The sequence below is a fragment of the Mycolicibacterium palauense genome (assembly GCF_002592005.1).
GTDB classification, from domain to species: domain Bacteria; phylum Actinomycetota; class Actinomycetes; order Mycobacteriales; family Mycobacteriaceae; genus Mycobacterium; species Mycobacterium palauense.
In genome coordinates this window covers 1-49,131 of record NZ_NVQF01000040.1, presented here as the reverse complement: position 1 = coordinate 49,131, position 49,131 = coordinate 1, and the positions used below count along the sequence as shown (strand labels likewise).

At 70.4% G+C, this 49,131-nt stretch carries 47 protein-coding genes; 13 read left to right on the top strand and 34 right to left on the bottom strand.

From position 1 onward, the window contains the following. The 6 genes from CSR00_RS16760 to mqo all read right to left on the bottom strand — a co-directional run. A partial coding sequence (locus tag CSR00_RS16760; protein WP_141564381.1) for a precorrin-2 dehydrogenase/sirohydrochlorin ferrochelatase family protein occupies nt 1–517 on the bottom strand: 517 nt, incomplete at its 3' end. Continuing rightward, complete coding sequence (locus tag CSR00_RS16755; RefSeq protein WP_099023544.1) at nt 514–1,905, bottom strand: cobyrinic acid a,c-diamide synthase CobB; 1,392 nt, start codon at nt 1,903–1,905, stop codon at nt 514–516. The genes CSR00_RS16755 and CSR00_RS16760, both read right to left, overlap by 4 nt. 25 nt (nt 1,906–1,930) lie before the next feature. Further along, the gene (gene cobO / locus CSR00_RS16750; protein ID WP_099023543.1) at nt 1,931–2,545 is read right to left on the bottom strand and encodes a cob(I)yrinic acid a,c-diamide adenosyltransferase; all 615 of its coding nucleotides are present in this window, start codon (nt 2,543–2,545) and stop codon (nt 1,931–1,933) included. 63 nt (nt 2,546–2,608) lie between these two features. Continuing rightward, complete coding sequence (locus tag CSR00_RS16745; RefSeq protein ID WP_099023542.1) at nt 2,609–4,510, bottom strand: magnesium chelatase subunit D family protein; 1,902 nt, start codon at nt 4,508–4,510, stop codon at nt 2,609–2,611. Next, entirely contained in the window at nt 4,507–4,977 is a 471-nt protein-coding gene (locus CSR00_RS16740) for a GNAT family N-acetyltransferase (RefSeq protein ID WP_099023541.1), read from the bottom strand. The genes CSR00_RS16745 and CSR00_RS16740 overlap by 4 nt, the downstream gene beginning before the upstream one ends. Next, a complete protein-coding gene (mqo, locus tag CSR00_RS16735; RefSeq protein ID WP_245906151.1) occupies nt 4,974–6,500 on the bottom strand; it encodes a malate dehydrogenase (quinone) in 1,527 nt (508 codons plus the stop codon). The genes CSR00_RS16740 and mqo overlap by 4 nt, the downstream gene beginning before the upstream one ends. 301 nt (nt 6,501–6,801) lie before the next feature. Here mqo and CSR00_RS16730 point away from each other — a divergent pair, with 301 nt between their 5' ends. Both CSR00_RS16730 and mtr read left to right on the top strand, forming a co-directional pair. Continuing rightward, nucleotides 6,802–7,908, top strand: coding sequence for an alpha/beta hydrolase (locus CSR00_RS16730; protein WP_245906147.1), 1,107 nt, complete (start codon nt 6,802–6,804; stop codon nt 7,906–7,908). Continuing rightward, complete coding sequence (mtr, locus tag CSR00_RS16725; RefSeq protein ID WP_099023539.1) at nt 7,890–9,305, top strand: mycothione reductase; 1,416 nt, start codon at nt 7,890–7,892, stop codon at nt 9,303–9,305. The genes CSR00_RS16730 and mtr overlap by 19 nt, the downstream gene beginning before the upstream one ends. 34 nt (nt 9,306–9,339) lie before the next feature. Here mtr and CSR00_RS16720 read toward each other — a convergent pair whose 3' ends face one another. The 10 genes from CSR00_RS16720 to CSR00_RS16675 form a co-directional block, all read right to left on the bottom strand. Continuing rightward, nucleotides 9,340–10,083 carry an energy-coupling factor ABC transporter ATP-binding protein gene (locus CSR00_RS16720; protein ID WP_099023551.1) on the bottom strand — a complete coding sequence of 248 codons (744 nt, stop codon included), beginning with the start codon at nt 10,081–10,083 and terminating at the stop codon, nt 9,340–9,342. Then, nucleotides 10,080–10,865 carry a cobalt ECF transporter T component CbiQ gene (gene cbiQ, locus CSR00_RS16715; protein WP_099023538.1) on the bottom strand — a complete coding sequence of 262 codons (786 nt, stop codon included), beginning with the start codon at nt 10,863–10,865 and terminating at the stop codon, nt 10,080–10,082. The genes CSR00_RS16720 and cbiQ overlap by 4 nt, the downstream gene beginning before the upstream one ends. A gap of 7 nt (nt 10,866–10,872) precedes the next feature. Continuing rightward, the gene (locus CSR00_RS16710) at nt 10,873–11,214 is read right to left on the bottom strand and encodes a PDGLE domain-containing protein (protein ID WP_099023537.1); all 342 of its coding nucleotides are present in this window, start codon (nt 11,212–11,214) and stop codon (nt 10,873–10,875) included. Then, the gene (locus tag CSR00_RS16705; protein ID WP_245906145.1) at nt 11,211–11,900 is read right to left on the bottom strand and encodes an energy-coupling factor ABC transporter permease; all 690 of its coding nucleotides are present in this window, start codon (nt 11,898–11,900) and stop codon (nt 11,211–11,213) included. Before CSR00_RS16705 ends, CSR00_RS16710 begins: the two co-directional genes overlap by 4 nt. A gap of 142 nt (nt 11,901–12,042) precedes the next feature. After that, nucleotides 12,043–12,381 carry an ArsR/SmtB family transcription factor gene (locus CSR00_RS16700; RefSeq protein WP_099023535.1) on the bottom strand — a complete coding sequence of 113 codons (339 nt, stop codon included), beginning with the start codon at nt 12,379–12,381 and terminating at the stop codon, nt 12,043–12,045. Nucleotides 12,382–12,423: 42 nt separating this feature from the next. Then, the gene (locus CSR00_RS16695) at nt 12,424–13,179 is read right to left on the bottom strand and encodes a FadR/GntR family transcriptional regulator (RefSeq protein WP_099023534.1); all 756 of its coding nucleotides are present in this window, start codon (nt 13,177–13,179) and stop codon (nt 12,424–12,426) included. Between the two features lie 32 nt (nt 13,180–13,211). After that, nucleotides 13,212–13,985 (bottom strand): 3-oxoacyl-ACP reductase, encoded by a 774-nt coding sequence (locus tag CSR00_RS16690; RefSeq protein ID WP_099023550.1) that lies wholly within the window; start codon nt 13,983–13,985, stop codon nt 13,212–13,214. A 9-nt stretch (nt 13,986–13,994) separates the two neighbouring features. After that, nucleotides 13,995–15,392 carry an aldehyde dehydrogenase family protein gene (locus tag CSR00_RS16685; RefSeq protein WP_099023533.1) on the bottom strand — a complete coding sequence of 466 codons (1,398 nt, stop codon included), beginning with the start codon at nt 15,390–15,392 and terminating at the stop codon, nt 13,995–13,997. After that, nucleotides 15,389–16,174 (bottom strand): gamma-glutamyl-gamma-aminobutyrate hydrolase family protein, encoded by a 786-nt coding sequence (locus CSR00_RS16680; RefSeq protein ID WP_245906143.1) that lies wholly within the window; start codon nt 16,172–16,174, stop codon nt 15,389–15,391. Before CSR00_RS16680 ends, CSR00_RS16685 begins: the two co-directional genes overlap by 4 nt. Further along, complete coding sequence (locus CSR00_RS16675; protein ID WP_099023531.1) at nt 16,161–17,528, bottom strand: glutamine synthetase family protein; 1,368 nt, start codon at nt 17,526–17,528, stop codon at nt 16,161–16,163. Before CSR00_RS16675 ends, CSR00_RS16680 begins: the two co-directional genes overlap by 14 nt. Nucleotides 17,529–17,793: 265 nt before the next feature. Here CSR00_RS16675 and CSR00_RS16670 point away from each other — a divergent pair, with 265 nt between their 5' ends. The 3 genes from CSR00_RS16670 (at nt 17,794) to ngg (ending at nt 23,283) form a co-directional block, all read left to right on the top strand. After that, nucleotides 17,794–19,323, top strand: a complete 1,530-nt coding sequence (locus tag CSR00_RS16670; protein ID WP_099023530.1) for an amino acid permease — start codon at nt 17,794–17,796, stop codon at nt 19,321–19,323. Between the two features lie 340 nt (nt 19,324–19,663). Then, nucleotides 19,664–21,481 carry an N-acetylglutaminylglutamine amidotransferase gene (locus CSR00_RS16665; RefSeq protein WP_099023529.1) on the top strand — a complete coding sequence of 606 codons (1,818 nt, stop codon included), beginning with the start codon at nt 19,664–19,666 and terminating at the stop codon, nt 21,479–21,481. Continuing rightward, nucleotides 21,478–23,283 (top strand): N-acetylglutaminylglutamine synthetase, encoded by a 1,806-nt coding sequence (gene ngg, locus CSR00_RS16660; RefSeq protein WP_099023528.1) that lies wholly within the window; start codon nt 21,478–21,480, stop codon nt 23,281–23,283. The genes CSR00_RS16665 and ngg overlap by 4 nt, the downstream gene beginning before the upstream one ends. Nucleotides 23,284–23,311: 28 nt before the next feature. On the opposite strand, the gene CSR00_RS16655 is transcribed toward ngg, so the two are convergent. Genes CSR00_RS16655 through map form a run of 4 tightly spaced genes read right to left on the bottom strand, consistent with a single transcriptional unit; the run spans nt 23,312 to nt 26,979 of the window. Further along, nucleotides 23,312–23,866 (bottom strand): alpha/beta fold hydrolase, encoded by a 555-nt coding sequence (locus CSR00_RS16655; protein ID WP_099023527.1) that lies wholly within the window; start codon nt 23,864–23,866, stop codon nt 23,312–23,314. Between the two features lie 52 nt (nt 23,867–23,918). After that, the gene (locus CSR00_RS16650; RefSeq protein ID WP_099023526.1) at nt 23,919–24,602 is read right to left on the bottom strand and encodes a hypothetical protein; all 684 of its coding nucleotides are present in this window, start codon (nt 24,600–24,602) and stop codon (nt 23,919–23,921) included. Further along, nucleotides 24,599–26,122 carry a cobyric acid synthase gene (locus CSR00_RS16645; RefSeq protein WP_099023525.1) on the bottom strand — a complete coding sequence of 508 codons (1,524 nt, stop codon included), beginning with the start codon at nt 26,120–26,122 and terminating at the stop codon, nt 24,599–24,601. Before CSR00_RS16645 ends, CSR00_RS16650 begins: the two co-directional genes overlap by 4 nt. Then, on the bottom strand, nt 26,122–26,979 hold the full coding sequence (gene map, locus CSR00_RS16640) for a type I methionyl aminopeptidase (protein WP_099023549.1): 858 nt from the start codon (nt 26,977–26,979) through the stop codon (nt 26,122–26,124). Before map ends, CSR00_RS16645 begins: the two co-directional genes overlap by 1 nt. A gap of 63 nt (nt 26,980–27,042) precedes the next feature. On the opposite strand from map, the gene CSR00_RS16635 reads away from it, so the two are divergent. Continuing rightward, nucleotides 27,043–27,426 (top strand): PaaI family thioesterase, encoded by a 384-nt coding sequence (locus CSR00_RS16635; RefSeq protein WP_407662461.1) that lies wholly within the window; start codon nt 27,043–27,045, stop codon nt 27,424–27,426. A gap of 55 nt (nt 27,427–27,481) precedes the next feature. Here the strand turns inward: CSR00_RS16635 and CSR00_RS16630 are convergent, their stop codons facing one another. Then, nucleotides 27,482–28,096 (bottom strand): TetR family transcriptional regulator, encoded by a 615-nt coding sequence (locus CSR00_RS16630; RefSeq protein WP_099023524.1) that lies wholly within the window; start codon nt 28,094–28,096, stop codon nt 27,482–27,484. Between the two features lie 201 nt (nt 28,097–28,297). On the opposite strand from CSR00_RS16630, the gene CSR00_RS16625 reads away from it, so the two are divergent. Beyond that, a complete protein-coding gene (locus CSR00_RS16625) occupies nt 28,298–29,356 on the top strand; it encodes a DUF1214 domain-containing protein (RefSeq protein WP_099023547.1) in 1,059 nt (352 codons plus the stop codon). Further along, entirely contained in the window at nt 29,353–30,567 is a 1,215-nt protein-coding gene (locus CSR00_RS16620) for a sulfotransferase family protein (RefSeq protein WP_099023523.1), read from the top strand. The genes CSR00_RS16625 and CSR00_RS16620 overlap by 4 nt, the downstream gene beginning before the upstream one ends. Nucleotides 30,568–30,588: 21 nt before the next feature. On the opposite strand, the gene CSR00_RS16615 is transcribed toward CSR00_RS16620, so the two are convergent. The 6 genes from CSR00_RS16615 to dxr form a co-directional block, all read right to left on the bottom strand. Beyond that, the gene (locus CSR00_RS16615; protein ID WP_099023522.1) at nt 30,589–31,173 is read right to left on the bottom strand and encodes a DUF1707 SHOCT-like domain-containing protein; all 585 of its coding nucleotides are present in this window, start codon (nt 31,171–31,173) and stop codon (nt 30,589–30,591) included. Nucleotides 31,174–31,239: 66 nt separating this feature from the next. Continuing rightward, entirely contained in the window at nt 31,240–33,057 is a 1,818-nt protein-coding gene (locus tag CSR00_RS16610; protein ID WP_099023521.1) for a penicillin-binding transpeptidase domain-containing protein, read from the bottom strand. Nucleotides 33,058–33,262: 205 nt separating this feature from the next. Then, nucleotides 33,263–34,117, bottom strand: a complete 855-nt coding sequence (locus CSR00_RS16605; protein WP_099023520.1) for a GNAT family N-acetyltransferase — start codon at nt 34,115–34,117, stop codon at nt 33,263–33,265. A 47-nt stretch (nt 34,118–34,164) separates the two neighbouring features. Then, nucleotides 34,165–35,316: a flavodoxin-dependent (E)-4-hydroxy-3-methylbut-2-enyl-diphosphate synthase gene (gene ispG, locus CSR00_RS16600; protein ID WP_099023519.1), complete on the bottom strand. Its 1,152-nt coding sequence runs from the start codon at nt 35,314–35,316 to the stop codon at nt 34,165–34,167. A gap of 48 nt (nt 35,317–35,364) precedes the next feature. Further along, nucleotides 35,365–36,591 (bottom strand): M50 family metallopeptidase, encoded by a 1,227-nt coding sequence (locus CSR00_RS16595; protein ID WP_099023518.1) that lies wholly within the window; start codon nt 36,589–36,591, stop codon nt 35,365–35,367. Next, on the bottom strand, nt 36,588–37,814 hold the full coding sequence (gene dxr, locus CSR00_RS16590) for a 1-deoxy-D-xylulose-5-phosphate reductoisomerase (protein WP_099023517.1): 1,227 nt from the start codon (nt 37,812–37,814) through the stop codon (nt 36,588–36,590). Before dxr ends, CSR00_RS16595 begins: the two co-directional genes overlap by 4 nt. A gap of 282 nt (nt 37,815–38,096) precedes the next feature. Here dxr and CSR00_RS16585 point away from each other — a divergent pair, with 282 nt between their 5' ends. Then, nucleotides 38,097–38,789, top strand: a complete 693-nt coding sequence (locus tag CSR00_RS16585) for a fasciclin domain-containing protein (protein WP_099023516.1) — start codon at nt 38,097–38,099, stop codon at nt 38,787–38,789. A gap of 158 nt (nt 38,790–38,947) precedes the next feature. Here CSR00_RS16585 and puuE read toward each other — a convergent pair whose 3' ends face one another. Both puuE and CSR00_RS16575 read right to left on the bottom strand, forming a co-directional pair. After that, nucleotides 38,948–39,859, bottom strand: a complete 912-nt coding sequence (gene puuE, locus CSR00_RS16580) for an allantoinase PuuE (RefSeq protein WP_099023546.1) — start codon at nt 39,857–39,859, stop codon at nt 38,948–38,950. 27 nt (nt 39,860–39,886) lie between these two features. Next, nucleotides 39,887–41,221, bottom strand: a complete 1,335-nt coding sequence (locus tag CSR00_RS16575) for an APC family permease (RefSeq protein ID WP_099023515.1) — start codon at nt 41,219–41,221, stop codon at nt 39,887–39,889. Between the two features lie 77 nt (nt 41,222–41,298). On the opposite strand from CSR00_RS16575, the gene CSR00_RS16570 reads away from it, so the two are divergent. Then, nucleotides 41,299–42,621 carry a cryptochrome/photolyase family protein gene (locus tag CSR00_RS16570; RefSeq protein WP_099023514.1) on the top strand — a complete coding sequence of 441 codons (1,323 nt, stop codon included), beginning with the start codon at nt 41,299–41,301 and terminating at the stop codon, nt 42,619–42,621. A 63-nt stretch (nt 42,622–42,684) separates the two neighbouring features. Further along, a complete protein-coding gene (locus CSR00_RS16565; RefSeq protein WP_099023513.1) occupies nt 42,685–42,939 on the top strand; it encodes a DUF2631 domain-containing protein in 255 nt (84 codons plus the stop codon). Nucleotides 42,940–43,075: 136 nt separating this feature from the next. Here the strand turns inward: CSR00_RS16565 and rlmN are convergent, their stop codons facing one another. Both rlmN and CSR00_RS16555 read right to left on the bottom strand, forming a co-directional pair. Next, nucleotides 43,076–44,188 (bottom strand): dual-specificity RNA methyltransferase RlmN, encoded by a 1,113-nt coding sequence (gene rlmN / locus CSR00_RS16560; RefSeq protein ID WP_099023512.1) that lies wholly within the window; start codon nt 44,186–44,188, stop codon nt 43,076–43,078. Further along, nucleotides 44,185–45,057 (bottom strand): LysR family transcriptional regulator, encoded by an 873-nt coding sequence (locus CSR00_RS16555; protein WP_099023511.1) that lies wholly within the window; start codon nt 45,055–45,057, stop codon nt 44,185–44,187. Before CSR00_RS16555 ends, rlmN begins: the two co-directional genes overlap by 4 nt. Before the next feature lie 161 nt (nt 45,058–45,218). Between CSR00_RS16555 and CSR00_RS16550 the strand changes: the two genes are divergently transcribed. Continuing rightward, complete coding sequence (locus CSR00_RS16550; protein ID WP_099023510.1) at nt 45,219–46,151, top strand: DMT family transporter; 933 nt, start codon at nt 45,219–45,221, stop codon at nt 46,149–46,151. On the opposite strand, the gene CSR00_RS16545 is transcribed toward CSR00_RS16550, so the two are convergent. Genes CSR00_RS16545 through pyrH form a run of 3 tightly spaced genes read right to left on the bottom strand, consistent with a single transcriptional unit; the run spans nt 46,062 to nt 48,321 of the window. Next, nucleotides 46,062–46,952 carry a phosphatidate cytidylyltransferase gene (locus tag CSR00_RS16545; RefSeq protein ID WP_407662460.1) on the bottom strand — a complete coding sequence of 297 codons (891 nt, stop codon included), beginning with the start codon at nt 46,950–46,952 and terminating at the stop codon, nt 46,062–46,064. The two genes, CSR00_RS16550 and CSR00_RS16545, sit on opposite strands and share 90 nt — an antisense overlap. Nucleotides 46,953–46,975: 23 nt before the next feature. Further along, a complete protein-coding gene (gene frr, locus CSR00_RS16540; protein WP_099023509.1) occupies nt 46,976–47,533 on the bottom strand; it encodes a ribosome recycling factor in 558 nt (185 codons plus the stop codon). A 41-nt stretch (nt 47,534–47,574) separates the two neighbouring features. Further along, on the bottom strand, nt 47,575–48,321 hold the full coding sequence (pyrH, locus tag CSR00_RS16535) for a UMP kinase (protein WP_099023508.1): 747 nt from the start codon (nt 48,319–48,321) through the stop codon (nt 47,575–47,577). Nucleotides 48,322–48,924: 603 nt separating this feature from the next. On the opposite strand from pyrH, the gene CSR00_RS30195 reads away from it, so the two are divergent. Beyond that, the coding region (locus CSR00_RS30195) for a transposase (protein WP_245906149.1) at nt 48,925–49,131 on the top strand (207 nt) is incomplete at its 3' end.

Genomic DNA, 49,131 nt, shown 5'->3' with positions numbered 1-49,131 from the left:
GCTCGGCCCCGCCCTCGCGTCCCGTCTGCTCGGCCCCGCCCCGGCCGCCCGCCCGAAGGTCCACCGGCACCGAGCCCGTCTGCAGCGCCTCCCGGATGGAGGTGCGGATCGCCGCGGAGCGCCGATGCTCGCCGCCGGCGAGCACGCCCACCGACAGACCGTCGTACTCGAAGGACGCGGGCGTCACCGCGCTGCCCTCCCGGGCGATGTCGGCGCGCACGCAGAAGATCCGCCGGCTGTCAGCCTCGGCGACGACCGCCGCGTTGACCTCCGGGTCGTCGGTGGCCGCGATCGCATACCAGGCGTCGGCGAGGTCACCGGCGCGGTAGGCCCGGGTCACCAGCGTGACACCGGTCATCGCCTCCACGGCGGGGGTGAATTGCGGCGAGATGACGTGCACGTCGGCACCGTTGGCGATCAGCAGCGGCAGCCGGCGCTGGGCCACCGACCCGCCGCCGACCACGACGACCTTCTTGCCGGTCAGCCGCACACCAACGAGGTAGGCGTTGTCGGTCACCCGGCGAGCTTAGTTGCTGCGGCGTGGGCCACGAAGCGCCGCACCGCACCCGGATGCGCCGCCGGGTGGGTGTGCAGATAGGAGGCGTGGACGCCGCCACGCACCGCACCGTCGTGCACCGCGGCGCCGGTGGCGTCGCGGAAGATCCACGCCGGATCGCGCGGCTCCGCGAAATCCACCGTGGTGCGATGGAATTCGTGACCGACGACGCGCTGGCCCGCGGTGTGCACCACCGAATCCACCGCCGCCACGGCCTCGCGGTAGCCCAGCGTCAGCCGGGGGGTGAACCGCGCCGAACCGGACAGCACGCCGCACATGGGGGTGCCGTCCAGGTCGGCCATCAGGTAGGTCAGCCCGGCGCACTCGGCGTAGACCGGGCCGCGGCCGGCCAGATCGGCGACCTGCCGCCGCAGCTCGGCGTTGTCCGACAGCTCGCCCGGATACTGCTCGGGGAACCCACCGGGCAACACCAGGGCCGCCGCCCCGGCGGGCAGGGTGTCACGCATCGGATCGAACTCGACCACCTCGGCGCCGGCCGCGCGCAGCAGCTCGGCGTGCTCGGTGTAGCAGAAGGTGAACGCGCGCCCGGCGGCGACCGCGACCACCGGCCGGCCCGGAGCGGGCGGCTCGTCGCCGCCGGGCCGCCACGGCGGGCAGGTCACCGTGCCGGCGGCCAGCCGCGCGATCGCCGCGGTGTCGACGTGGCGGGAGATCAGCCCGGTCATCGCCTCGACGGCGGCGCGGGCCCCGCCCCCGTGTTCGGCGGCCGTGACCAGGCCCAGGTGCCGCGACGGCACCGCCAGTTCCTCGGCGCGCGGCAGCGCACCCAGCACCGGAACCCCGGCGGCCTCGCAGGCCGCGCGCAGCACCTGTTCGTGGCGCGCGGACCCGACGCGGTTGAGGATCACCCCGGCCAGCCGGGTGCCGGTGTCGAAGGTCGCGAACCCGTGCACCAGGGCGGCCACGCTCTGGCTCTGCCCGCGGGCGTCGACGACGAGCACCACCGGCGCCCCCAGCAGCGCGGCCACCTGCGCGGTCGACCCGGGTGCCGGGCCGGGGTGGGCAGTGTCAGCGGCGCCGGGTGCACCGGTGGGGATGCGCCCGTCGAACAGGCCCATCACCCCCTCCACCACCGCGACGTCGGCGCCGGCGCTGCCGTGCCGGTAGAGCGGACCGATCAGTTCCTCGCCCACCAGCACCGGGTCGAGGTTGCGGCCGGGGCGCTGCGCCGCCAGCGTGTGGTAGCCGGGGTCGATGTAGTCCGGCCCGACCTTGAACGGGGCCACCCGCTGTCCGGCGCGGCGCAGCGCGCCCATCAGCCCGGTGGCCACGGTGGTCTTGCCGCTGCCCGAGGACGGCGCGGCGATCACCACCGCGGGCACGGTCACCGGCGGCGGTGGGCGCGCGGGCGGGTCACCACTCGATGCCTTTCTGCCCCTTGCGCCCGGCATCCATGGGGTGCTTGACCTTGGCCATCTCGGTGACCAGGTCGGCCGCGTCGACCAGGGCCGCCGGCGCGTCCCGACCGGTGATCACCACATGCTGAGTGCCCGGCCGGGACAGCAGCGTCGCGACCACCTCGCCGGTGTCCACCCACCCCCACTTCAGGGGGTAGGTGAACTCGTCGAGAACGTAGAAGTCGTGGCGCTCGTCGGCAAGACGCCGCGCGATCTCGGTCCACCCGTCGGCGGCGGCCACCGCATGGTCGGCCTCGTCGCCCTGTTTGCGCGACCATGACCAGCCCGACCCCATCTTGTGCCATTCGACGGGGGCCCCCACGCCGTACTCGTCGTGCAGCTGGGCCAGCCGGCCGAAGACCGCCTCCTCACCGACCTTCCACTTGGCGCTCTTGACGAACTGGAACACCGCAACCGAGAGCCCGGAGTTCCAGGCGCGCAACGCCATTCCGAACGCGGCGGTCGACTTGCCCTTGCCGGCGCCGGTGTGCACCGCCAGCACCGGGGCGTTGCGCCGCGCCCGGGTGGTCAACCCGTCGTCGGGGATCGTCAGTGGACGGCCCTGTGGCATGTGTTGTCTCCTCTCCGGTCCCCGTCGCCCCCACGCCGGCCCGCGCTCCGGGCCACGCGAACCCTAGGCCGCGCGACGCACGGCGTCGCCGAGATGCTCGGCCCGCAACTGTTCCAGGCGCAGCACGGGCGCCCCGAGCCGGTCGGCCAGATCGGTGGCCAGGCCCAGCCGGATGTAGGACGTCTCGCAGTCGACCACCACGGCCGCGGCACCCTCGGCGACCAACCGGTCGGCGGCCTGCCGGGCCCGGCCCAGCGGGTCGGGACCGCCGGTGGCACGCCCGTCGGTGAGCACGACGACCAGCGGACGCCGCGATTTGTCGCGGGCCTTCTCCCGCACCACGAGGTCGCGTGCGGCCAGCAGCCCGTGGGCCAGCGGCGTCTTGCCGCCGGTGTCGAAGCGGTGCAGCCGCCGGCTGGCGAGGTGCGCCGAGGACGTCGGCGGAAGCAGCAGCCGCGCCTCGGCCCCCCGGAACGTGATCACCGCGACCTTGTCGCGGCGCTGGTAGGCGTCGCGCAGCAGCGACAGCGCCGCACCGCTGACCGCCGCGAGCCGGTCCCGGGCGGCCATCGATCCGGACGCGTCGACGACGAAGATCACCAGGTTCCCCTCGCGCCCCTCCCGCATGGCCCACCGGACGCTGTCGGTACCGGGTCGCAGTGCCCCCGGCCCGTCGGCGCGTCCGGCCGCGTCCAGCAGGGTCGCGAACAGGTGCAGGCCCTCTCCCGTGGCGCCGGGACTGACGCCGACGACGGCACCGGCACGGTTGCGTGCCCGCGAACGCCGGCCCGGGGCCCCCTCGCCGACGCCGGGCACCCGCAACGCGCGGGTCCGGAACACCGGCGCGGGCGGTCCGCTCGGCCGCGCCGAAGGCGGCTGGGCCCCACTCGAATCACCACTGGAATCCCCGTTGGACTCCTGTTGGGGCGGAGCATCTTTCGCCTCGCCCGGGCCGCCCTCGGGTTCCGGGGCGCCGCCGCCGGGCGGGTCCGGCTCCGGATCGGGTTCCGGCCCGGACCCCGATTCCTCGTCGGCCCGCGCGAGCGCCTCGTCCAGCACGCCCGGGTCGATCCCGGGGTCGTCGAACGGGTCGCGCCGCCGCCGGTGCGGCAGGGCCAGCTCGGCGGCCACCCGGATGTCCTCGTCCTCGACGCCGGTCGCGCCCCGCCACGCGGCGTGCGCGACCGCCGTGCGCGCCACCACCAGGTCGGCCCGCATCCCGTCCACGTCGAACGCGGCGCACAACGCGGCGATGCGCCGCACCTGGTTCTCGCCCAGCTCGACGCCGGGCACGCGGGCACGCGCCTCGGCGATGCGGCGGGCCAGTTCGGCCTCGGCGTCGGCGAACCGCGCGGCGAAGGCCCACGGGTCGGCCTCGAAGTCCATCCGGGCGCGCACCACCGCGGTGCGCACGTCGACGTCACGGGAGGCGCGCACGTCGACGGTCAGCCCGAAGCGGTCCAGCAGCTGGGGCCGCAGCTCCCCCTCCTCGGGGTTCATCGTGCCGATGAGCACGAAGCGGGACTCGTAGGTGTGCGAGACCCCGTCGCGCTCGACGTGCACACGGCCCATGGCGGCGGCGTCGAGCAGCACGTCGACGAGGTGGTCGTGCAGCAGGTTGACCTCGTCGACGTAGAGCACACCGCGGTGGGCGCGGGCCAGCAGACCCGGGGAGAAGGCGTGGTCGCCGTCGCGTAGCACCTTCTGCAGGTCCAGCGACCCGATCACCCGGTCCTCGGTGGCCCCGATCGGCAATTCGACCAGGGTGGCGCCCTCATCGATCCCGTCGACACCGTGCAGGATCCCGGCCAGTCCGCGCACCGCGGTGGATTTGGCGGTGCCCTTCTCACCGCGGATGAGCACCCCGCCGATCTCGGGTCGCACGGCGCACAGCAGCAGCGCCAGACGCAGCGAGTCGTGCCCGACGATCGCGCTGAACGGGTAGCCGGGCGCGACCGCGCTCACGGCTGGTCCCCGGCCCCGGTGCCCGGGCGCAGCATCGGGATGTGCGGGATGCCGTCGTCGACGAACTCCGCACCGTCACGGGCGAACCCGTGCTGGCGGTACATCTCCTCCAGGTAGGTCTGGGCGTTGATGCGGCACGGGTAGTCGCCGACCTCGGCCAGCGCCGCCTGCAGCAGCTGGGTGGTGTGCCCCTGCCCGCGGGCGCTCTGTTTGGTGCACAGCCGGCCGATCCGGAACGACTTGACCCCGCCGGTGTGCTCCTCCATCAGCCGCAGGGTGCAGATCACCTCACCCTCGGGGGATTCCAGCCAGAAATGCCGCGTCTCGGCCAGCAGATCGCGGCCGTCGAGTTCGGGATAGGCGCAGGCCTGCTCGACGACGAAGACCTCCACGCGCAGCTTGAGCAGCTCGTAGAGCGTGGCGGCATCGAGGTCCTGGGCCCGGACGCGTCGCAGCGCAGCCCTCATGCCACGCCCGCGGGTTCGGCGTCGCCGGTGGCGGCCGGCGAGGCCGAGTCGTCGGGGCCGGCCGCCAGGGCCGCGGCGCCGGCATCGGTGCCCGATTCCAGGCCCAGCACCCCGGTGCCCCAGGACCAGACCTCGTTGAACAGCTCCGGGTTGTGCGACAGCTCGACGCCCAGCGACGGGATCATCTCCTTCAGCCGGGGCTGCCAGGAGCCGTCGTAGCGGTCCCCGAAGCAGCGCCGCATCACCTCCAGCATCGCCGGGACGGCCGTCGAGGCACCCGGTGAGGCGCCGAGCAGCCCGGCGACGGTGCCGTCGGCGGCCGAGATCGCCGTGGTGCCGAACTCCAGCGTGCCGCCCTTGCCCTTGGCCGGCTTGATCACCTGGACGCGCTGACCGGCCACGCTGAGTTCCCAGTCGGCGTCCACCGCGCTGGGGGCGAACTCGCGCAGGGCGTCCACCCGGTCGCCCTCGGACAGCCGCAGCTGACCGATGAGGTAGTTGACGAGGCTGATCTGCGACAGCCCCACACCGAGCATCGAGGCCAGGTTGTGGGGCTTGACCGACAGCGGCAGGTCGGTGACGTGGCCGTGCTTGAGGAACTTCGGCGACCACCCGGCGAACGGCCCGAACAACAACCACGGCCGGCCGGTGATGATGCGGGTGTCCAGGTGCGGCGCCGACATCGGCGGGGCGCCCAGCGGCGGGAAGCCGTACACCTTGGCCCGGTGCCCGGCGGTGATCGCCGGGTTGTCGGTGCGCAGGAACTGCCCGCCGACGGGGAACCCGCCGTACCCCTTGGCCTCGGCGATCCCCGACTTCTGCAGCAGCGGCAGCGCGTCGCCGCCGGCGCCGACGAAGACGAACTTGGCGTTGATCTTGCGGGTCACCCCGGTGCGCCGGTTGCGCACCTTGACCGTCCAGCTGCCGTCGGACTGCTTGGTCAGATCGCGCACCTCGTGACCGAACATCGCGGTGGTGCCGCTGCGCACGCCGAACCCGATCAGCTGCTTGGACAGCGAACCGAAGTCGATGTCGGTGCCGTCGGTGGTCCAGTTCAGTGCCACCGGCTCCGAGAAGTCGCGCTTGGCCGCCATGAACGGCAGGCGGCGGGCGAACTCGTCGGGGTCGTTGATGAACTCGGTAGTGGCGAACAGGGGGTTGGCCGCCAGCGCGTCGCGCCGCTTACGCAGGTAGTCGACGCGCTCGGCGCCCTGCACGTAGCTGACGTGCGGTACCGGGTTGAGGAAGCTGCGCACGTCGGTGAGCACGCCGCGATCGACCGCATGCGCCCAGAACTGCCGCGAGACCTGGAACTGCTCGTTGACGTGCACGGCCTTGGTGATGTCGATCGAGCCGTCCGGATTCTCCGGGGTGTAGTTGAGCTCACACAGCGCCGAATGCCCGGTGCCGGCGTTGTTCCACGGGTCGCTGCTCTCGGCCGCGGCGGCGTCGAGCCGCTCGATCAAGGTGATCGACCAGTCGGGCTCCATCAGCCGCAGCAACGCCCCCAGGGTGGCGCTCATGATGCCCGCGCCGATGAGGACGACATCGGTCTTGGTCTCGTTGGCTTCGTTGGCGTCTGACACCGTTCGCTCACCCTTCACGTTCGCACGTCCGCCACCGGGACGGTCCGGGACATTCGGGGACGTTCTGGGCCATCACCGACGTCCAGCGCCCCCGGCGATGTTCAGCGGCAGTCGATCCGCCGCCCGGCCCCCGGCCCGCCCGTGGCGGTGGTACCGCTGCCCAGGTTATCTCCTGTTGCCGCGGCCCGGCCGCCCAGGCGGCCCGACGGTGGCCCGCTCCCCAGCTAAGGTGTGGTGCGTGACGGCATGGGAAGCCGACGTCCTGCGCGGATACGTGCGTACCACCTTCGACCTGGGTCCCGATCCCGACGGCGAGGGCGACCTGGTGGCGACCCTGGTGCGCAACGCCGAGCAGCCGGCGACACGGCACGCCGCCCTGGCCATCCACGGTTACACCGACTACTTCTTCAACACCGAGTTCAGCTCCTGGCTGTCCCGGCGAGGCTTCGCCGTCTACGGCCTGGACCTGCACAAATGCGGAAGGTCGCACCGCCCCGGCCAGACCCCGCACTTCACCACCGACCTGGCCCGCTACGACCGGGAGCTCGAAAACGCGCTGGCGGTGATCGCCGCCGAGACCGGCAACGCGCCGGTGTGTGTGTTCGGTCACTCGGCGGGCGGCCTGATCGCCACGCTGTGGCTGGACCGGATGCGCCGGCGCGGGGCGTCGGGGTCGTCGGGGTCGTCGGCTGTCAGTGGGCTGGTCCTCAACAGCCCGTTCTTCGATCTGCACGGGCCGGCCATTCTGCGCAATGCGGCCACCTCGGTGGCGCTGCGGGCGCTGGCCCGGGTGCGTAAACATCACGTGATCCGACGCCCCACCGAGGGCGGCTACGGCACCACCCTGCACCGCGACTTCGACGGCGAGTTCGACTACGACCTGGTGTGGAAGCCGCTGGGTGGCTTCCCGGTGACGTTCGGCTGGATCAACGCGATCCGGCGCGGGCACGCCCGGCTGCACCGGGGATGCGATGTCGGCGTGCCCAACCTGGTGCTGCGCTCGGACCACAGTGTCGCCGAGTCGGCGCTGGCGGTCGATCCGGCCTCGGTGCAGCGCGGCGACGCCGTCCTCGACGTGAGCCAGATCGCGCGATGGGCGGGCTGCGTCGGCGGCACCCACACCACCGTCGCCGCGATCGCCGACGCCAAACACGATGTGTTCCTGTCACTGGCGGGGCCGCGCGCCGCGGCCTACGCCGAGCTCGACCGGTGGCTGGACACCCACGTCCGGCCCCGCCTGGACAGCGAACAGTCCACCACTCAACCTGATTCAGAACCAGCACGCAGCACCCGGCATCCGGCACACCAGACAGGACAACAGCACACGTGGAGCATTTCGACCTGACCATCATCGGCACCGGCTCGGGCAACTCGATCCTCGACGAGCGCTACGCCGGCAAGAAGGTGGCCATCTGTGAGCAGGGCACCTTCGGCGGCACTTGCCTCAACGTCGGGTGCATCCCCACCAAGATGTTCGTCTACGCCGCCGACGTCGCCAACACCGTCCGCGAGGCGAGCCGCTTCGGCGTGGACGCGCGCCTGGACGGGGTGCGCTGGCCCGACATCGTCTCGCGGGTCTTCGGCCGGATCGACCCCATCGCGCTCGGCGGCGAACGCTACCGGCGCTCCTCCCCCGACGTCACCGTCATCGACGGGCACACCCGGTTCGGCCCCACCCGCCCGGACGGCCGCCATCTGCTGCGCACCGACACCGGAGCCGAGTTCACCTCCGACCAGGTGGTCATCGCCGCCGGCGCGCGCGCCATGGTGCCCCCGGCGATCGCCGACTGCGGCGTGGAGTACCACACCAGCGACACCATCATGCGCATCCCCGAACTGCCCGAACACCTGGTGATCGTCGGCGGCGGGTTCGTCGCCGCGGAGTTCGCCCACGTGTTCTCGGCCCTGGGCTCGCGCGTCACCCTGGTCGTGCGCGGGTCCACACTGCTGTCGCACTGCGACGACGACCTCGGTGAGCGGTTCACCGAGATCGCCTCGCGCAAATGGGAACTGCGCACCCACCGCGAGGTGACCGGGGCACGCCCGGACGGCGACGGGGTGCACCTGGTCCTCGACGACGGCTCCACCCTGAACGCCGACACCCTGCTGGTGGCCACGGGGCGGATCCCCAACGGTGATCTGCTCGACGCACAGTCGGCGGGCGTCCGGATCGGCGTGGACGGCCTGGTGGTGGTCGACGAGTACCAGCGCACGACCGCGCGCGGCATCTACGCTCTCGGCGACGTCTGCTCGCCGTACCAGCTCAAACACGTCGCCAACCACGAGGCCCGGGTGGTCCGGCACAACCTGCTGCAGGACTGGGACGATGAGGACATGCTGGTGGCCTCCGATCACCGCTTCGTGCCCTCGGCGGTGTTCACCGACCCGCAGATCGCCTGTGTGGGGATGACCGAGAACGAGGCCCGCGCCCAGGGATTCGACATCCGGGTCAAGATCCAGGACTACGGCGACGTGGCCTACGGCTGGGCGATGGAGGACACCACCGGGATCTGCAAGCTGATCGTCGAGGCGGACACCGGCAGGCTGCTGGGGGCCCACCTGATGGGCCATCAGGCCTCGACGCTGATCCAGCCGCTCATCCAGGCGATGACCTTCGGGTTGGGCGGCCAGGACATGGCCCGCGGCCAGTACTGGATCCATCCCGCGCTGCCCGAGGTGATCGAGAACGCGCTGCTGGCGCTGTGCGGCGAGCCCATCTGGCCGCCGCCGCGCCGCCACTAGCGATTTCGGTGCACTGGGTCCCGCCCGGCGGGACCTACTGCACCGAAATCGCGAAACCCCAGGGCAGCTCGAGACGGTGGGCGGCCAGCAGGTCGGCGTCGCCGAGCACCGCGGCGATGTCGTCGTCGGCCACCACCTCGCCGTTGTCGATGATGACCGCGCGGTCGCACAGCTGCGCCGCGTAGGGCAGATCGTGGGTCACGATGAGCATCGTCGACTCCAGCGTCTGCAGCGTCTGGGCCAGCTCGCGCCGGGCCACCGGATCGAGGTTGGCCGAGGGCTCGTCGAGCACCAGGATCTCGGGGCGGCAGGCCAGCACGGTGGCCAGCGCGCCGCGGCGCCGCTGGCCCCCGGACAGATGCGCCGGGCTGCGGTCGGCCTCCCCGGTCAGCGACACCGCCTCCAGCGCCGCACGCACCCGTTCCTCGAGTTCCGGCCCGCGCAGACCGAAGTTGGCCGGCCCGAAGGCCACGTCCTGGGCCAGGGTCGGCATGAACAGTTGGTCGTCGGGGTCCTGGAAGACCAGGCCGACCCGCTGGCGGATCTCGCGCAGGGTCTTGCGCGACACCGGCGTACCCAGAATGTCGACCACGCCCGAGGTGGCGGTCAGGACGCCGTTGAGGTGCAGCATCAACGTCGTCTTCCCCGCCCCGTTGGGGCCCAGCAGGGCCACCCGCTCACCGGGCTGCACGACCAGGTCGACACCGCGCAGCGCGACATGGCCGTCGGGGTAGCGGTGGTGCAGACCGGCGATCCGGACGGCGGGGTGTTCGCTCATCGGCCCACCCAGGTGGCCCACGCCGACACGGCGACCGCGCCGGCCGCCGCCGCGGGCACCAGGGTCAGGCCCCATTCGGCGGCGGTGGCGCGTGGTCGCGCGCCGACCCCGGCCAGATCCGGGACCGCGCCGTCGAAGCCGCGGGAGAGCATCGCCACGTACACGCGTTCCCCGCGCTCGTAGGACCGGACGAACAGCGCGCCGACCGCCCTGGCGATCGCGCCCGCCTGGTGCAGCGCCCGCGGTGAGTCCCCGCGGGAGATCCGGGCCATGCGCATGCGGGCCGCCTCGGCGCTGAGCAGGTCGATGTAGCGGATCATCAGCACCAGCATGGAGGTGACCAGCCCCGGCACCCCCAGCCGGCTCAGTGCCAGCGGCAACTCGCGGGCGGTGGTGGTCGCGGCCACCGTCAACGCGGCCGCCACCCCGAGCGTGCCCTTGATGACGATCCCCCAGGCGGCGTAGAGACCCGCCACCGACAGCTGAAGGCCGGCGAACTGCACCCGTTGCCCGCCCTCGGAGAACGGCAGCAGCACCGCCAGCACCACGAACGGCGCCTCGATCAGCATCCGCGGCAGCACCCAGCGCAGCGGGATCCGGGCCAGCTGCCACACCACCAGCACGATGGCCCCGTAGACCGCATAGGGCCAGAACATCTCCCGGGGGGTGGCCACCACGGCGAAGACGAACAGCACCAGGCAGACGATCTTGACCTCGGCCGGTGCGCGGTGCACCACCGAGTCGCCGTCACGGAACAGCGGATGCGAGTGCCCGGATGACATGGGCGGCTCAGTTTCTCGCTTTGCGGCTCCTGGCGATCAGCCAGAAACCCCCGCCCGCCACCGCGAGCACCACGACAGCACCCAGGATGCCGGCGATCCCGCCGGTGGCGCCGTGACCGAACAGCGTGTAGTCGGCCAGCGGGGAGGCGGCCATGCCGTGCTCGGTGGCGTGTTGGGCGATGCAGCTGCCGTTGAGTTGTTCTGCACCGGAGGGCGTCTCGACGACCTCGCAGCCGCGCAGGGTGGCCGAGTCCAGTCCGTCCGGGCTGGAGCTGGCCAGATAGGACACCCCACCGGCGATCACCACGACGGCCAGCGCGAACACGATCCAGAACCGTTTGGCGCTCATGCCGGCGCTCCCGCGACCACCGGTGCGGTGCGCCCGTGCCGGCGCAGCAGGTAGACCAGATCCGGGCGGGAGCGGGCCACCGCCATCACCGTGATCGCGGTGATCACACCCTCACCGATGCCGATGAGCACGTGGGTGCCCAGCATGTAGCCCGCCACGGTGGCCAGCGAGGTCGAAGCGGCGCCGCCGATCGCGTATTCGATGATGAAACCCGTTGCCGCGCAGACCGTGCCCACCACGGCGGCGATGAATGCGGTGACGCCCAGGATGCGCACGCCGTCCCGGTTGCGGCGGCTGAGCAGCTTGTAGAGCACGACCGCGGTGCCGTATCCGGCGGCCACCCCGATGATGCCCATGTTGGTGATGTTCATCCCGAGCGCGGTGATCCCGCCGTCGGCGAACAGCAGCGACTGCACCACCAGCACGATCGCGATGCACAGCACTCCGGTGAAGGGGCCGACGAGGATGGCGGCCAGCGCACCGCCCAACAGGTGTCCGCTGACCCCCGGCAGGATCGGGAAGTTGACCATCTGCACCGCGAAGACGAACGCCGCGACGAGGCCGGCCAACGGCACGGTCCGCTCATCGAGTTCGGTGCGGGCCCGCCACACGCAGTAGGCCAGCGCCGCGACCGCGAGCACCCCGAAGAATGCCGAGGTGGGCGCGTTGACGATGCCGTCGCTCATGTGCATCGCCTGAGTCGTTACGACCACAGCTGTCTTGCCTTCCGACGGGTCCTGCGGGGTGCCCTTTCGACCCTAGGCAAGTCGGGATCATCTGTCTAGATGTTCAGATGTTCATCCTATGTAAACTGCCCGGGCGGGCAGGTCAACCGTGGGCGGCACCTATCCAGTGCAGCAGATCGTGCACGGTCTGGTCCTCCAGCCGGTAGCTGACCTGGCGCCCCACCCGGGTGGAACTGACCCAGCCCTGCTGGCGCAGCACCCTCAGCGCCTGGGACACCGAGTTCTCCGAGCGTTCCAGGGCCATCGCGAGATCACCGACGCAGATGCCCGGCGCACGGTGCAGCCCCAGCAGGATCTCCAGCCGGTGCGGGTCGGACAGCAGGTCGAAACGCTGCGTCCATCCGGCGATGTCGACGTCGGAGCGCGCCGAGGACGCGCGCCGGACCGCGACCTCGCCCCCGGAATCCCCGACCTGTTCCATGACACACGAGGTTAATCGACGGGGCGGACTTATCAGCGCGTACTAATCGAGGAACCCGTGCAGCAGCACCGCGGATCCGGCGACGTGGGCCCGCATGGCCACCGCCGCCCCCTCGCAGTCGCCGGCCAGAATCGCCAGCACGATCGCCTCGTGCTGCTCGTCGGAATGGGCGATGTTGAGCTTGAGCAACGGGATACGGTCCAACAGCCCGTTGAGCCGCATCCGGTTCTCGGCGACCAACGGCACCAGCGACGGCGTTCCCGCCGCCTCGGCGATCGCCAGATGCAGCCGCGAATCCAGCCGGCGATAGTCCTCCAGTGCCGCGTCCCGCACGTCGGTCAGCCGCGACCACAACACCTCGCGCTCGGCGGCGGTCAGGGTGCGGGCCGCCGCCATCCGGGCCGCCCCGACCTCCAGGATCTCCCGCAGCCGCAGCGCGTCGTCGATCTCCTCGCGGGTCGCCCGCTGCGAGCCCGCGACGTCGGCGGGCAGCTGCTCGGCCAGGAACGTGCCCCCGTAGCGTCCGCGCCGCGACACCAGGTAGCCGGCCTCGGCCAGCGACTTGATCGCCTCGCGCACGGTGTCGCGGCTGACCCCGAGGCGCGCGGCCAGCTCCCGTTCGGAAGGCAACGACTCCCCCGGCTCGAGCACGCCGAGGCGGATCGTCTGCAGCAACCGGCCCACGGTGTCCTCGAACGCGTTACCCGGGCGCACCGGCCGCAGCAGGGCGTCGCTGGCCTCGCTGGCGCCGGCGGCCTGCCTGTCCGGCTGTTCGTCCCGGTCCGGATGCGCGGTCATGTCAGCTGCTTCATCGATCCACCGGGCCGTTTCTACAGGGGGGTCACGTAGGCCGAGCTGATACCGCCGTCGACCAGGAACGTCGAGGCGGTGATGAACGACGCGTCGTCGCTGGCCAGGAACGCCACCGCCGCCGCCAACTCCTCCGGCTCGGCGAACCGCCCCAGCGGAACGTGCACCAGCCGGCGCGCCGCACGCTCGGGATCCTTGGCGAACAGCTCCTTGAGCAGCGGGGTGTTCACCGGCCCGGGGCACAACGCGTTGACGCGGATGCCCTGCCGCGCGAACTGCACGCCCAGCTCGCGGCTCATCGCCAGCACACCCCCCTTGGAGGCGGTGTAGGAGATCTGCGAGGTGGCCGATCCCATCACCGCGACGAAGGACGCGGTGTTGATGATGACGCCCCGCTGGCGGGGCACCATGTGCCGCAGCGCGGCCCGACAGCACAGGTAGACCGACTTGAGGTTGATGTCCTGGACCCGCTGCCAGGCCGGCAGCTCGGTGTTCTCGATCAGGTCGTCGTCGGGCGGGCTGATGCCGGCGTTGTTGAACGCGATGTCGACCGCCCCGTGGGTGGCGGCCGCCGTGTCGAACAGGGCGTCGACCGCGGCCTGATCGGAGACGTCGACGGCCACGAAGGTCCCCGAGAGCTCCTCGGCGACCTCCCGGCCGGTGGCCGGGTCGATGTCCCCGATCACGACGGTGGCGCCCTCGGCCCGCATGCGCCGCGCCGTGGCCAGCCCGATGCCGCTGGCCCCGCCGGTGATGACGGCGACCTTGCCGGCCAGCCGCTGGGTCAGATCGATGTGCTCCACTTATGCCTCTCCTGCCTGTGTTGTCTCTGCGACCGGTGCCTCGGCGACTGCGATGAAGACGTTCTTGGTCTCGGTGAAGTGTTCGGGCGCGTCGGGGCCCAGTTCCCGGCCCAGCCCGGATTGTTTGAAGCCACCGAAGGGGGTGTTGTAGCGGACCGAGGAATGCGAGTTGACGCTCAGGTTGCCCGCCTCCACCGCGCGTGAGACCCGCAGCGCCCGGGACACGTTCTCCGTCCAGATCGACCCGGACAGTCCGTACTCGGTGTCGTTGGCCAGTGCGATCGCGTCGGCTTCGTCCTCGAAGGGCAGGACGGTGACGACGGGGCCGAAGATCTCCTCGGTCACGGTGCGGTCGGTGCGCGCGGGGGTCAGCACGGTGGGCGGGAACCAGTAGCCGGGCCCGCTCGGCGCCGACCCGCGGAAGGCCACCGGCGCACCCTCGGGCACGTAGGCGGCCACCGACTCCCAGTGCGGCCGGGAGACCAGCGGCCCCATCTCGGTGGCGCGGACGGTGGGGTCACCGACCACCACTGCCTTGACGGCGGGTTCCAGCAGTTCCATGAATCGGTCGTAGACGTTGCGCTGCACCAGGATCCGGCTGCGCGCACAGCAGTCCTGGCCGGCGTTGTCGAACACCCCGTAGGGCGCCGTGGCCGCGGCTCGTTCCAGATCGCAGTCGTCGAAGACGATATTGGCGCTCTTGCCGCCGAGCTCGAGGGTGACGCGTTTGACCCGGGCGGCCGCGCCGGCCATCACCTTCGTGCCCACCTCGGTGGAACCGGTGAAGACGACCTTGCGCACCCCGGGATGGGTGACGAAGCGCTCCCCCACCACCGAACCGCGGCCGGGCAGCACCTGGAAGAGGTCGGCCGGAAGCCCCGCCTGCACGGCCAGCTCACCGAGACGGATGGTGGTCAGCGGCGTCCATTCCGCCGGTTTGACCAGCACCGCGTTGCCGGCGGCCAGCGCCGGGGCGAACCCCCACGCCGCGATGGTCATGGGGAAGTTCCACGGGGTGATCACCCCGACGACGCCGAGCGGCTCGTGGAAGGTGACGTCCAGCCCACCGGCCACCGGGATCTGCTTGCCCGACAACCGTTCCGGGCTGGCCGCGTAGAAGTTCAGCACGTCGCGGACATGGCCGGCCTCCCATTCCGCCGAGCCGACGGGGTGCCCGGAGTTGGCCACCTCCAACGCCGCGAGCTCCTCGATGTGCGCGCCCACCACGGCCGCGAAGGAGCGCAGCGCCTCGGCGCGCTCGGCGGGCGCGCCGCGCGCCCAGCGCCGCTGGGCCGTCCGGGCCCGGGCCACCGCGTCGTCGACGGCGGCCACGTCGAACTGCTCGACGTGGCGCAGCACCTCCTCGGTGGCGGGATTGATCACGGCGGTCGAACTCATCGCGCCCTCCTGGTCGCATAGCCGGTCGCGTAGCTGCGGGCGGCCTCCACCACGCCGGCGAACAACCTCAGGTCGTCCAGCCGCTGCTCGGGATGCCATTGCACGGCCACCACCCAGTCCTCGGGATAGGCCTGCGGATCCAGTTCGACGGCCTCGACCACACTGTCGGCGACGTCGACGGCGCTGACCACCAGCCCGCGACCGAGCCGGTCGATCGCCTGATGGTGGTAGCACTCGGCCTCGGTGGTCGCGCCGACCAGCTCGGCCACCCGGGTTCCGGGCACCGTGCTCACCGTGGAGGTGGTGAACACCGCGTTGCCGGCCTGGTGGCGGGTGTGGCCGAGGACGTCGGGCAGGTGCTGGGTCAGGGTGCCGCCGAGTGCGACGTTGATGACCTGCGCGCCGCGACAGATCCCCAGCACCGGCATGCTGCGGGCCAGCGCCCCGCGCAGCAACGCGAACTCCCAGGTGTCGCGGTCGCGCGCCGGCTCGTCGGTGGCCCGGTGCTTGACGTGCCCGTAGGCGGCGGGGTCGATGTCTCGGCCCCCGGCGATCACCAGTCCGTCCAGACCGTCGAGCAGACGTTCGACGACGTCGTCCTCCACCGGCTGTGGGGGCAGCAGCGTCGCGATGCCGCCGGCCAGGGTGACACCGTCGATGTAGATCGCCGGCAGGAATCCCGCCTGCACGTCCCATACGCCGGTCTGGGCCTGCTGCAGGTAGGTGGTGACCCCGAGCACCGGGCGCGGGGGCACCTGATGGCCGAGGTCAGAGCCGTTCAAACCCACGAACCCTCTCCCAATCGGTGACCGCGGAGTTGAACGCCGACAGTTCGACCCGGGCGTTGTTGAGGTAGTGCTCGACGATCTCGTCCCCGAACGCCGCCCGCGCGACCGCCGAGTTTCCGAACAGCTCGGCGGCCTCGGCCAGGGTCGTCGGCAACCGGTCGGCTCCGCTGAGGTAGGCGTTGCCGGCGGCGGCCGGCTCCAGCTCCAGCCCCTCGTCGATCCCGTGCAACCCACCGGCGATCAGCGCCGAGACGGCGAGGTAGGGGTTGACGTCGCCACCGGGCGCCCGGCATTCCATCCGCATCCCGTGGCCGTGGCCGACCACCCGAAGCGCACAGGTCCGGTTGTCGATGCCCCAGGCGATGGCGGTGGGTGCGAAACTGCCGTCGACGAATCGCTTGTAGGAGTTGATGTTCGGCGCGTAGAACAATGTCAGCTCACGCAGGGTGGCCAGCTGGCCCGCCACGAAGCTGCGGAACATCGCCGACATTTCCAGCGGCTCGGCGCGATCGGCGAAGACCGCCGAGCCGTCCCGCCCACGCAACGAGATGTGGATATGGCAGCTGTTGCCCTCCCGCTCGTCGAACTTGGCCATGAAGGTCAGCGATTTGCCGTGCCGATCGGCGATCTCCTTGGCACCGTTCTTGTAGATCGTGTGGTTGTCGCAGGTGACCAGCGCGTCGTCGTAGCGGAAGGCGATCTCCTGCTGGCCCAGGTTGCACTCCCCCTTGACGCCTTCGCAGTACATCCCGGCACCCTCCATGCCGAGCCGGATGTCGCGGAGCAGCGGCTCCATGCGCGTCGAGGCCAGCATCGCGTAGTCGACGTTGTAGTCGGTGGCCGGCGTCAGGTTGCGGTAGCCCGCCCGCCAGGCGTCGCGGTAGGTGTCGTCGAAGACCATGAACTCCAGCTCGGTGCCCACGAAGGCACCCAGATTGCGCTCGGCGAGCCGATCGAGCTGGCCGCGCAGGATGTTCCGCGGGGCGGCCACCACCGCCGCACCGGAATCCCACGACAGATCGGCGAGCACCAGCGCCGTCCCGGGCAGCCACGGCAGCAACCGCAGCGTGGCGAAGTCCGGTGTCATCACCATGTCGCCGTACCCGGTGTCCCAGCTGCTCATCGCGTACCCGTCGACGGTGTTCATCTCCACGTCGACGGCCAGCAGATAGTTGCAGCATTCGGCCCCGTGGGCGGCGACGTCCTCGACGAACAGCCGAGCCGAGACCCGTTTGCCGGTGAGCCGGCCCTGCATGTCGGCGAACGCCACGATCACGGTGTCGATATCCCCGGTCGCGACGAGCTGTTCCAGCTCGCCACGTGAGAGCTTGCCCGTGCGTGGACTCATCGATCCTCCTACCCAATCCCCGGAGCCGATCCGGGGGCCGATCCCCGACCCGGCCCTGCAGCCGATTCTGAACACAAACAACGAGAGGTGTCGGCAAGTCAACCATTGAATGCCGTCTCACAGCAGGCTCACAGCCCGTATTTACAGCATCTTCATCGCCAAAGGTAGGACAGCAGACCATTGTCATCTTATTGTCTGACCCCAGGAGATGCAGCGCACTCCACCGGGCGCGCTGTCCGGGAACCTTGGATCAGGAGAACCGCCAATGGCCGAAGAGCGACGGACGACCTCGGGGGTCACCTACACCTCCGCGGGTGCGGACTACTTCGAGAAACGGACCCTGCTGCGCACCGCCGGGTTCTGGGGGCTGTGGGGCATCGGTGTCGCCGCGGTCATCTCCGGCGACTTCTCGGGCTGGAACTTCGGCATCGGCGAGGCCGGCTGGGGCGGCCTGGGCATCGCCGCGATCGTCATCATCGTCATGTACTTCGGGATGCTGTTCTCGATCGGCGAGATGTCGGCGGCCATGCCGCACACCGGCGGGGCCTACTCCTTCGCCCGCGCGGCGATGGGCCCCTGGGGCGGCTTCGTCACCGGCTTCGCCGAGTCCATCGAGTACGTGTTCACCACGGGCGTGGTGGTCTACTTCTCGGCGAGCTACGCCGACGCGGTCACCAGCGACCTGTTCGGCCTGTCGATGCCCGGCTGGGTGTGGTGGATCATCCTCTACGCCATCTTCGTAGGGCTGAACTCCTGGGGAGCCGAGATCTCCTTCAAGTTCGCCATCGTGGTGGCCGTCGTGTCGGTCGGCATCCTGGTGCTGTTCGGCATCCTGGCACTGGCCAACGGTGCCGTGGACTTCGGCCGGCTCTTCGACATCGCGCCGGATCCGGGAGCGGCCGGCTCCAGCACGTTCCTGCCGTTCGGCTGGCTCGGCATCCTCTACGCCCTGCCGTTCGCGATGTGGTTCTTCCTGGGCATCGAGGAGTTGCCGCTGGCCGCCGAGGAGGCCCACAACCCCAGCCGTGACATTCCCAAGGCCGGTATCTGGGGCATGATCTCGCTGGTCGCCTGCGCGGCGATCGTCTACTTCCTCAACCCGGCGGTGACCGGCGCCGAGGCCCTGGGCGCCTCCGACGAGCCGCTGCTGGACGGTTTCCGGGCGTTCCTGCCCAGCGGCTGGGCCGCCATCCTCTCGGCGTTCGCGCTGATCGGCCTGCTGGCCAGCCTGCAGGGCATCATGTACGCCTACGGCCGCAACCTGTACTCGCTGAGCCGGGCCGGCTACTACCCGAAGGTGCTGTCGCTGACGGGCAGCCGCCAGACCCCCTATGTGGCGCTGACCGCCGGCGCGGTGATCGGGTTCGTCGCCCTGCTGATCGTCAACTTCAACGAGGGCGCCGGCGACGTGGTGCTCAACATCGCGGTGTGGGGCGCCGTCCTGGCCTACATGCTGCAGATGGTGTCGTTCGTGTTGCTGCGCCGCAAGTTCCCCACCGCGCGCCGCCCCTGGATCAGCCCCACCGGCAACGCCGGGGCCATCGTGGCCTTCGTCATCGCGGCGGTCACCTTCGTCGCGGTTCTGGTCAATCCGGCCTACCGGCCGGCGGTGATCACGATCGTCATCTTCTACATCGTCGGGCTGCTGGTCTTCGGCCTCTACGGACGGCACCGGCTGGTGCTCTCGCCCGAGGAGGAGTACGCGGTGACCGGCGGCCTGCACGGCTACGACCCGGAGTCGGAGGGGCTGGGCGGCACGATCGAGGACGAAATCCTGAAAGGTCACACAGACTAGCCGGGTCATACAGACTGGACAGGGCTCCGCAGCACCGCGGGTCACGTCACGATCACGGCCACCTTCCCAGGCCCTCCGCGAGGATGGGTCCCGCGCCCCTCGTGCCACCGCGCCGAGGGGCGCGGTCGTGTCGCCAAGACCCGGACCGCGACCCGCAGACGGCCCGGACACGGCCCCGACACGGCGCATTGGTGCCGCCCTCGACACCCCCCGACCCGCGGCCGATGTGCCCCGTCGGTGCTGGTGGTGGCCGGTCTGGGCCGGGGCGCGCGCGGGCCCGACCCGAACGTTTCTCGGCGGCCCCGCGCCCGAGACGAGATACTTCGATAGGGTCGAACACGTGTGTGGAGCCACCGGCGAGGTCCGCCTCGACGGCCGAGTCCCTGAAATCGCCGCCGTGGCGGCGATGGCCTCCGTCATGGAGCCGCGCGGTCCCGACGCCGCCGGCGTCTGGTCGCAGGGACGGGTCGCGCTTGGTCACCGGCGCCTGAAAATCATCGATTTGTCCGAAGCCGGTTCACAGCCCATGGTCGACGCCGACCTGGGACTGTCCATCGCCTGGAACGGCTGCATCTACAACTATCCGCAACTGCGTGCCGAGTTGATCGAGGCGGGTTACCGGTTCTTCTCGCACAGCGACACCGAGGTGCTGATCAAGGCCTACCACCGCTGGGGCGACCGCTTCGTCGACCGCCTGCAGGGGATGTTCGCCTTCGCCATCGTCGAGCGGGACAGCGGTCGGGTGCTCCTGGGCCGCGACCGGCTCGGGATCAAGCCGCTGTACATCACCGAGGACAGCCGCCGCGTCCGGTTCGCCTCCTCGCTGCCGGCGCTGCTGGCCGGCGGCGGCGTCGACACCCGCATCGACCAGCTGGCACTCAACCACTATCTGACGTTCCACTCGGTGGTCCCGCCCCCACTGACCATCCTGCGCGGGGTGCGCAAGGTGCCGCCGGCCACGCTGATCGCCTTCGAGCCCGACGGCCGGCGCACCACCACCCGGTACTGGACCCCGGACTTCACCCGCCACGACGACCGCAGCGACTGGTCGGAGAACGAGTGGGAGGACGCGGTGCTCGATGCGCTGCGGCTGGCCGTGGAGCGGCGCCTGGTGGCCGACGTCCCGGTGGGGTGCCTGCTGTCCGGCGGAGTGGACTCCAGCCTGATCGTGGGTCTGCTGGCCGAGGCCGGCCAGACCGGGCTCAAGACCTTCTCCATCGGCTTCGAGTCGGTCGGCGGCGTGGCCGGCGACGAGTTCGTCTACTCCGACGTGGTGGCCGAGCGGTTCAACACCGATCACCACCAGATCCGGATCGACACCGCGCGCATGCTTCCCGCGCTCGACGGGGCCATCGGGGCGATGAGCGAGCCGATGGTCAGCCACGACTGCGTGGCCTTCTATCTGCTGTCCGAGGAGGTCGCCAAGCACGTCAAGGTGGTGCAGTCCGGCCAGGGCGCCGATGAGGTGTTCGCCGGCTACCACTGGTATCCCCCGATGGGCGAGCCCGATGCGGCCACCCTGGAGGGATCGCTGGCGGCCTACCGCGCGGCCTTCTTCGACCGGGACTCTGCCGGGGTCGGTGCCCTGATCAACCCCGCGGTCGATGCCGCGCGGGCCACCGACTCCGACCCCAGCGCACAGTTCGTCAGGGAGCATTTCGCCGCGCCGGGCGCGCAGACCGGAGTGGACCGGGCGTTGCGGCTGGACACCACCGTCATGCTGGTCGACGACCCCGTCAAGCGTGTCGACAACATGACGATGGCCTGGGGTCTGGAGGGCCGGGTGCCCTTCCTCGACCACGAACTGGTCGAGCTGGCGGCCACGTGCCCGCCGGGCCTCAAGACCGCCCACGGCGGCAAGGGTGTGCTCAAGGAGGCCGCCCGGAAGGTGATCCCGTCCGAGGTCATCGACCGGCCCAAGGGGTATTTCCCGGTTCCGGCGCTGACCCACCTGGAGGGCCCCTACCTGGACATGGTGCGCGACGCGCTGTTCTCGCCGGCGGCCAAGGAGCGCGACCTGTTCCGGCCCGACGCGGTGGACCGGCTGCTGGCCGACCCGAACGGCAGGCTGACCCCGCTGCGCGGCAACGAACTCTGGCAGCTGGCGCTGCTGGAGCTGTGGCTGCAGAAGCACGGAATCACCGGGCCGGCGGCATGAGCGAGGAGCCCGACGAGCAGATCGTCGCGAACTCCGTCGCAAACTCGGAGGCCATCACGATGGGCCTGCACGCCGCCTCACCGCAGGCCATGGTCGATGCGATGGCCAAGAACGTCGAGCTCGAACTCGGCTGGGGCCGGCTGATCTTCGGGCAGACCTTCGCCGATCCCGTCGAGCTCGCCGAGACCCTGCGCCGCGAGGCGCCGGGCCGGCGCGACATCTGTATCTACGCCCGCGAATCCCATGTGCTCGTGGCGATGGCGCCCCACGAGCTGTTCATCGATCCCAGCCACACCTACCGGATGCGGTTCATCGAGAGCTACCGGCCCCCGCCGCCGGCGCCCGGCATCACCGTGCGCCCGCTGCGCAGCGTCGCCGACGCCGACGCCATCAACCGCGTGTTCGTGCGTTGCGGCATGGTTCCGGCCCCCAGCGAGGTGATCTGGGAGAACCACCTGCACAACACCGCCGTCGACTACCTGGTGGCCACCCGTGACGACGACGACAGCGTGATCGGCACCGTCACCGGCGTCGACCACGAGCGCCTGTTCGCCGATCCCGAGCAGGGCTCCAGCCTGTGGACACTGGCGGTCGACCCGGGCGCCGGGCTGCCCGGTGTCGGCGCGGCGCTGACCAATGCGCTGGCCGAGATCTTCCGCGCGCGCGGCCGGGCCTACATGGATCTCTCGGTGGCCCACGACAACTCGGCGGCGATCGCCCTGTACGAGAAACTGGGATTCCAGCGGGTGCCGGTGCTGGCGATCAAGCGCAAGAACGCCATCAACGAGCCGCTGTTCACCCCGGTGCCCGAAACGGTCGACGACCTCAACCCCTACGCCAGGATCATCGCCGACGAGGCCTCGCGGCGCGGCATCCGCGTGGAGGTGCTCGACGCCGAGACCGGGGAGATGCGGCTCTCGCACGGCGGGCGGTCGGTGGTCACCCGGGAGTCGCTCTCGGAGTTCACCTCCGCGGTCGCAATGGCCCGCTGCGACGACAAGCGGCTGACCCGGCGCATCGTCACCGAGGCCGGGGTGACGGTGCCGCGCGGCCGACTGGCCACCTTCGATCAGGGCGACCACGACTTCCTCGCCGAGGTCGGCGATGTCGTGGTCAAGCCCACCCGTGGGGAGCAGGGCAAGGGCATCACCGTCGGGATCTCCGGCGACGACGAGCTCGACGCCGCCCTGGCGCGCGCCCGCGAGCACTACCCCGAGGTGCTGATCGAACAGCGGGCCGAGGGCGACGATCTGCGGTTGGTGGTGATCAACGGCAAGGTCGTGGCCGCCGCGCTGCGGATGCCCGCCGAGGTGGTCGGCACCGGCAAACACACCATCCGGGAACTCATCGAGGCGCAGAGCCGGCGCCGCTCCGCGGCCACCGGCGGCGAGTCGATCATCCCGATGGACGCGGTCACCGAGGGCACCGTGCACGAGGCCGGATGGACGATGGACGACATCCTGCCCGAGGGGCAGAAACTGCGGGTGCGCCGCACGGCGAACCTCCACCAGGGCGGCACGATCCACGATGTCACCGCCGATGTGCACCCCGAACTGTGCAGGGTGGCGGTCACCGCCGCGGAGGCGATCGGCATTCCGGTGACCGGAATCGATCTGCTGGTGCCCGACATCACCCGCGACGAGTACGTGTTCGTCGAGGCCAACGAGCGTCCCGGCCTGGCCAACCACGAGCCGCAGCCCACGGCCGCGGCCTTCGTCGACTTCCTCTTTCCGGGCCAGCCGGGTCTGCCGCAGCCCTGGACACCCGAGCACGCGCAGGCGCACGCCACCGAGACCACGTAGGCGGATGCCGGCGGCGGCGCGCGCCCGTCTACCAGGTGCTGGTGCGCAGCACGATCTCCGCGGCCAGCTGGGCGGTCGACTCCGCGGCGTTGCGTCGGGCCAGCAGGTCGACCAACCGGAAGTCGGCGTACACATAGCGTTGACTGGCCCGGGCGGCGGCGCGTGCAGCGGCACCACTGACCAGCACGGTGGTGTTCAGCTCGACCGGCGGGCAGTCCTTTATCCGTGCGACACCCGAACCGTCGGGCACACACGGGTGTCCCCGATCGACGGCGATCAGCCCGGTGAAGCGGTCCAGCCGGGTGGCCGCCAGCTCCCAGGCGGTCTCCGCTCCCGCCCGGTCCCCCACCAGCGTCGCCCACCGCACCCCGACGGTGTCGAGCACACCGATGATCGACTTGGCGTTCAGCCGGGGATCGGAGGCGACGACGACGGTCCGCAGTGAGGCGGTGTGCAGTCTCGCGCAGACCGGCTCGTAGGCCGACACGGCCAACTGGGCGGCAGCAAGCAGCACAACGACGGGCCCCTTCTCCGGGCCGGCGATGTCCACCGGGATGGGGAATCCGTCGACGGTGGGGATCATCGTCGCGGGCACTTTGACAAGCTACCCAAACCCACGGCGGCAGGGAGGGTTTTCAGCGCTCGGACCTCATCCGGTGGGTCTGTTGACCGAAGACGTCCAGGAATGTCTGGGGCAGCGTCCCTTTGACCGGAATCGAGGAGTCTTCGGTGGGGAACGCGATGCCGAACACCGCCAGCGAACCGACGTTAGCGAAGGCCATGACGATGCTGCTCCGGCTGCCCGACAGCTCCATCGTCTGCTGGTAGGTCAACGCCTGGTCCTCGGAGGGCAGCTTGGTGGTGGTGATCGGAATGCCCGGCGAACCCTGGTCGAAGAAGGTGATGAAATGCTCACAGCGGGCCGCCTCGGCCGCCAGCCGGTCCAGATCCAGGTGCCAGGACAGCACCGTCATCACGATGCGCGCACCGTCGTAGGAGACGCTGTACTTCAGGGCGCTGCCCGGACCACGCTCGGCCGAACGGGCGATCACCTCGGTCAGCGCGTTGCTGCAGCCCGCCGGGCGCGACAGCATCGGCGGCGGCCCGCCGGCGCCGTCCGGGGTGTCGGGGTCTTCGACCATCCGTTGGTAGCGCACGCCCGGCGGGAAATCACCCTGCGTCAGCGCCACCCGGTCCAGGGTGGCCCCGGGCCAGGTGGCGGTGCCCGAGACGGTGGTGGAGCACCCCCCGACCAGAACCACCGCGGCCACGGTGGCGACCGCCAGGATCGCCAGCGCGGCCAGTCGCCCCCGGATCATGTCTCCAGATTACCGACCAGCCGCGACACCGTTCTCGACTCGATGACCGGTCGCGGCGGCGCACCGCCGCCGTCGAGAAGGCCGAGCACGGCCCGCAGGTCCAGGTGCGCGGTCACCAGGTCGGCCATCAGGTCGATCTGGGCGTCGCGGGCCGCCGGGACGTCGGTGTCGTCGGCGACGACGAAGTCGCGCAGGCCGGCGGCGGCGGCCGCCTCGGTCAGCCAGCGCCTGCGCACCGCGTTGTTGTCCAACAAGCCGTGCCAGTGGGTGCCGAAGACACCGCCCCGGCGCACGCCGACGCCGAGCCAGTCCTCGGCCTCACAGCGAGTCACCTGGCCGTGGTGAATCTCATAGCCACTCAACGGATCCTCGTGGTGAGCCAGCGTCTTGACTTCGGCGAACTCGATGTCGGCGTCGATCAGGCCCAGCCCGTCGACCCGACCGCTGCGGGATTCCACGGAATCCTCGATGCGCCGGCACAGCATCTGGAAACCCCCGCACACACCGAGCACGGTCCCGCCCGCGGCGGCGTGCTCGGCGACCCCGTCGGCCAGCCCCCGCGAGCGCAGCCAGTCCAGGTCCGACACGGTGGCCTTGGAGCCGGGGAGGACGACGACGTCGGCGTCGGCCAGCGCGGCCGGGTCGCTGACCCAGCGCACCTGTACGCCGGGTTCACAGGCCAGCGCCTCGACATCGGTGGAATTGGACAACCGTGGCAACCTGACCGCGGCCACCCGCAGGCGCTGGGATCCCCGCGGCGGCCGGGGTATTCCGATGACGCGGTTGGCGACCACCGACAGCGAATCCTCGGTGTCAAGCCACAGATCATCGGCGAAGGGCAGCACCCCGTAGGTGGGCCGACCGGTCAGCTCCGCCAGGCGCTGCAGTCCGGGGCTGAGCAACCCGGGGTCGCCGCGGAACTTGTTCACCACGAAGCCCGCGATCAGCGCCTGATCCTCGGGTTCGAGCACGGCCAGGGTGCCGAACAGGTGGGCGAGCAGCCCGCCGCGGTCGATGTCGCCGACCACGATCACCGGCAGGCCCGCCGCCCGGGCCAGGCCCATGTTGGCCAGATCGGTGGCCCGCAGGTTGATTTCGGCCGGGGAACCCGCCCCCTCACAGATCACCGCGTCGAATTCGCTTCGCAGCGAGGACAAGTCCTCGGCGACCACCCGCGAGAGGTGGTCGCGGTGGGTGAAGTAGTCGCCGGCGCGCACGGTCCCGGCGACGACGCCGCGCACGACCAGTTGTGAGGAGCGGTCACTGCCGGGCTTCAGCAGGATCGGGTTGAACCGCACACTGGGCGCCAGCCCCGCCGCCCGCGCCTGCATCGCCTGCGCGCGACCGATTTCCCCGCCGTCGACCGTCACGGCCGAGTTGTTGCTCATGTTCTGCGCCTTGAACGGCGCCACCCGAATGCCCTTGCGGCGCAGCGCCCGGCACAGTCCCGCCACCACCATCGACTTGCCGGCGTCGGAGGTGGTACCCGCCACCAGCAGGGCCCCGCCGCGGGGATCCATCAGACGGTGGTGAGGATCTCGGCGCCCTCGTCGGTGACCACCAAGGTGTGCTCGAACTGCGCGGTCCACTTCAGGTCCCGGGTCGCCACGGTCCAGCCGTCGTCCCAGATCCGGTAGTCCAGCGATCCCAGATTGATCATCGGCTCGATGGTGAACGTCATTCCGGGTTCCAGGACCGTGGTCACGCTCGGCTGGTCGTAGTGCAGGACGACCAGGCCGTTGTGGAAGGTGGTGCCGATCCCGTGTCCGGTGAAATCGCGAACGACGTTGTAGCCGAACCGGTTCGCGTACGCCTCGATGACCCGGCCGACGACCGAGAGTTGGCGTCCGGGCTTGACCGCCTTGATCGCGCGCATGGTGGCCTCGTGGGTGCGTTCGACGAGCAGCCGGTGTTCCTCGGAGACGTCGCCGGCCAGGAAGGTGGCGTTGGTGTCGCCGTGCACGCCGTCGATGTAGGCGGTGACGTCGATGTTGACGATGTCACCGTCCCCGATCACCGTCGAGTCGGGGATGCCGTGGCAGATGACCTCGTTGAGCGAGGTGCAGCAGGACTTCGGGAACCCCTTGTAGCCCAGCGTGGACGGGTAGGCGCCGTGGTCGACCATGTAGTCGTGGGCGATCCGGTCCAGGTGGTCGGTGGTGACGCCGGGGGCCACGGCCCTGCCCGCCTCGGCGAGCGCTCCGGCGGCGATGCGCCCGGCCACCCGCATCTTCTCGATCACCTCGGGTGTCTGCACCCATGGTTCGCTGCCCTCGTTCACCGTCGACTTCCAGGCGTACTCCGGGCGCTCGATGGCGGCGGGCACCGGCAGCGTCGCGGAGACGACACCGGGACTGAGGGCGGCGCGAACTGGCATGACTACAGCGTAGTCGGGAGAACCGAAATCTCCGATTGGGAGAGGACTGCTACCGTACTGCTGGTGACACGTACCGCGCACGTCCTCGACCAGCTGGGATTCCGCTACCTGGAACAGTCCGACGAGCGTCTGGTCGTCGAGATGGACAACCGGCCCGACCTGGCGAACATCCGCGGGGCCCTGCAGGGCGGGTTGGTCGCCACCCTGATCGACATCGCCGCGGGCAAACTCTGCGGCGACCGCGTCGGCCCGGATCGCGATGTCACCACCGCCGACCTGAACATCCACTACCTGGCGCCGATCCTCGACGGTCCGGCACGGGCGACGGCCACGGTGGTCCGCGCCGGCCGCCGGCTGATGGTGACCGCCGTCGACGTCATCGACGTCGGCCGCGACCGGCTGGCCGCCCGCGCGACGCTGACGTTCGCCGTCCTGGAACCGCGCTAGACCACACCGCGCTCGACCAGACCGTGCTCGACCACACCGTGCTCGACCACACCGTCTAGGCGCCGGTCACCGAGATCGCCGCCAGCGCGGTGTGCACCCGCCGTGGCAGATCGCCGCCGTGAACCAGCCAGTCGTCGAGCGAGACGCGCACCGCCGCCATCGCCAGCGCACCGATCAGCCGCGGCCGGGGATCGCCGGCGCCGAGCCCGGCGATCCGCGGCGCGATCAGTCCGGCGATCGCGTTCTCGTAGCGCACGTAGACCTGTAGTGTCCAGGCACCCAGCGCCGGGGAACTGCGGGTGAGCGTGGCCAGATCCCGGATCTGGTCGGCGATCCCGGAGAATCCGGCCGCCATGTCCTCGAACGCGGCCAGGACGGCCTCGGTGGCCGACAGCTCCGGCGGTGCGGCCGCGAGCGCGGTGGTGATCAGGCGCAGCCAGTGCCGGGTCATGCCCTCGGCGACCGCGTCCTCCTTGGAGCTGAAGTACCGGAAGAAGGTGGCCCGGCCGACACCGGCGGCCTCGGCGATCCGGTCGACGGTGGCACCGGTCAGCCCCTCGGCACCGACCAGCGCAACCGACGCGTCGGCGATGCGCTCTCGGGTTGCCGCCCGCTTCCGCACGTTCGGTGACCTGTGCGGAGACGCGTTCGGTGAGGCCGGCCCGGACATCGGCCCACTATGCCACGACCGCGATTCACCGAATCCCGCATGAGACGACGCCACCGAATGAGACTATGTCTCATTCGGAGTTTCAAAGTGGGCCTCAAAGTGGGCCTCAAAGTGGGTTCCAGAGTGGGCCCCAGAGAGGACAACGGGGTGAGCGACGACACCGCACCGCAGGCCACCGCCGCCTGGCGATTCGTCCGGTCCATGCTCGACGACGTCACCGCGACCATCACCGCCGACGCCGAGAACGAGCGCGAGCTACTCGAGGGGCTGCGGGTCATCGCGCGGGTCTCCTCGCTGTGCGCGCAGCTGTCCGTCGAGGCCGACCCCTGCCACCCCCGCTTCTTCGACATGTGCCCGCCGAACCGGATGGTCGGCGGCCCCAACCCGGACGGCAACTACTACCTGGCGATGATCCGGGGCGACCGGGGCTACCGGATCACCGGGAGCCGCGGCACGTCCGCCTACCTGGGACTGCAACTGCTCGCCGGCACCGGGCTGACCCCGCGACGAATGGCCGGTTACCTCAGCGACTCCGACCTGACGCTGGACGGCGGCGCGTTCCATCTGGTGCTGGCGGGCCGGCGGCCGCCCCCGGAGGTGCTGGCCGGCGCGCAGTTCGTGCCGATCCCCGACGACGCCTCCTCCATCGTGGTCCGCGAGTACATCGGCGACGCCGCCGCCGAGTGTCCGGCGACGCTGAGCATCGAGGCCCTCGACACGGTGCAGCCCGACACTGTGCAGCCCGGGGCCGACCCCGCTCCCCCGCTCACCGACGAGGACCTGGCCGACCAGTTCTCCGCCCTGGCCTGGACCCTGATGAAGCTGACCACCCTGCACCGCACGATCAGACCGGAGCTGCTGGAGACCCCCAACACCCTGATGACGGCCGAGGCGGCCGAACTGGGCTCCGCCGAGACCACTCCGGACAACCTGTACATGATCGGAACCTTCCGGCTGGCTCCCGGGCAGACGCTGGTACTGGACATCACCCCGCCGGCCACCCGCTACTGGAACGTGACGCTGGAGAACATCTGGCACGAATGCCTGGAACCGGCCGTCCGGCACAGCTCGGTGACCAACCGCGCCCTCGAACCGGGCGCCGACGGCCGCGTCCGCATCGCCGTCTCCGATCGCGACCGCGGGCTGGGGCACTGGCTGGACACCGGCGGGCGCCACCGCGGATTCGTCGTCATCCGCTGGCTGGACAACCCGCACCCGCCCGCGGTCACGGTGTCGCTGGAGCAGGCGGCGGCGCGATGACCCAGAGCACCGCGCGGCGCTTCGATCCCGACCGGCTCGTGGAGCAGGCCTGCGAAACCGCCGGCAGCGACGACTTCGGTGGCGAGGAGGCCGGGGCCCAGAGCTGGCGCGACGGCCTGCAGGTGCTCACCGATGACCTGGTGAGTGGGGCCCGGCTGTCCCCGCTCGGTGTCGAGATCGCCCACGCCGACCTGATCCGGGCCCTGGTCAACCGGCTGCAGGTCGTGGCCTGGCGCAATGCGCATCCGGCGATCGCTCGCGAACCCGTCACCCGCCCCATCGTCATCGTCGGCCAGCCGCGCACCGGCACCACCATCCTCTATGACCTGCTGGCCCAGGATCCCGACCTACGCCCGCCGCTGACCTGGGAAGTCGACAACCCGTGCCCCGTGCCCCGGCCGGAGACCTACCGCGACGACCCCCGCATCGCCACCACCCAGGCAGCCATCGAGATGTCCGAGCAGATCGTGCCCGGGCTGCTGGCACTGCATCCGATGGGCGCGCTGGTCGGACAGGAATGCGTCCGGATCTTCGCCAGCGAGTTCACGTCCATGATCTTCTCGGTGCAGTACCGGCTGCCCCGCTACTACCGTTGGCTGCTCTACGAGGCCGATCATCGTCCGGCCTACCGGTTTCACCGCCAGTTCCTGCAGCACCTGCAGTCCGGGGTTCCCGGGCAGTGGCTGCTGAAGTCCCCGGCACACCTGTGGCAGCTCGACACCCTGGCCGCCGAGTACCCCGACGCCCTGATCGTGCAGACCCACCGCGACCCGCTTCGGGTGCTCGCCTCGATCGCCGCGCTGACCCATCACCTGCGCCGGCTGGCCTCCGAGGAGTCCTCGATCGCCGAATGCGCCGCCCAGTCCTACGAGGAGATCCTGGTGGGTCTGGAACGCGAGATGGCGCTGCGTGACTCGGGCGCGCTGCCGCCCGGCCGGGTGACCGACGTGCTGTACGGCGATTTCATGGCCGACCCGCTGGCCACGGTCGCCTCGATCTATGACCGCCTGGGCCGCGAGCTGGCCCCGCAGACCGAGCGGCGGATGCGGACGTACCTGGCGGCCCACCCCGGCTCCCCCTCCGGTTCCCACGCCGGCCCGGGGGGCGGTGGGTACCGCTGGGCCGACACCGGCCTGGACGCCGACGAGGTGCGCGAACGGGTCAGCGCCTACCAGGACCGCTACGGTGTGCCCAGCGAGGACATCCCCTAGCGGCCCGTGCCGCCGGGCCGCTCAGCCGCCGCGGCGCAACCGCCACGACTTCCTGGGGCCGCGGATGTCCACCGAGCCGCAGACCATCTTGCCGGTGAGGATCACGTGCGGGCGGCCCTCGGCCGGCGCATCGGCGCGGTGATCGGCGGCGCTGCCGACGATCACCTCGACATCGTCGATCGACGCGCTGGCCCCGTCGGGCAGGCGCAGCTCCAGTGAACCGAACTTCATGTCGAGCTCGATCACCACGATCGGCCCGGCGAAGCGTGCCCGGGTGAGGTCGAGGTTGACCGAGCCCACGCGGCGGACCAGCGCCAGCCGCGTCGGCACCGTCCACTCCCCCTGACGCTTCAGCGAGCCGAGGACTCCGCGCAGTTCCACCCGGTCGGTCCCCGACGTCACGATGGCGCCCGGCCCGGGCAGGTCGCCGACGAGGACGTCCAGGTCGGCGCGCATCCGCGCCGAGGACACCTGCGCCGAGCGCTCCTCGAACTCCTCGATGTCGATGAGCCCCAGAGCGACGGCGTTGTGCAGGCGCCGCAGGGTGCCGTTGCGGTCGGCGTCGGAGATTCGCAGCGCCGGAGAGTGATCGTCGATGCCGGTCACGAGACTTCCTCGCACTTTCTCGGGTGGCCAGCTGCCCACGCAGCTACAGGCCAACCTACCGACTGTTCACGTCAGGTAGCCCGGGGGCAGGCTGTCGAGCATCTGCTTGGTCATCCGCACCGCGTACTCGGAGCTGCCGCCGCCGACGATCAGCGCGGCGAAGGCCATGTCACCGCGGTACCCGGCGAACCACGCGTGTGAGCCACCCTGGAACTCCGCCTCGCCGGTCTTCCCGCGCACGTCACCGGCCTCGGCGATGTCCTTGGCCGTGCCGTTGGTGACCACCAGCCGCATCATCGACCGCAGGCCGTCGAGCATCTCCGGGTTGACCGGCGGGGTGTCCCCGGTGGTGATCTCGGTGGGCCGACCCACGATCAGTTGGGGTACGGGGGTCTTGCCGGCCGCCACGGTGGCCGCGGCCATCGCCATGCCGAACGGGCTGGCCAGCACCTTGCCCTGGCCGAACCCGTCCTCGGTGCGTTCGGCCAGATCCACCGTCGGCGGCACCGATCCGGTGACTGTGGGCAGTCCGTCGACGATGTAGTCGGCCCCCAGGCCGAACTGCGAGGCGGTGTCGGTCAGTGCGCGCGGCGGCATCCGGCTGGCGAGTTCGGCGAACGTCGTGTTGCACGAGTTGGCGAACGCCTTGGACATCGGGACGGTGCCCAGGTCGAACTTGTTGTAGTTCGGCACGATCCGGTGCCCGATCTCGGCTGAACCCGGGCAGCCCAGCAGGGTGTTGGGGGTGGCCATGTTCCGGTCGATCGCCGCGCTGGCGGTGACGATCTTGAACGTGGACCCGGGGGGATACAGACCCGTGGTGGCGACCGGACCGTCGGCGTTGGCGGCGGCGTTCTGCGCCACGGCCAGGATGTGCCCGTCGGAGGGCCGGATGACGACCAGCATCGCCTTGCGCCCCTGCCCGTCGACGGCGCGCTGGGCGGCATCCTGAACCGCCCGATCCAGCGTCACCGAGATCGACGGCGCCGGTGAGGGTGCCACCTCGTGCAGGACCGCGACGTCCACGCCGTTCTGGTTGACGCTGACGACGCGCCAACCCGCCTCGCCGTCGAGCTCGTCGATGACGGCCTTCTTGACCTGGCTGACGATGGCCGGCGCGAAGTGGTCGTCGGTGGGCAGCAGGTCGGCCTGCGGGGTGACGACCACACCGGGCAGGGCGGCGATCGCCGGGGCGACCCTGTCGTTGTCGTCCTTGCGCAGGGTGATCAGGTTCATCGGCCCGTTGTGGGCGCTGGCCTGCTCGGCGAGCCGTTGCGGGTCGAGGGTGTCGTCGAACGGCCGCAGGGCGTCGACGACGGCCCGCGAGGTCGACATCAGCGCGCGACCGGCCCGTGCCGCGTCGAGTTCGTAGTGGTAGAGGTTGCCGGGGACCAGGATGTCGCTACCGCCCAGCTCGTTGACCGATGCCCGCCGCGGCGGCTCCGCGCGCAACTCCAGGGTCTGGTTCTCACCGAGCTTGGGGTGCAGACCCGTTGCGGTCCAACGGACTTCCCACTTGCCGTCGTTCCGGATCATGTTGAGCCGGCCGTCGTAGCTCCAGGTCCGGTTCTTGGGCAGATGCCAGGTGTAGCGATAGTCGACGGCGCCGGTGTCCTCGGTGTAGCGCGACCCCACGATCTGGGCGTCCAGATGCCGGGCCTGCAGACCCGACCATGCCGCGTTGAGCGCGATGCGGGCGTCCTCGGGGCGGTCGGACAGATCGGCCGCCACCGCCGTGTCACCGTCGGCCAGTGCCGCGAAGAACCGCTCGGCCGTCGGGGTCGGGCCGTCGGGCCGGGGAGTGCAGGCCGGCAGCGCCGCCGTCAGCAGGGCAGCCGCGGCGAACGCCGTGACTCGTGTGACTAGTGAGGCGCAAGTAACCATCGGGGCTGATGTTAGAGCCGTTGGCGTTGATAACGGTTGAGGCACACCGATGTCTCGTACCGAACTCGCGGCATTCACTTGGCCCGGTCACCCCTGGCATTCACTCGCCGGCCGGCGGCATTCACTCGGTAACCAGAGCGATGAATCGGCGGGAAACTCGCTCCAGGTACCGAATGAACGGCAGGGATGGGTGCCGGGACGCCCGTCAGTCCAGCAGCACGGTGGCGAACGTGCCCACCTGGGTGAAACCCACCCGCGCGTAGGCCGCCCGGGCCACGGTGTTGTAGCTGTTGACGTACAGGCTGGCGATGCGGCCGCCCGCAACCACCGATCTGGCCAGCGTCGCGGTACCCGCGGCACCCAGGCCCAGGCCCCTGCGCTCGGGATGCACCCACACGCCCTGGATCTGGCCGACCGACGGAGACTGCGAACCGACCTCCGCCTTGAAGATCACCTCGCCGTGCTCGAAACGCGCCCACGCCCTGCCCGCGGCGATCAGGCCCGCCACCCGGCGCCGATAACCGCGCCCCCCGTCACCGAGGCGCGGGTCGATGCCGACCTCGCCGATGAACATGTCGATGGCGGCCACCAGGTAGGCGTCGAGTTCGTCGATGCGCACCGGCCGTACCGCCGGGTCGATCGCGCAGACCGGCATGGTGCTCAGCGCCAGCAGCGGCTGGTCCTCTCGCACATCGCGCGCCGGGCCCCACACGCTTTCCAGGCGCTGCCACATCGGCATCACCAGCTCGGCCCGGCCCACCAGCGACGAGCAGCGTCGCGGTGAACTCATGGCCTTGTCGGCGAATGCGTGCAGATCGGCGGCCGCGCCCCGCAACGGGACCAGGTTGGCGCCCGCATAGCACAACGACTCGTCGGCCCGGCGGCGCGTCCACAACTCGCCGCCGATGGCGTGCGGGTCGATCCCGTGGTCGGCCACGCGCGCAGCCACCATGCACGAACCCACCGGGTCGTCGTCGAGAACCCGTCCGACCGCGGCCGCGTCGCGCACCACCGACACCCGTCGCTCGTCGACAAGGCGAAACAGCGGTGGCGCCGACATGGGGACTCTTTCTGCGACGGCGGTCTCCGACTACCGCCTTCCGCCCATCAGCTTACGGTCACTACAGGCGAACCGCTGCCGTCTGGGTCGCGTTCCTCGGCGAGTCGCATGGCCTCTTCGATCAGGGTCTCGACAATTTGGGCCTCGGGCACCGTCTTGATGACCTCGCCCTTGACGAAGATCTGGCCCTTGCCGTTGCCGGAGGCCACGCCCAGGTCGGCCTCGCGGGCCTCGCCCGGACCGTTGACGACGCAACCCATCACCGCCACCCGCAGCGGCACGTCGAGGCCGTCGAGCCCGGCGGATACCGCGTTGGCCAGCGTGTAGACGTCGACCTGCGCGCGTCCGCACGACGGGCACGAGACGATCTCCAGCCCCCGTGGCCGCAGGTTCAGCGACTCGAGGATCTGCACGCCGACCTTGACCTCCTCGACCGGCGGGGCCGACAGCGAGACGCGGATGGTGTCGCCGATGCCGCGCGACAGCAGCGCCCCGAAGGCCACCGCCGACTTCACGGTTCCCTGGAATGCGGGGCCGGCCTCGGTGACCCCCAGGTGCAGCGGGTAGTCGCACTTCTGCGCCAGCAGCTCATAGGCGGCGACCATGATCACCGGGTCGTTGTGCTTGACGCTGATCTTGATATCGCCGAATCCGTGCTCCTCGAACAGCGAGGCCTCCCACAGCGCCGATTCGACGAGCGCCTCCGGGGTGGCCTTGCCGTACTTCTCCAGGAAACGCTTGTCCAAGGAACCGGCGTTGACGCCGATCCGGATCGGAATACCCGCGGCGCCGGCGGCCTTGGCGACCTCCTTGACCCGCCCGTCGAACTCCTTGATGTTGCCGGGGTTCACCCGCACCGCCGCACACCCGGCGTCGATGGCCGCGAAGATGTACTTGGGCTGGAAGTGGATGTCGGCGATGACGGGGATCTGCGACTTCGCGGCGATCGCCGGCAGCGCGTCGGCGTCCTCCTGACGCGGGCACGCCACCCGTACGATGTCGCAGCCGGCGGCGGTGAGCTCGGCGATCTGCTGCAGCGTGGAGTTGATGTCGTGGGTCTTCGTGGTGCACATCGACTGCACCGAGATCGGGTGTTCGCTGCCCACACCCACGTCACGCACCATCAGCTGACGGGTTTGGCGCCGCGGCGACAGGGTCGGCGCCGGCGGTGCCGGCATCCCAAGGCCGATGCTGGTCACTTCATCTCCAAAGTTCGCGTGTGTTGCTGCACGGTCTGGCCCGCCCGGCTACTGGAACAGCCGAATGGGGTTGACCAGGTCTGCGGTCACCGTCAACGCCATGTAGCCGACGACCACCACGAGCACGACATAGGTGGCCGGCATCAGCTTGAGGTAGTTGACCGGCGCCGCTGCCACCAGTCCGCGCGCGCTACGGACCATGTTACGGACCTTCTCGAACACCGCGATGGCGATGTGACCACCGTCGAAGGGCAGCAGGGGCACCAGGTTGATCACGCCGAGCACGAAGTTCAGCTGCGCCAGGAAGAACCAGAAGGCCACCCACAGCCCGTGATCGACGGTGTCACCGCCGATGATCGAGGCGCCCACCACGCTGATCGGCGTTTCGGGGTCCCGATCACCACCGCCGATGGCGTGCACCAGTGCGCCGACCTTCGTCGGGATGGCGGCCAGTGACTTGCCCAGTTCCACCGCCAGGTCGCCGGTGAACACCACGGTTGCCGGTACCGCGGCCACCGGGCCGTACTGGGTGGGGCCGATATCCGGCGCGGCCACCCCGATGGCCCCGACGCTGGTAGGTGCCGGCGCACCCCCGTCGGCGCCCGGCACGAACCGCTGGGTCTGGGTGACGTCGACGATCGTGGTGAATTCGTGCCCGTCACGCTCGATGACGAACGGCGTCGGCCCGGTCAGCTTCTGCGTCGCGGTGACCAGCTCGTCGAAGTTGGCCACGTCGGTGTCACCGACCTTGACGATGGTGTCCCCGGCCTCGATGCCGGCCAGTGCGGCCGGGCCCGAGCCGGTGCACTCGCCCAGTTCGCCCCGGGTGACCTCGGGAGCCACGCAGGCCGTCTGCCCCACCACGGCCGTGGTCGGCGGGTGCAGGTTCGGCAGCCCCCAGACCACGGCAATGGCATAGAGGATCACGAAGCCGATGACGAAGTTCATGCCGGGGCCCGCGAAGAGCACCGCGACGCGCTTCCAGGTCTTCTGCCGGTACATGGCGTAGGGCCGCTCGTCGGGTTCGAGCTCCTCCACCGAGGTCATACCGGCGATGTCGCAGAAGCCGCCCAGTGGCACCGCCTTCACCCCGTACTCGGTGTCCCCGAGCCGGTTGGCGCGCCGGGTGGACCACAGTGTCGGACCGAATCCGACGAAATAGCGGCGCACCTTCATCCCGGTGGCCCGGGCCACCCACATGTGCCCACACTCGTGCAACGCCACCGACACCAAGATGGCCAGGGCAAACAGCACAATGCCGATAACGAACATCATCGCGCCGGCAGAACCTCCTGTGCAGCCGTCATGAGGGCCCGTTGCGCCCGGTCCCGGGCCCAGCGATCCGCTTCGAGTACATCGTCAACGGTAGCCGGTGGCACCGACCAACCGTCGGCAGCGCGCAGGACCTCGTCGATGGTGGCCACGATGCCCGGGAAGCGGACCCGCCCGGCCAGGAAGGCCTCGGCGGCCTCTTCGTTGGCCGCGTTGTAGATCGCGGTCATGCATCCGCCGCTGGTCCCGGCGTGGCGGGCCAGGTCCACCGCGGGAAACACCGCGGCGTCCAACGGCTCGAACTCCCAGGTGGACGCGGTGCTGAAGTCACAGGGCAGCGCGGCGCCGGGGACCCGCTCGGGCCAGCCCAGCGCCAGCGCGATGGGCAGCTTCATGTCCGGCGGGCTGGCCTGCGCCAGCGTGGACCCGTCGGCGAAGGTGACCATCGAGTGCACGATCGACTGCGGATGCACCACGACGTCGATGCGGTCGTAGGGGATGCCGAACAGCAGGTGCGTCTCGATCAACTCCAGCCCCTTGTTGACCAGCGAGGCCGAGTTGAGCGTGTTCATGGGTCCCATGGACCAGGTGGGGTGGGCGCCGGCCTGTTCGGGGGTGACGCCCTCCAGCGCTTCGGCGCTCCACCCCCGGAAGGGTCCGCCGGAGGCCGTGAGCACCAGGCGCGCCACCTCCTCGGGACGCCCACCGCGCAGGCACTGCGCCAGGGCCGAATGCTCCGAATCGACGGGGACGATCTGGCCCTCGGCCGCGGCGGCGAGCACCAGCGGCCCACCGGCGACCAGCGACTCCTTGTTCGCCAGGGCCAGGCGGGCACCGCCGGTCAGCGCGGCCAGCGTCGGACGGAGCCCGAGGGCGCCCACCAGGGCGTTGAGCACGACATCGGCCTCGGTCTCCTCGACGAGGCGGGTCGCCGCGTCGGGGCCGGCGAAGGTGACGCCCCCGATCCGCTCGGCTGCGGCGGTGTCGGCGACCGCGACGTTGCCCACGCCGGTCTGCGCACGCTGCGCCGCCAGCAGCTCGGCGCTGGCCCCGCCGGCGGCCAGCCCGACGACCTCGAACCGATCGGGGTTGGCCGCGATCACCTCCAGGGCCTGGGTTCCGATCGACCCGGTGCTCCCGAGAATCAGGACCTTCAGGCGCCGGTCCGGCGGCGAACTCAGCGGGGTGGTGGACACCGCTCCATTGTGCCGCCTGACCGCCGTCATGGGGCGGGCGGTACACGAGCGTGACCTAATCCCCACCCGGTGGTTCCCGTCCCGTAGTGGGGCGGGGGTGGCTCCCGGCCCCGGTCGCGGCGGCCGCCGGGCAAATGCGCCGGTTGCGGATCCCCCTGGCCCCGTCGCGCGGAGCTCCCGCCGGGAGAACCTCCGGGAAGTTCTTACGTGAATGTGACATCACCGGGCGCCACCCGTCCGGGACCGCGCCCGCCGCGAACCCCGGATGACCGTGCACACCGATTCACTGTCGAGAAAAGGAGCGAGCCAACGATGAATCGTATTCTCCGACACGTTCTGACCGCAGGGGTGGCCGGCGCGGCCGCCCTCAGCATGGCGGCGTGTTCCAGCAGCGGCGAGACCACCGGATCCACGACGGAGGCCACCTCTACGTCCGGGACGTCGGGAGCCTCGGTGACCACCGCGAGCACCAGCACACCGATGACTCCCGCGGCTCCCGCGGCTCCGGCGGCAAACCTCGTCGGCTCCGGGTGCGCCGCCTACGCCGAACAGGTCCCGTCGGGGCCCGGTTCGGTCGAGGGGATGAGCACCGCGCCGGTGACTGTCGCCGCGTCGAACAACCCGATGCTCACCACGCTCACCCAGGCCCTGTCGGGCCAGCTCAATCCCGACGTCAACCTGGTGGAGACGCTGGACTCCGGCCAGTACACGGTGTTCGCCCCGACCGACGACGCGTTCGCCAAACTCGACCCGGCCACCATCGATCAGCTCAAGACCGATTCCGGCCTGCTCACCTCGATCCTGACCTACCACGTGGTGCAGGGTCAGGCGGCTCCGGACGCCGTCGCCGGCGAGCACGAGACGCTGCAGGGCGCCCCGGTGACCGTGACCGGGGCCGGCGATGATCTCAAGGTCAACGACGCCGCCCTGGTGTGCGGTGGGGTGCAGACCGCCAACGCCACGGTGTACATGATCGACACGGTGTTGACGCCGCCGGCCTCCTGAGCGGGTCCCCGATCAGGTGGGGCAGCCCGGACGCCCCCGACCCGGGCTGCCCCGCCGTCATTCCGAACGGCCGGCACCACGATTGGCACCGGCCGTTCGGCGCGAGTGTGGCCCGTGAGTGGCCGCAAGTGCGGCCGTGAGTGCGGCCGTGAGTTCGGCTAGGCCTGCGGCGGGAAGTGTTCGGCCCAGTGCCGTGCGATATCGACGCGGCGCGCGACCCAGACCCGGTCATGCGCCTGCACATGGTCGAGGAACCGTTCCAGCGACGCGGTGCGCGCCGGCCGACCGGCCAGCCGGCAATGCAGGCCGATCGACAGCATCTTGGGTGCACCGGCCTCACCCTCGGCGTAGAGCACGTCGAAGGCGTCGCGCAGATAGGTGAAGAACTCGTCGCCGGACGGAAACCCGCTCGTCGACACGAACTTCATGTCGTTGGTGTCCAGCGTGTAGGGCACCACGAGGTGGTCGCGGCCCTCCACCGTGGTCCAGTACGGCAGATCGTCGGCGTAGGAATCGGAGTCGTAGAGAAACCCGCCGTGCTCGACGACCAGACCGCGGGTGTGCGGGGAGTCCCGACCCGTATACCAACCCAGCGGTGGCGCGCCGGTGAGCTCGGTGAGAATCCGCACGGCCTCGGCCATGTGCGCACGCTCGGTGTCGACGTCGACCAGCTGGTAGCTGATCCACCTCAACCCGTGGCAGGCGATCTCGTCGCCGCGGGCCAGAAACGCGCGCACCGCTTCGGGATTGCGGGCCAACGCCATCGCGACACCGAACACCGTCAGCGGTAGTTGCCGCCGGTCGAACACCCGCAACAGTCGCCACAGGCCGGCTCGCGAGCCGTACTCGTAGAGCGTCTCCATGCTCATATGCCGGTTCGGAAACGCCTGTGCGCCAGCGATCTCCGACAAGAAGGTCTCCGAGCCCGCATCGTTGTGCAGGATATTGTTCTCGCTGCCCTCCTCGTAGTTGAGCACGAACTGCACGGCGATCCGCGCATCACCGGGCCAGCGGGGGTGCGGCGGGGTGGGACCGTAGCCGATCATGTCGCGCGGGTAATCGCCAGCCATGGACTGCATTCTGGCAGGAGCACACGATCAGTGCGGCTCGGCCATTCCCGTCATCTCCGGCGTGGGACGGGTGAAACCGCGCGTCAACCAGAGCAGATAGGCCGTACCCAGGGCCGCCCAGGAGCCCCCGACCACGAGCGCGTCGGCGTCGAGATGGACCAGCAGATAGACGTCGACGGCCGCACCGACGAGCGGCAACAACAGGTAGCGCCATGCGGGCAGCGGCTCGCCGCGGTGACGCAGGAAGTAGGCCACCACCGACAGATTCACCAGCGTGAACGCGCTGAAGGCGCCGAAGTTGATGAACGACGTGGAACTCGAGACGGTCAACGACAACGCCGCCAGCCCGATCACCCCGGTCAGCGCGATGTTGAACACCGGGGTGCGGAATCGGGCCGACACCATGCCGAAGAGGCGGCGGGGCAGCACGCCGTCACGCCCCATCGCATAGAGCAGCCTGGACACCGCCGCCTGCGCGGCCAGCCCGGAGGTGAACTGGCCGATGACCAGGGCCGCCAGGAATACCGATCCGAACAGCGCCCCGCCGACGGTGCGGGCGATGTCCTCGGCCAGCGAATCGGCATCGGGGAAACTGCTGCCGGGTGCGATGAGGCTGACCACGTATGCCACCACCACGAAGATCGCCCCGCCGATGAGGGCCACCAGCACGACCGCACGGGGCACCGTCCGGGCCGCGTCGTGGGTCTCCTCGGTCAGGGTGCTCACCGCGTCGAAGCCGAGGAAGGAGTAGGCCGCCACCGCTGCGCCGGCGGCGATCGCCGAGAAGCCGCCGTCACCGACGAACGGCCGCAACGACAGCAGCGAGGTGTCGGATGCGCCCAGCAGGTGCCCCACCGTCAGCGCCACGAACAGCGCCACGATCAACAACTGGAAGCTCATGAGAGCGAAGTTCGCCCGGTCGGCCACCTTGAGGCCGACTACGTTGAGCGTGGTGGTGACGACGATGAAGGCGAGGATCCACACCCAATGCGGCACGCCGGGGAACTGCTGTCGGAGATAGGAACCGCCGATCAGCCAGATCACCAGGGGAAGGAACAGGTAGTCCAACAGGATCGCCCAGCCGACCAGGAAACCCAGTCTCGGGTCCAGGGCCTTGCGGACATAGGTGTAGGCCGATCCGGCCACGGGGAAATGGCGCGCCATCAGGCCGTAGCTGAGCGCGGTGAACAGCATCGCCACGGTCGCCAGCAGGTAGGACCCGGCGCTGGCCCCACGGGAGCGTTCGGCGATCACGCCGAAGATGCCGAGCACGATGATCGGTGTCATGTAGGCCAGCCCGAACAGGACCGCCGCGCGAAGGCCAAGCGTCTTCTGCAATGCCGCTCCGGCAGAACCAGCCATCGCCTGACAACCTACGGTGCCCGGCCCGGCCCCGCGCTCCCGTTTCCGCCGGGTCGCCAACGGGCAGTCTGTCTGCCATGACGACCGCCCGTCGCGTGTTGTGGTTCCGTCGCGACCTGCGGCTGGCCGATCTGCCCGCGCTGCTCGACGCCGCCGCCGACGACGCCGAGGTTCTGGCCTGCTACGTCCTCGACCCCCGGCTCAAGGCCCGCTCCGGCGCCCGACGGCTGCAGTTCCTCTATGACTCCCTGCGGGAGCTTCACTCCGCGCTCGACGGACGGTTGCTGGTCGCCCACGGCCGGCCCGAAGCCCGCATTCCCGCGGTGGCCAGGGCCGTCGGCGCCACCTCGGTGCACGTCACGGCAGACTTCACCCCCTTCGGCCGGCGCCGCGACGACGCGGTCCGCGAGGCGCTGGGCGACATCACGCTGGAGGAGTCCGGGTCGCCGTACCTGGTGTCGCCCGGCCGGGTCACCAAGGACGACGGCGAGCCGTACAAGGTCTTCACCCCCTACTACCGGCGTTGGCTCGAGCACGGCTGGCGGGCGCCCGCGCGCACCGGCGCCGGCCGCGTCCGCTGGATCGACCCGGGCGACGCCGCACCGCGCCGGGGGCTGGGCACCAACCACCACATCCCCGACCCGGGAACGCAGCTGGAACTGCCCGCCGGTGAGCGGGCGGCCCGCCGGCGCTGGCGGGCATTCGTCGAGAACGGGCTGCAGCGCTACGCCGAGGATCGCGACCGCCCCGACATCGACGGGACCAGTCGCATGTCGGCCTATCTGCACTTCGGCAACATCCACCCCCGCACCATGGCCGTCGACCTGACCGGCGACTCCCCCGGGCGGCACGCCTACCTGCGTGAATTGGCCTTCCGGGACTTCTATGCCGCCGTGCTGGCACAGTGGCCGCGCAGCGCGTGGTGCAACTTCAACACCGACTTCGACGCGATCGAGGTCGACGACGGCGCGGCCGCCGAGCAGTCCTACGCGGCCTGGAAGGACGGCCGGACCGGATTCCCCATCGTCGACGCCGGGATGCGGCAGCTGCGCGCGACCGGCTTCATGCACAACCGGGTACGGATGATCGCCGCCTCGTTCCTGGTCAAGGATCTGCACCTGCCGTGGCAGTGGGGCGCCCGCTGGTTCCTGGACCAGCTCGTCGACGGCGACATGGCCAGCAACCAGCACGGCTGGCAGTGGGCGGCCGGCTGCGGCACCGATGCCGCGCCCTACTTCCGGGTGTTCAACCCGGACGCCCAGGCCGGCAAGTTCGATCCCGACGGGGCCTACGTCCGGCGCTGGATCCCCGAACTGGGAACGGCCGACTATCCCGACCCGATGGTCGACCACCGCGTCGAACGCACCGAGGCGTTGCGGCGCTACGGCCGGATCAGCTGAGCTGCGCCCGTGGCGGTGTGCCAAAATGTTCGGTATTCGTCAGTCCGATCGTGAGGAGTTGCCGTGGTCAGCACCGAGGTGGAGCGCAACACCGACGTCGATACCGCCGACGTTCCCTCGGCCAAATGGGGCTGGAGCAAGATCAACTACCGGACCTGGCATATCACCGGGCTGGTCATCATCGGGTTCCTGCTGCTGCTGATGCACGGCAACCACGTCGGCAAGGTCGAGGACATCTTCCTGCTCTGCTTCGCCGCGCTGGCCGCGTTCATCCTCATCCGCGACTGGTGGGGCCGCCGCCGCGGCTGGATCCGCTAGCTCCGGCTACCCGCCTCCTGAAGTCGGCGGCCAGCTGTCCGCACGCACCCCTCCAACGACCCGCGCTCCAGCTACCCGCCTCCTGTAGTCGGCGGCCAGCTGTCCGCACGCATCCCCTCAACGACCCGCGCTCCAGCTACCCGCCTCCTCCGTCGGCGGCCAGCTGTCCGCACGCCGCCGCGATCTCGCGGCCACGGGTGTCGCGCACCGTGCACGACACTCCCCTGGCTCGCACGCGACGGACGAACTCCCGCTCCACCGCTTTGGGACTGGCGTCCCACTCGCTGCCCGGCGTCGGGTTCAGCGGTATCAGGTTGACATGCACCAGCGGGCCGAATGCGCCGTGCAGCCGCTTCCCCAGGAGATCGGCCCGCCACGGCTGATCGTTGACGTCACGGATCAGCGCGTATTCCACCGAGACCCGTCGGCCGGTGACGTCCGCGTAGTAGCGCGCGGCGTCCAGCGTCTCCGAGATCGCCCACCGGTTGTTCACCGGTACCAGCGTGTCGCGCAGCTCGTCGTCGGGGGCATGCAGCGACAGCGCCAGCGTCACCCCGAGCCGCTCGTCGGCGAGCCGGCGGATCGCCGGCGCCAAACCCACCGTCGACACCGTCACCGAACGCGCCGAGATGCCGAAGCCGTCCGGCGGCGCCTCGGTGATCCGGCGCACCGCGGCGACCACGCGCCCGTAGTTGGCCAACGGCTCACCCATCCCCATGAACACCACGTTGGAGAGCCGGCCGCCGGCGAACTCGTCGCGCATGGTGGCCGCCGCCGCACGGACCTGCTCGACGATCTCGGCGGTCGACAGGTTGCGGGTCAGGCCGCCCTGGCCGGTTGCACAGAAGGGACAGGCCATTCCGCACCCCGCCTGCGAGGAGATGCAGACCGTGTTGCGGTCCGGGTAGCGCATCAGCACCGACTCGAACGTGGCCGCGTCGTGCGCGCGCCACAGCGTCTTGCGGGTCTCCCCGGCGTCACACTCGATCTGACGGGCCGCGGTCAGCAGAGGCGGAAAAAGCGCCGCGGCCACCTGGGGCCGCAGAGCGGCAGGCAGATCGGTCATCTGCTCGGGATCGGCGACCAGCCGGCCGTAGTATTGCTGGGCCAGTTGCTTGGCGCGAAACGACGGAAGCCCCAGTTCCGCCACCGCGGCGGCACGGCCCGCCGCGTCGAGGTCGGCCAGGTGGCGTGCCGGCAGGCCGCGCCGCGGCGCCTCGAAGACCAGTTGCGGCTTGCCGCCCGTCATGCCGACGCCCTCTCGCTCAGCTCCTCGCTGCGCAGCACGTCGTGCACGGCTGCGTCGACGGTGTCCAGCAGGTCCCGGTCCGCCCCGGGACGGCCGCGCACGAACACCGATGCACGGTTGGCGGCGGGCAGACCCTCGGCAACGCACAACCCGTCGGGAAGCCGGCCGATCATCGGCAGCAGTGCCACCCCCAACCCCGACCGCACCGCCGAGACCAGTCCGGACAGGTCGGAACACTCGGCGGCGATCTCGTAGGGCACACCGATGCCCTCCAGCGCGGCGAAGGTGGGTTCCCGCAGGGTGCAGGGCTCGGAGTAGATCACCACCGGCAGCGGGCGCTGCTCCGGTACGACGAAGTTTCGCGCCGAAATCCACTTCAGCGCCACCATTCCCGATGCGTTCGAACGGTCCCAGCCCGCACCGTCCAGCAGCACCGCCACGTCGACGGCGCCGTGCTCGATGGCATCGGCCAGCGCGACATTGCGGTCCAGGCGGAAGCGGATCCGCCACTGCGGCAACCGTTGTCCCAGCGCCTCGGTCAGCCCCGGCAACATCACGTCGGCGCCGTGCTCGGTCGCTCCGATCAGCAGCACCTTGTCTTCGACTGCCCCCAGTTCGGCCAGTGCCGAGTCATGGACGGCCAGGATCCGGCGGGCGTGGACGACGAGCCGGTGACCGAGCTCGGTGAACACCATTCCGCGGCCGGCCCGCTCCATGATGGGCGCGCCGACCACGGTCTCGACGCGGCGGACATGCTGGCTGACCGCCGACTGGGTCAGGTGCAGCACCGCGGCGGCACGGTGAAACCCGCCACAGTCGGCGACGGCCACCACGCTGCGCAGCGGTGCGATATCGAGGACCTGACTCACGACGCACAAGGTACTCCGATCAGGAAATCCGATCAATCTCGCCGACAGGGGCGACCGAATGCGTGATGAGTGATCACGAATCATAATCAATAGTGATCGAGAATATTCGTTGGACCGGGCGCCGCTGTGGTCGCCACGATGAGCCCATGCATCGGCCCCGCATGACCGCACAGACCGCATCGGCGGTGACGTTCTTCTATGCCCTGGGGTACCCGGTCGGCGCCGCCGCCGTCGCGGCGATCTCCCCCATGGCCGTACTGGTGTTTCGGTTCAGCCTGGCCGCAGCCGTTCTCGGCGTCTGGACCCGGCTGGCCGGCGCGCCGTGGCCGCGCGGCCGCCAACTCGGCCACGTGGCCGTCACCGGCCTGTTGATGCAGGCCGTCCAGTTCTGCTTTCTGTATCTGGCCATCCAGCGTGGCGCACCGGCGGTGCTGTGCGCCGTCGTGATCGCGATGAACCCGGTGGCCACCGCCCTGGTGGGTGCGGTCTTCCTCCGGGAGCGGCTCGGCCTGCGCAGGCTCGTGGCGCTGGCCCTGGGCGTCTCGGCGGTGGCAGCGGCGTGCGCCAGCCGCCTGGCGGCCGAACACGGGGTGGACCCGGTGCTGGCGCTGCTGCTGGCGGCGCTGCTCGGGCTGGCCGCGGGCGGGGTCTACCAGCAGCGGTTCTGCGCCGGGGTCGACTTCCGCGCCGCAAGCGCCGTGCAGAATGCGGTGGCGCTCGTGCCGGCGACCGCGCTCGCCGCGGCGATGCCCTTCGAGATCCACAACGGGGCCCACGCGGCGGTCGCGATCGCCGCCGTGGTGCTGCTCAACGCGACCCTGGCGGTGTCGCTGTACGTGCGCGCCATCAACGTGCACGGGGCCGCGGCGGTGTCGATGCTCTTCTGCGTGATCCCGGCGGTGGCGGGTGCGCTGTCGTGGGTGATGCTGGGCCAGCGGGTGGACGCCGGCGTCGGGATCGGGCTGCTGCTGGGCGCGGCCGCGTGCTGGCTCAACGCGCGCGACTCAGGCCAGCAGCGACAGCACGATCCAGGTCGCGGCCGCCGACGGCAGGATGGAGTCGATGCGGTCCATGATGCCGCCGTGCCCGGGTAGCAGCGTGCCCATGTCCTTGATGCCCAGGTCGCGTTTGACCTGCGACTCGACCAGGTCGCCCATCGTGGCGGTGAGCACCAGCATCAGTCCGAGGGGCACGCCCACCCAGGCGGGCTTCTCCAGCAGGAACGTCACCGACAGCACCGCGGCGGCGGTACCGCACACCAATGATCCCGCGAAGCCCTCCCACGACTTCTTGGGACTGATCGCCGGGACCATGGTGTGCTTGCCGAACAGCACGCCGGCGGTGTAGCCGCCGATGTCGGAGAACACCACGGCCAGCAACATGCAGAACACCCGCGCCCAGCCGTCGTCGGGGTAGATCAGCAGGACGCCGAAGGCCCCGAAGAGCGGGACCCAGGCCGCCAGAAACACCGTCACCGACACGTCGCGCAGGTAGTTCTGCGGGGTGCTGCGCAACCCCTGGCCCAGCAACCGCCAGATGAAGCACACCAGCACCGTGCCGCCGAACCCGCCCAGCGCTCCCGTCGCGCCGAACGGCCAGGTCAGCCAGATCATGGCCTGGCCACCGAGGAGCAGTGGAACCAACGGGATGGCGTAGCCGCCGTCACGCAGCCGGCGGACCACCTCGTGGGTGGCGATCGCGATCGCCACGGCGACGATGCCGACCCACACGTGGGGAGCGAACAGCAGGGTGACGATGAGCCCGGCACCGAGCACCACGCCGACCGCGATCGCGGCGGGCAGATTGCGGCCGGCCCGCGATTTCTTCGGCGCGGGACCCGTCCCGGACGCTGTGTCGTCCACTCCGTCCGATGTGCCGGTCTCGGTCTCTGCCACGGGTTGACTGTGCTGTGGGTCGTCTAGACCTCCAGCAACTCGCCTTCCTTGTGCTTGACCAGCTCGTCGATCTGATGGACGTACTGATGGGTGCTCTTGTCGAGATCCTTCTCGGCCCGCGAGACCTCGTCCTCGCCCGCCTCGCCGTCCTTCTTGATCCGGGTGAGCTCCTCCATCGCCTTGCGGCGGATGTTGCGCACCGAGACCTTGGCGTCCTCACCCTTGGCCTTGGCCTGCTTGACCAGCTCGCGGCGCCGTTCCTCGGTGAGCTGGGGAATGGCCACGCGGATGATGGTGCCGTCGTTCGTCGGGTTCAGGCCCAGGTCGGAGTTGCGGATCGCATCCTCGATATTGCGCAGCTGACCGGCCTCGTAGGGCTTGATGACCACCAGACGCGCCTCCGGCACGTTGATGCTCGACAGCTGCGTGATGGGTGTCATCGACCCGTAGTAGTCGATGTTGATCCGCGAGAACATCCCCGGGTTCGCCCGACCGGTGCGGATAGACGACAGGTCGTCGCGGGCCACCGACACGGCCTTTTCCATTTTCTCCTCGGCATCGAAGAGAGCCTCGTCGATCACGGTGTCATCTCCCGTCGCTCCTACTCGCCCTACCGGCACCGTCAGCCGGCGACCAGTGTCCCGATCTTCTCACCTGCGACGGCACGGGCGATATTGCCGTCGGTGAGCAGGTTGAACACCAGAATCGGCATGCCATTGTCCATGCACAGGCTAAACGCTGTGGCGTCGGCCACTCGCAGACCCCGGTCGATGACCTCGCGGTGGGTGATCGAGGTGAGCAGCTCGGCCTCGGGGTTCTCCCGCGGATCGTCGGTGAACACGCCGTCGACCGCCTTGGCCATCAGAACCACCTCGGCGCCGATCTCCAGGGCGCGCTGCGCGGCCGTGGTGTCGGTGGAGAAGTAGGGCAGCCCCATTCCGGCCCCGAAGATCACCACGCGCCCCTTCTCGAGGTGCCGGCGGGCCCGCAGCGGGATGTACGGCTCGGCCACCTGCCCCATGGTGATCGCGGTCTGCACCCGGGTCTGGATGCCCTCTTTCTCCAGGAAATCCTGCAGGGCAAGGCTGTTCATCACGGTACCGAGCATGCCCATGTAGTCCGAGCGGGTACGTTCGAGCCCACGCTGCTGCAGTTGGGCGCCGCGGAAGAAGTTGCCGCCGCCGATGACCACCGCGACCTGCACGCCGCTGCGGACCACCTCGGCGATCTGGCGCGCGACCTGCGACACCACGTCGGGGTCCAGGCCGACCTGGCCGCCGCCGAACATTTCACCGCCGAGCTTCAGCAGGACCCGGGAGTACTTCGGGCGAATCGACGACGCGACTCCGTTGGTGCTGGACTCCCCCATCGAAATCTCGGCCTCCTCGCGTGGCGACGCCGTCCCGGAGTGCGCCGGGACACTGGCTCCATCCTGCCTCATGAGGGCCGCCCCGGGTCGACGGGGGTGAATCCGCGGGCACGGGACGGTTGTGTTCGGATGAGCAGGCACCGAGATCCGTCGACGACGACCGGCGCCGGTCCACGGCGTCGACCGGCGCCCCGGTCTGCGCATCACCGCGGCGTCAGCCCCGCCCGCCGGCGCGCGCGGGCCCACTCCCCTCTGCGCTGACCGCGACGGTCACGCCGCCGACGATGTCGACGGTTCGGCCCGCAGCGGCGTGCCCCCGCCCCGGGACACCCCGACCCTTCGGGTCCAGTCCGTGACCGTGGGTGTCGTCGGGGGTGTGAAAGTCACTGGAATCAAAAGCCTTTCCGTGATCCAGGCTCGGGTCGGCGGAGATCAGGGGCACCGATCCACTCGCAGTCTGTAGTCCTCCTCGAACTGCTGCACCAGGCGGCGATTGAACTCACCGGGACCACCGAACGCGTGACCTCGAAGTTCCCCTCGGACCCCGCCGCGCCTAGGGCGTGTCTGCTTAATGTGAATGGTGTTGTGCTTGATGCTGTTCAGGTGATCCGGGCTGATGTGATTTCTGATGATTTGTGGTCGTTGATCGAGCCGTTGATGCCCTCGGGGCGGCGGCGCGGTCGTCCCTGGAATGATCATCGGCGCACGTTGGAAGGCATTATCTGGCGTTATCGCACCGGATCTCCGTGGCGTGATCTGCCCGAGCAGTTCGGTGCTTGGCAGTCGGTGGCCGAACGGCATCTGCGCTGG

Excerpts from the sequence above, each read along its gene's own strand:
- cbiQ (WP_099023538.1), bottom strand. The coding sequence starts at position 10,865 with ATGTCATCCGGGCACTCGCATCCGCTGTTCCGTGACGGCGACTCGGTG.
- mqo (WP_245906151.1), bottom strand. The coding sequence starts at position 6,500 with ATGAGCGCCACCCTGGGGGCGTTGCTGCGGCTGATGGAGCCCGACTGG.
- CSR00_RS16700 (WP_099023535.1), bottom strand. The coding sequence starts at position 12,381 with ATGGAACAGGTCGGGGATTCCGGGGGCGAGGTCGCGGTCCGGCGCGCG.
- puuE (WP_099023546.1), bottom strand. The coding sequence starts at position 39,859 with ATGGCTGGCGATTACCCGCGCGACATGATCGGCTACGGTCCCACCCCG.
- CSR00_RS16655 (WP_099023527.1), bottom strand. The coding sequence starts at position 23,866 with ATGATCCCCACCGTCGACGGATTCCCCATCCCGGTGGACATCGCCGGC.
- CSR00_RS16595 (WP_099023518.1), bottom strand. The coding sequence starts at position 36,591 with ATGATGTTCGTTATCGGCATTGTGCTGTTTGCCCTGGCCATCTTGGTG.
- CSR00_RS16740 (WP_099023541.1), bottom strand. The coding sequence starts at position 4,977 with ATGAGGGCTGCGCTGCGACGCGTCCGGGCCCAGGACCTCGATGCCGCC.
- CSR00_RS16625 (WP_099023547.1), top strand. The coding sequence starts at position 28,298 with ATGCTCGACGACGTCACCGCGACCATCACCGCCGACGCCGAGAACGAG.
- CSR00_RS16620 (WP_099023523.1), top strand. The coding sequence starts at position 29,353 with ATGACCCAGAGCACCGCGCGGCGCTTCGATCCCGACCGGCTCGTGGAG.
- dxr (WP_099023517.1), bottom strand. The coding sequence starts at position 37,814 with ATGACGGCGGTCAGGCGGCACAATGGAGCGGTGTCCACCACCCCGCTG.
- rlmN (WP_099023512.1), bottom strand. The coding sequence starts at position 44,188 with ATGACGGGCGGCAAGCCGCAACTGGTCTTCGAGGCGCCGCGGCGCGGC.
- CSR00_RS16675 (WP_099023531.1), bottom strand. The coding sequence starts at position 17,528 with ATGAGTCCACGCACGGGCAAGCTCTCACGTGGCGAGCTGGAACAGCTC.
- cobO (WP_099023543.1), bottom strand. The coding sequence starts at position 2,545 with ATGCCACAGGGCCGTCCACTGACGATCCCCGACGACGGGTTGACCACC.
- pyrH (WP_099023508.1), bottom strand. The coding sequence starts at position 48,321 with ATGGGGGAGTCCAGCACCAACGGAGTCGCGTCGTCGATTCGCCCGAAG.
- CSR00_RS16685 (WP_099023533.1), bottom strand. The coding sequence starts at position 15,392 with ATGAGTTCGACCGCCGTGATCAATCCCGCCACCGAGGAGGTGCTGCGC.
- CSR00_RS16720 (WP_099023551.1), bottom strand. The coding sequence starts at position 10,083 with ATGAGCGAACACCCCGCCGTCCGGATCGCCGGTCTGCACCACCGCTAC.
- map (WP_099023549.1), bottom strand. The coding sequence starts at position 26,979 with ATGCCAGTTCGCGCCGCCCTCAGTCCCGGTGTCGTCTCCGCGACGCTG.
- CSR00_RS16550 (WP_099023510.1), top strand. The coding sequence starts at position 45,219 with ATGACCGCACAGACCGCATCGGCGGTGACGTTCTTCTATGCCCTGGGG.
- CSR00_RS16670 (WP_099023530.1), top strand. The coding sequence starts at position 17,794 with ATGGCCGAAGAGCGACGGACGACCTCGGGGGTCACCTACACCTCCGCG.
- CSR00_RS16650 (WP_099023526.1), bottom strand. The coding sequence starts at position 24,602 with ATGATCCGGGGGCGACTGGCCGCGCTGGCGATCCTGGCGGTCGCCACC.
- CSR00_RS16605 (WP_099023520.1), bottom strand. The coding sequence starts at position 34,117 with ATGTCGGCGCCACCGCTGTTTCGCCTTGTCGACGAGCGACGGGTGTCG.
- CSR00_RS16610 (WP_099023521.1), bottom strand. The coding sequence starts at position 33,057 with ATGGTTACTTGCGCCTCACTAGTCACACGAGTCACGGCGTTCGCCGCG.
- CSR00_RS16585 (WP_099023516.1), top strand. The coding sequence starts at position 38,097 with ATGAATCGTATTCTCCGACACGTTCTGACCGCAGGGGTGGCCGGCGCG.
- CSR00_RS16645 (WP_099023525.1), bottom strand. The coding sequence starts at position 26,122 with ATGGATCCCCGCGGCGGGGCCCTGCTGGTGGCGGGTACCACCTCCGAC.
- CSR00_RS16630 (WP_099023524.1), bottom strand. The coding sequence starts at position 28,096 with ATGTCCGGGCCGGCCTCACCGAACGCGTCTCCGCACAGGTCACCGAAC.
- CSR00_RS16695 (WP_099023534.1), bottom strand. The coding sequence starts at position 13,179 with ATGACCGCGCATCCGGACCGGGACGAACAGCCGGACAGGCAGGCCGCC.
- CSR00_RS16575 (WP_099023515.1), bottom strand. The coding sequence starts at position 41,221 with ATGGCTGGTTCTGCCGGAGCGGCATTGCAGAAGACGCTTGGCCTTCGC.
- CSR00_RS16710 (WP_099023537.1), bottom strand. The coding sequence starts at position 11,214 with ATGAGCGCCAAACGGTTCTGGATCGTGTTCGCGCTGGCCGTCGTGGTG.
- CSR00_RS16705 (WP_245906145.1), bottom strand. The coding sequence starts at position 11,900 with ATGAGCGACGGCATCGTCAACGCGCCCACCTCGGCATTCTTCGGGGTG.
- ngg (WP_099023528.1), top strand. The coding sequence starts at position 21,478 with ATGAGCGAGGAGCCCGACGAGCAGATCGTCGCGAACTCCGTCGCAAAC.
- CSR00_RS16570 (WP_099023514.1), top strand. The coding sequence starts at position 41,299 with ATGACGACCGCCCGTCGCGTGTTGTGGTTCCGTCGCGACCTGCGGCTG.